Origin of the sequence: Azospirillum sp. TSO5, from assembly GCF_003116065.1 — a bacterium.
Lineage (GTDB): Bacteria > Pseudomonadota > Alphaproteobacteria > Azospirillales > Azospirillaceae > Azospirillum.
In genome coordinates this window covers 57,672-114,245 of record NZ_LGQY01000019.1, presented here as the reverse complement: position 1 = coordinate 114,245, position 56,574 = coordinate 57,672, and the positions used below count along the sequence as shown (strand labels likewise).

The window sequence follows — 56,574 nt, the reverse complement described above, 5'->3', positions numbered from 1 at the left end:
GAATTGCCGCTGGTGGAGATGCCCAGCAGGACGCCGCCCGGCTCGCCATAGGCCTCGGTCTGGCGGGCAAAGACGCTGTCATAGGAGTAATCGTTGCTCCAGGCGGTCAGGACAGCCGCGTTGGAGCTGAGGCAGATCGCCTTCAGCCCGCGCCGCTCCTTCAGGAAGCGGCCGACCAGTTCGCCGGTGATGTGCTGGGCATCGGACGCCGAACCGCCGTTGCCGCAGACCAACAGGGCCTTGTTGCTGCCCAGCGCCGTGGTGACCGCCGCGACCGCCGCCTCGACCCGGGCTGGATCCAGGATGTCCATGGTGCGCTGCAGGACGTCGATGGCGGCGGTGAGGCAGCCGTGCAGCGAGGGGGCGGAGGTGACCTGGGAGTCGTCCATGGGCGAGATACCTTTGCGTGACCGGTGGTGCGCGTCGGCAGTATATGGGGGTGCAGTGACGGAGCGGGTGCGGAGATGGTCCGTGCCCTGCGTGTGCAGCGGCCAGTGCATCCTATGGAATATAGGGGGCTGTCAACTGCCAGCCGCGCAATGACGGCTTTCCTACACCGCTCGCAAAGCTTATTTTCGGTCCCACGCTCCAGCGGTGGGGCGAGAGGATGCCAAGGGTGGTCAATGACGACGCGGACGGTCCGGCTGGGCCCCCTCAGCGTGAAGATGTACTGTGCGATCGGCATGATCGCCGTGTCCTGGGCTCAGCTCGAGGACATGGTGTCGCTGTGCATCTCCCGGCTGCTCGGCACCGACCACACCGACTTCCTGCCCATCGCCTCCAACATGCAGGTCAAGGCCCGCTTCGACGCGCTGAAGGCCATCGCCGGCCTGCGCCTTCCCCCGGATGAGGCGAAGGCCCTGATCGCCCGCTGCGACGAGGCCCTGGAATTGGGGCGGGAGCGCAACAAGATCCTGCATGGTTCCTGGATCCAGGGCGAGACCGACGACGTCGCCATCCGCCTGAACTACCGCGCCCACGGCCGCATCCTCGCCGATGCCCCGGTCATCTCCGCCCGCGAGATCGCCGAGATCAGCGACCGTATCACCATGCTGACCGAAGGCTTCGCCCAGACGCTTCAGCGCCTTGGCCTGTTCGATCCCAAGAACCCGATGCGCAACCCGATGCGAGGGACGGGCAACGAGACCGCCAAGCCGCCGGAAACGGCGGACTGAGAAGCGACGCTTTATCTCCCTACCGCCACACCTCGAACGGCACCAGCCCGCGGTTGCCCTCCGCGGGGTGGAGCAGCAGGCGGGGGGAGGGGTTCAACGCGGCGGCGGTGGCGGCGAAGGCCCCCGTGCTGATCGCCAGGATGTCGGCCCGCGTCATCACGTGGAAATCCTGCAGATACTCCAGCCCCTCCCAGCGGACCGGGAAGTCGGCCGGGGTGGTCGGGTTGAAGCGGGCGAATTCGGGAACCACGCTCGGCTCGTCGGTGGCGACGAACAGCACCGGGTCCTCCAGCGTCGGCCACAGCCCGTCCAGCCAGTCCAGATAGAGCGACAGCGGCGTGTAATCCTGGTTCCACCAGTCGGTCTGGCGGATGTGCACGGCGACCAGCGTGCGGCCGCGGCGGCGCAGAGCCTCCACCGGCGGTTCCAGGAAACGGTTCCAGCAGGGGCGCGGGGTCAGCCAGGACAGGATGTCGGTCCGCCGCTCCTTCAGCATCGGGTTGACCGGAGAGCCGCCCAGGAACAGGTCGCGGTCGCGGAAGTGATCGGCCACCCGCCCATCGAAGCCGCGGGCGAAATCCTTGCGCTGCTGCAGCCAGCCCTGGAATTCCGGCAGCACCGACGGGTCCAGTCGCGGATCGTCGAGCGAGAAGAAGGCATGCCCGACCCAGTCGGGGGTCAAGAACTCCATCCCGTATTTCTCGGCATAGAGGCGGACGGCGACATACTCGTTCACCGTCTGGGCGAAGCGTCCATAGGAGCCGAGCGAGGCCATGGTCAGGCAGGGGCGGTCGCGCCGGGCCTCGCGCCGCCGGTTCCATCCTCCCGCCTCCGCCGGCGGCAGCGAGCGGTCGAAGCGCATCAGCGAATAGGCGATGTAGGAGGGTGAATAGTTGCCCTTCAATGCGACCGAGCGCTGCAGCAGTTCATAGGCGCCGTCGGCGTCGCCCCTGGCCCGGCGCACTTCGGCCAGAGCGGCCATCGCCTCGGCATAGTCGGAGCGCGCCTGGATGGCGCAGTCGAAGGCCACTTCCGCCCGGTCGACATGCCCGCACAGCAACAATGCCTGCCCCAGATGATAGAGCGTGTCGACCGAACCCGGATCGCGGCGCAGCGCCTCCGCCAGGATCGGCACGGCTCTCGCCGGCTCGCGGTTCTTGCAGGCCGCTATGCCCTGGATCAGCAGGGCGTGGGCATTGCCGGGATCGGCGGCCAGGATGCGCTCGCAGATCATGGTGCTGATGTCGAGCCAACCCGAATTGCAATAGGTGAGCGCCTGCTGGACGGCATCGGGTACCGCCATCCGCTGTCCAGGCAGGGCTTCGATCTGGATGGGGGCGGCGATTTCGGCGGAGCCAGCCATAAAAGGGTACCCGGAAAGGAGGGGTGCGGTTGCCCTGACTTGCACCCGCATCAGCCGGAGGGTCAAGCTGCCTTGTTGCAAGCCCCGGCGATTTCACCGATCTTCCTCCGCCTTCCGGCTCCTCCGATCCGGATGCCCGATCCGCCGCCCGTCCGTCCATTCTCCGGTTCCGGAACAGCACCCGCGCCATGATCTCGATCCACGACACCCTGACCCGGGCCGTCGGCCTGCACCAGGCCGGCGAGACCGACCGGGCGGTGACGCTCTACCGCAGCATCCTGGCGGTCGACCCGGCCCAGGCTGATGCTCTCCATCTGCTTGGACTGCTGAGCCGCCGCCCCGCCCCTTCGCGCGGGGTGGCGCTGGTGGCCCGTGCCCTGCGGCTGGTCCCGGCCCATTCCGGCGCGCTGTTCAACCAGGCCGGCACCCTGATGCAGATGGGCCGGCTGGAGGCGGCCATGGCCCATTTCCGCCGCAAGCTGGAGGTGGATCCGGCCTGCGCCATGACGCTGTCGCGTCTGGGGATGGAGGCGCTCTCCTGCGGGCGGATCGACGAGGCCGAACGGCTGCTGCGCCGCTCCGCCGCACTGGAAACCGGCGGCGGCGTGCCCGTTCCCCGGCTGCGCTGCGCCCTGGAACGCTGTGCCACCGCCCGCGCGATCCGCGACGACGCCGCGGACTCCTCCCTGCCGCCGGGGCTGGTGGTGCGCGGGGTGTTCCGCGACAGCAGCGGCTATGCCTATGCCGTCCGCCGCTTCGTCCAGGAACTGGTGGCGGCCGGGGTCCGCGTCCGGCTGGTCGACCTGAACTATGGCGACGCCGACAACCTGCCGGACGACCAGATCGATCCGCTTCTGCTTTCGCTCGACCGGCCGGTGCGGGCCAAGGCGGTGCTGACCGTCACCACCCCGCCGGCGGTGGAGAGCATCCCGGGGCTGAAAACCGTCAATTTCAGCATGTTCGAGGCGGTCGACATCCCGGATCTGTGGGCGGGCCTCAGCCGGCGCCACGACCATGTGGTCGTCGCCACCGACTCCTCCCGCACGGCCTGGCTGCGCGCCGGCCACCCGGAGGAGCGCGTCCACATCTGCCCCGCCGGGGTGGAGACGGTGGACGCCGCGGGCGTCTCCCCCGCCTTCATCGTCGACAGCCTGGGCCGCCGGCTGGCCGATTACCCGGTGCGCGTCCTGAACGTCTCCGACTTCAACGACCGCAAGAACCTGGACGGGCTGCTGCGGGTCTGGCTGCGCACGACGCGGACGGAGGACCGGGCGGCCCTGCTGCTGAAGGTCGGCAAGGCCGGCGGGGTGTCCGGCGGCATGCGTGACCTGCTGGCCCGGGTGTCGGCGCAGACCGGCCGGGCATTGGAGCAGGCGGCGCCGGTCTTCCTGGTCGAAGGCAAGCTGTCGGACGCGGAGATGATGTCGCTCCACGCCGCCTCGACCCATTACTGGAGCATGTCGCACGGCGAGGGCTGGGACCTGCCGATGGCCCAGGCCGGGGCGATGGGGCTGACCCTGCTGGCGCCCGACCACAGCGCCTACCATGCCTATCTGGACGGGCGGGTGGCGCACATGATCCCCAGCGCCGTCACTCCCGGCATCGGCGCCTATGCCGGTCAGGACTGGTGGAGTCCCGACGAGGGCGAGGCTTCCCGGCTGCTGCGCGCGGTCATCGACGACCCCGCCGGCACCCGCCGGTCGGCGCAGGCTCATCTGCTGGAGCATTTCAGCTGGCAGGCCGCGACCCGCCGGCTGATCGCCCTGCTGCGGGAGTTGGACGCGCTGTGACCGCCTCCGCCCCTGCCGCCGCCACCTCCGACCCGAGCCTCCGCCTGCCGGACCCGGTCACGCTCTTCTGCTGCCTGGCCCCGCCCGACTATTACCGCCGGCCGCTGTTCTCGGAACGGGAGGTGTTCTGCGGGCCCGATTGTCCGACGGTGGAGACGGGCGACGGCTTCGCCTCGCTGAACACCCCGCCCGGCGAATATGATCTGACGGCCGTCGTCGCCCGGCTGCCGGCGCACCAGCGTCCGGACCTGATCGTGGTGAAGGCCGACGCCACCCGGCGCAACCTTCCCCGCGGGCTGGACCGGCTGCCGGGCACCAAGGTGCTGCTGGTCGGCGACACCCATCACTTCGCTGGCCCCTTGCGCACCCTGCTGGCCTATGGCGCGATGGAGGACTTCGACGCGGTGATGCTCGACCACACCCGCCAGCACGCCCATCTCTTCCTGGAGGCAGGGTTCGAGCGGGTCTATTGGATCCCGGCGGTGGATTACGCGTTGCGCCGGCGCGACATTCCCCCGGCCCCCGACCGCCCGCTTACCTTCGTCGGGCAGATCGGCGCTTTTCACCCCTGGCGCCGCCATGTGCTGGAGCGGTTGAGCGCGGCCGGGTTGCCGCTGCTGGGCATGCGGGCAGACCCGGAGAGGGCGGCCGACGTCTATGCCGCCTCGCAGGTTACGCTGAACGTCTCGCTGAACGGCGACCTCAACCTGCGCGTCTTCGAGGCGCTGGGCGCCGGCGGCTTCCTCATCACCGACGCGCTGTCGCGGGACGCCGGGCTGGAGCGCTGCTTCACCCCCGGCCGCCATCTCGCGACCTACCGCTCGCCCGACGAGCTGGTGGAGCTGGCGCGCCATTATCTCGACCACCCGGACGAGGCGATGGCGATCCGCCGGGCAGGCCAAGCGCATCTGCTGGAATTCCACAGCCCGCAGGTCAAGCGCGCCCAGTTCTTCGCCGCCGTGTTCGACGACCGTGTCGATCCGGCGCTGGAGGTCCGCGGGGAGCGGCGCGGGCTGGCGCCGCTGCCGGCCCGGAGCATCGGCTTCCGCCGCCGCCTCGCCGCCTATGAGGCGCTGCAGAAGCTCCAGCTGACGGCGTCGCGGCTGACCATCCACGCAGACGGGCAGGACGGAACTGGAGGCGGCTTTGCCGCCGACCTGCGGACCATGGCCCGCGACCTGCCCCGTGTGGTCTTCGCGGATCCGGACGCGGGTTCCGAACCGGTTGCCCTGCCGCTGCCGCCGTCCGCCGACCGGGTGCGGGACGACGCGGTGACGCTGCTGCCCTGGCCCGACCGGGCGGAGACCGACCGCCGGATGGCCCGGCTGCCCGGCGCCTCCGTCCTCTGTCCCACCCTGTCGTCGCGCGACCATGCCGCGGCTGCCGCCCATCTGGCCGGCTGGGGTTTCGTGCCGACCGAACCCGGCGGCATCCTGTTCCAGTGCGCCGACGCTCTGCGCTATGCCGGCCGCTCGCTGTCCGACCCGGTCCTGGCGCCGGATCTGCGGCGCGCCCGCCTCGCGGGGCTGGAGCCGATGCTGCGGACCGCCGAACAGTTCATCGGCGTCGCCCGGCTGGCCGCCCGCTTCGGCGAGAATTCCCTGACGGAGCGGTTCCTGCTGCGCGCCGTCGGGCTGGACCGCCAGCAGCCGGATGCGCTCGCCGGGCTGGCCCGCCTGTGCGCGGCGGGTGGGCGTCCGGTGGAGGCCGCCATCTATCTCGGCGAGGCCCGCCGTGCCGCCCGGCTTGCCGGCCCGGCCGATCCGGCCCCGGACCTCGACGAGGCCGCGCTTGCCGCTTCGGCCGGCGGCCATCCGGGGCTGGAGCGCTACCATGCGCTGTTCCGGCAGGCGGCGGTTCCCTCGACCGGGCGGCCCCGCCGCATCCTGGTGGTCACCAACCTGTTCCCGCCGCAGGAGTTCGGCGGCTACGGCCGCAAGCTGTGGGAATTCTCGGCCGAGCTGATCCGCCGTGGCCATGCGGTGAAGGTGCTGACCGCCGATGTGCCCGACCTGACCCGGCCGGGCATCGCCGGGACCGAGGACATCGAGGCGCATGTCGACCGTTCGCTGACCCTCTACGGCACTTGGAAGGGCGGGCGCGCCTTCACCCACGACGACCCGGCCCATTGTGCCGCCCTGATCCGCGCCAACATCCGCCGCGTGCTGGAGACCGCCCGCGACTTCCGTGCCGACGCCTGTCTGGTCGGCAACCTCGATATGTTGGCGACCGAGTTCCTCGACCCGCTGACCCGGCAGATGGGCGTGCCGGTGCTGCATTGCCTGGGCAACCAGCATCCCGGCTACGCGCCGGAGGCGGCACCCCGCTCTCCGCTCTACCGCGCCGGGCCTGCCAGCGGCTGGGTGGCGGAGCGGCTGGCGGCCGGGGGCTATGGCCTGCCCGCCACGGTGATCCATCCCGGCGCCCGCGTCGATTACTTCCACCGCGCGGTGATGCCCTCGACCGACCGGCTGCGCATCGCCTTCGCCAGCCTGTTCGTCAACTACAAGGGGCCGCAGACGCTGGTCAACGCGCTGGGGATTCTCCATCGCGAGGGCATCGACTTCGACTGCACCTTCGCCGGGGAGGCGCCGGACGCCGACCTTTCGGCCCGCTGCCGCGACTTCGTGGAGCGCAACGGCATGGCCGGCAAGGTGCGCTTCACCGGCTTCCTCGACCGCCGGGGCCTGTCCGACCTGTTCGCCCGCTGCAACGTGCTGGTCTTCCCCAGCGTCTTCCAGGAGCCCTTCGGCATCTCGCAGGTGGAGGCGATGGCCGCCGGCCTGACCGTGATCGGCAGCGGCACCGGCGGCAGCGGCGAGGTGCTGCGCGACGGCATCGACGGCCTGCTGTTCAAGGCTGAGGACCACGAGGCGCTCGCCGATCGCCTGCGCAGCCTGGTCAGGGACCGCGCCGCCTGGCTGCGCATGGCCCTGTCCGGCCGCGACCGCGCCCGCGACTTCACCGTCGGCCGCTCCGTCGACCGCATCGAGGCGGTGTTCGAGGAACTGATCGCGCAGAAGGGGTGAGCGGGAGGAACCGCAGTCCGTTGCCCGCGGTTCATTGGCCGGTGGAGAAAAAAGGTCCGGGTTCCCCTCCCCTTTCGGTTGGGGGATGAAAGGTTGTAGAGTGGCGGAGCCGCAGCCCGCGGCGCGGATTCCCTTGCGGCCATGACCACCATTCTCCCAGACCTGTCAGACGCTTCGGCCGGTGCCGTGCCCGCCTGTTCCTGCCTGCTGTGCAGTGCCGCCGCCTGGAGTGCCGCCCCCATCGCCGCAAGTCCGGACCCGCAAGGCGCGCTGCCGCAGGGCGCCGCTTCGTCCACCGTCCAGGCCCTGCTGGCGACGGGGACGCCGCGCTGGGGCAGCGGCGGGGTCGGCAGCGGGGCGACGGTCACCTACAGCTTCATGGAGCAGGCGCCGTCCTACGCCTCCACCTCGGACACCACCGGATTCGCGCCGCTGTCCGCAACGCAGCGCGACGCGGTGCGGCAGGCCTTCGCCGCCTGGAGTTCGGTCGCCAACATCTACTTCGTCGAGACCTCCGACAGCGCCAACAGCGGGCAGGGCGGGTCGATCCGCATCGGCACCAACCGGCAAAGCTCCAGCGCCGCCTACGCCTATTACCCGACCGGGTCGCTCTATGACGGCGGCGGCGACATCTACCTCGCCAACACCGCCTCGACCAACGTCAGCCCGACGCCGGGAACCTACGGCTACCTGACCATCCTGCACGAGATCGGGCACGCCATCGGGCTGAAGCATCCCGGCAACTACAACGCCACCGGCGGCGGGGGCGAGCCGCCCTACCTGTCCTCGACCGAGGACAATTACCGCTACACGCTCATGTCCTACAACCAGCACCCCAGCCTGGGCCTGAACGGGCTGGCGACGGGGCCGGCGCTGTACGACATCGCGGCGGCCCAGTACCTGTACGGCGCCAACACCGGCACCCGCATCGGCGACGACCGCTATGTCTTCGGCAGCAACACCACGCCCTTTTCCCAGGCGATCTGGGATGCCGGCGGCACCGACAGCATCGACGCCGGCGGGCAGGCGTCCGCCGTCACCATCGACCTCACTCCCGGCGCCTTCAGCTCCATCGGTCCCAACGGATCGGGCGGGCTGGCGGTGGGCAATGTGGCGATCGCCGCCGGCGTCACCATCGAGACCGCCATCGGCGGCGCCGGCAGCGACATCCTGATCGGCAACACCGCCAACAACCTGCTGATCGGCGGCGCCGGTGACGACACGCTGACCGGCGGCGCCGGTGACGACACGCTGCAGGGCAACGGCGGCATCGACACCGCGGTCTTCAACGGCAGCCGCTCCTCCTACACCGTCACCGTCACCGCCGACGGCGCCACCATCTCCGGCGGCGGCGAGGGCACCGACACGCTGACCGACGTCGAATTCGCCCTGTTCGCCGATACCCGGATCAGCCTGACGCCTCCGGCGGTCACCGCCAAGGCCGGTCGGGTTTCCATCGGCTCCTCGATCACCATCGCCAGCCTGGTGACGGCGGCCGATCCGGCCGGCGGCCTCGTCACCCAATATGAGCTGGTCGACAACACCAGCGGCGCCGGCTCCATCATGGTCGGCGGGGTGGTTCAAGCCACCGGCGCCGTGGTCTCGCTGAGTGCCGCCGCCTTCGCCGGCGTCACCTTCTCCGCCTCCTCCCTGACAAGTCTCGACGAGCTGTCGGTGCGCGCCTACAACGGCGTGGCCTGGAGCCGCTGGGTCGGCTTCAACATCTCCTCCCGCCCGGCCAACCGGCCGCCGACCGTCCAGGGTGACAAGACCCTGACCGCGCTGGAAAGCGGACCGGCCATCGCTCTCGGCATCGACCGGCCGAGCGATCCGGACGAAGGCGACAGCATGACGGTGACGCTGACCCGGCTGCCCACCGCCGGCACGCTGCGGCTGGCCAACGGCACCCCCGTCGCCGCCGGGATGACGCTCGGCACCGCCGATCTGGCCGGCCTCACCTATCAGGCGCCATCCGGCACCCCGTCGTCGCCGGGCTCCTTCGCCTACACCGTCACCGACAGCCAGGGCGCGGTCAGCGGCCAGACCGTGACCTTGCGGGTGACCCCTCTGGCCGAGACGATGGCCGGCTTCGATCCGCTGGTCTATCTCGCCTCCAATCCCGATCTTGCCGCCGCCTTCGGCAGCGACGCCACGGCCGCCCGCGAGCATTACCTGCGCATCGGCCGAGCGGAAGGGCGGGCAACCGAGTCCTTCGACCCGCTGGCCTATCTGGCCGCCAACCCGGACGTGGTCGCCGCCTATGGCTACGACCGCAAGGCCGCGACCCAGCATTATCTGACCTTCGGCCGGCGGGAGGGGCGCTCGACCGGCAGCTTCGATCCGCTGGCCTATCTGGCGGCGAACCGCGATCTGGCCGCCGCCTTCGGCACCGACACCGTCGCCGCCACCCGCCATTACCTGACCCTTGGGCAGCGGGAAGGGCGCGGCACCCGCTTCGACGCCTTCGGCTATCTGGTGTCGAACCCGGATCTGTCCGCCGCCTTCGGCCTGGATCCGGCGGCGGCGACCCGCCACTACCTGACCATGGGGCGGTTTGAGGGGCGCAGCATCACCTTCGACAGCCTGGGCTATCTGGCCGCCAATCCCGATCTGGCCGCCGCCTTCGGCACCGACACCGCCCAGGCGGCCCGGCATTACCTGTCCTACGGCCAGCGGGAGGGGCGCGGCAGCAGTTTCGACGCGCTTTCCTATCTGGCGGCGAACCGCGATCTGGCAGCAAGCTTCGGCAACGATCCCACACGGGCGGAGGAGCATTACATCCGCTTCGGCCGTCTGGAAAACCGCGCCACCAGCTTCAACACCCACGACTATCTGCTGGCCAACCCGGACCTGCTCAGCGTCTTCTCGGGCAGCGAGCAGCAGGTGAAGCTCTATGTCGTGCTCTACGGCAACACGCCGCGGCGCGACGCCGGTGGCTTCGATGCGCTGAGCTATCTGGCCGCCAACCCGGATCTGGCTGCGCGCTTCGGCACCGACACCGCGGCGGCCACCGCCTATTACCAGTCCACCGGCCAGACGGAGGGGCGTCCGACCCGGTTCAACGCGCTCGCCTATCTGATGGCCAACCCCGACCTCAGCGCCGCCTTCGGCAGCGACCAGCAGAAGGCGCTGATCCACTTCATCACCTACGGCCGCAACGAGTCCCGTCCCAACCCGATCGGCTATGTCCGCCCGCAGTCGGCCGGGTTCGCCATGGCGGGCGACGGGCTGCTGGCCGCCGCGATGGGGTAGGGGCTGGCGGAACATACGCCGGCCTGCGACAGTAACGTGTATGATCGGCCGGATCGGATCGCCAAACAGGAACTTCGGCCGATCTCCACCACCACCAGCCACCAGCGGCCGGAGACCCCACGGAGACCCCAGGAACATGCGTCTGCTGATCCACGGCATGCAGTCGAGCGGTGCCACCACCTTCACCCGCACCTTGGCGGAGCGGCCGGGTTGCGTGGCGCTGGTCGACATCGCGAACAATTTCGCCGCCCCCCGCGCCACCACCACCGTCGACTTCGTTGCCAAGGTGGTGGTGACGACCGCCTACCCCCTGGCCGTCCATGTCGAGCGGTTCCGCCCGGACAAGGTCGTGCTGCTGCTGCGCGACCCCCGCGACAATTACCAGAGCCTGCGCACCAAGGATTACCGTCATTACTCCGGGCTGATGGAGGAGAAGTTCCTGATCCTGGACCAGCTCTTCGCCGAGCGGGAGCGGTTCGACGCGGTGGTCCATTACGAGGATTTCGTGGCGCGCGATCCGGCGGTGGGCGAGGCGATGGCCCGGCTCGGCTGGCCGATCGAGCCGGAGTATCACCGCTTCTCCCGAAGCTACAACGATCTGCTGGGCACCCTGTGGGACCAGGAACCGGCCATCCGCGACACCATGCTGACGGTGTTCGGCAACAGCCGTGGCCGCGAGGTGGAGGAAAAGCACCGCGACAAGCCCCGCGACCCGGCCGTCGATGCCGAGCTGGAGCGGCTGTGCCCGCGTCTGCTGGCCTATTACCGCGCCCGGCGCGGCGGCTAGAGTGTGATCGCTTCAAGCGGAACCGCTTGAAGCGTGAATCACACGGAAAACAAAGAGATTGGCGTCGATCCCGGTGGCGCGATTCCAATTGCGGCCGCAAGGGGATTTGTATTTGATCCGGCGATCCGACAGCCGGCAACCCAGAGAGGAACTTCCCCCGATGACGCGCGACGAGGCAACGATCGTTCGCAACGAGGGCCTGCTGGCCGCCACCATCGACGCGGAACTGGTGCTGCTCGACCGCGAGCGGGGGGAATATTACGGGTTCGACCCCATCGCCACCGACATCTGGAACCGGCTGGCGACGCCGCAGACGGTCCCCGTCCTGGCCGCCGCCCTGGCCGAAGCCTACGAGGGCGATCCCGCCGTGATCGAACGCGACCTGCGCGCCCTGCTGGAGGAGATGCGGGCGCGCGGCATGGTGACGATGACTGCATGAGGGCGACTGCATGAGGGCGGCTGCATGAGGATGGCCGCATGAGGGTGACGGGCACGCGGATCCGGCATCGCGCGATGGTGCTGGAGGCGGCGCTGGCGCTGACCGCCGCGCGGGCCGCGCTGGCGCTGGTCCCGCCGCGCCGGCTGCTGCGCGACGCCACCGCCGCCGCGACGCCGCCGTCGGCCGTGCCGCCGCCCGATGCGCGGACGCTGGCGGGCGGGCGGGCGGTGGCCGCCGCCATCGAGGGCGCGGCGCGGCGCCTGCCCTGGACCTCCACCTGTCTGGTGCGGGCATTGGCGGGCCGGTTCATGCTGCGCCGCCGGCACATCGCCTGCGCGCTGCATCTCGGCGTCGCCAAGCCGGCGGACCGGCTGGAGGCGCACGCCTGGCTGACGGTGGGCGACCTGATCCTGACCGGCGGCGCCCAGGCGCCGGGCTTCACGCCGCTGGCGCGGACGGACTGAACGCGCGGACTGAACGCGCGGGCTCAACGCGCGGGTCTGGCCCGTCAGTCGTTGCCGCCTTCGGCCCAGCGCAGGAACACGCCCAGCGCGACGCCGCCGCCGAGCGCGTCCATCATCTCGTGATAGCGCGGCTCGGCCGCGTCGGCGTCGGTGGGCCAGTTGTCCAGGCTCGCGCGCAGGCGCGGCACGTCGACCAGTTCCCGTCCCAGGGAGGAGCGGTCCAGCCGGTCCAACTCCCCCGCCATCCAGGGCCGGAGCCGGGTCATCCAGTCATGCCACTCCGGCAACTGCCGGCCCCTCCTCGTCTCGGTCAGCACCTCGGCCGGCAGCCGGTCGGCCAGCACGCGGCGGGCGAGGAAACGATCCTGCCGGCCACGGGTGAACTGGTCGTGGGGCAGGGCCAGGCAGAACTCCGCCATCCGCACATCGCCCAGCGGGTCGCGGTATTCGACCCCGCGACGCAGGCGCAACGGGCTGTAGAGGCTGCTGCCGAGCCACGTCTGTTCGATGCAGGCGAGGCGCCAGCGCAGGCGGAAGGGCACCCCGGCGTCGCCCGCCACCGCGTCATGCCATATGCCGTCGGCGTCGATGCCGTCGGCGGCGTCGGGGCTCAGCCCGGTGATGGCCTGCCACGCCGGGGGCCGGCCGGTCATCCGGCGCAGCCAGGGGCCGGCCCAGGGCGGTGCCAGTCCGCGCAGCGCCCCCTCCGCCGCGCGGCGGCCGGGGGATCGCCGGAACCGCGCCAGCCCGTCGGCCAGTGCGCCGGGCAGGTCGGCGAGCGTGGCGGGGCGCACCCGCGTCGCGATGGCGGTGGCGGTCAGGGTGGCGTTGCCGGCCCGCCCGCCGAGCATGGAATGGGCGCCCATGGCGCGGGCACGGTTCCACAACGCTTCAAACCACGCACCGGCCAGCAGATGGACCGGCGGACGCCCGGTCAGCGGCATGTGAGTGCGCAGGAGATCCTCGACCGAATCGAGCCGGGCGGGCGTCGCCTCCGCCCGGATGTTGGGGTGGAGGGCGGCGGTGGCGCGCGCCAGATCCCATTCGTCCTGGAAGGCGGACTGCCCAGGGACAGGTCGCCTCGCTTGCGGGTCCGGTCGCATCGTCAGCGTCCGCACCGTCTCGGGAGCGGCGAGCCGTGCCGCGGTGGCGGCGACGGCGGACGAATCAAGCCCGCCCGAGAGCATCGCCACCACCGGCCCTGCGCCACGCAGATGGTCGGCGACCACCCGGTCCAGCAGGTCGCGCGCCGCCTCCACATACTCCTCGTCGCGGCGGAAACGGACCCGGCGGTGTGGGTCCAGACGCCAATAGCGTTCCACCGCCATGGAGTCCGGAGTCGCCACCAGCTTGTGGCCGGCGGGAAGCTGGTCGATGCCGACGAAGCAGGTGCGGCCGCCCGCATGGGAGATACCAAGGCCGGCACGGGCGACCGCCAACGGATCGACCACGCGTGGGACGGCGGGATCGCTTTGCAGCATACCGACGGTCCCGGCGAAGCTCAGCCGCCTGCCCGGCGTGCGATGAAAGAACAGCGTCCGCCCGCCCGTCCGGTCGCAGGCCAGCAGCAGGCGACGCTCCGCCATGTCCCACCAAGCGATGGCGAACTGCCCGTGCATGCGATCCAGCGCCGCATCACCCCAGCGCGCCAATGCCGCCGCGATCAGGCCGGACTCCGGCATCGTCTCCGCGTCCGGCCCCAGGTCGGCGCGCAGCCCGTCCGAATCGGCCAGCCAGCCGTCGAGAGCCAGCAGGTAACGGCCATCGCCATGGGCCGAGGGCCGTCGCGCCTGTGCCGTGGAGCGATCTGGGGAACCGGTCAGCCCCAACAGGCAAGGGCCAGACCGGCGGACCTGCGTGGATTGGGAACGGCTGCCAGGGACCGGGCGATCGGTTCCGCGCTCATCGACGGGATAGGAAGCGCCACCCGCCAGGTCCAATACGCCATACAGCAGGGGCATAAAAAGGCACGCGATCCTACTTTTTGACTGAACGAGAAACTGTCAGCTGGACATCTTATTTGTACTTGAGTCGGTTGTGGTGATCCCGCTGTTCCGGGTCTCGGCCAGCGACAGGATCTGTATCCGTGGCGCCTGCCAGACGGGCCGCACGTCTTGGCCGTGTATCAGTCGGCTTTCCATCTGCCGTCCACGCTCCTCATCGCCGACGCTCATGTTCCTCTCCCCATCATGACGATTGCAAACAGTCTCCCGGCGGAAACCTAACGCGTGCATCCGTCCCGGTGCAAGGCGCAAACTCAGAGCAATCGTTTGGAAAGCGGAATCTTAGAGAGCCTTTTTGCCCTTTGAACAAGGGCATCCGCGATTGGCTTGTGGAGAAGGCATCCTCCCGCTCCACACTGCAATATGAGTCTCGGAATGCTGCCGCGCCGGCAACAAAACGCAGCGGCGAGTCACTTCGGAAATTCGTTCGCAAACGGTTGGTTTCTTTCGATTCGTCTTGTTCGCTTATGAAGTGCGCGCGGTCATGCCATCCAGTTCGATCACGGCGGAAGCATTCATGATGGTCATCTCGACGACTCGCCGATGGGACGACCGGCTTCTTTTCCGCCGCCATAATACCTAACACACTGATAGAAAACGATAAGATCCATCAGTCGGATGACGATCGGCGCTCATGATAATTCTGAATCGTCAAGGATCCACTGATAGCAAATGCCAAATCATATCCTGCCGCCGCGAAGGCATGGACATGCATAGAGCTCGAAGAACTCGCTTGCTCTAAACGGGTGCACGGTGCAATAAAATCTCGGCAAAGTCGTCTCCGTGCCCGATAGGCACTCTAATCAGGGAGGATTGGGGATGAGTGAAATCACTCTTGGCGAAATCCGGCTGTTTCCGTATCCCAACAAAGTACCCACGGGCTGGCTGCCCTGCGAAGGGCAGATCCTGCAGATCCAGCAGTACGCGGCGCTGTACGCCTTGCTTTACACCCGCTTCGGCGGCAACGGCACGACGACCTTCGCCCTGCCGGACCTGCGCGGCCGCACCCCGGTTCATTATGGTCACAGCGCCACCGATCTGAACCGGATCGGCGCGCCCAACGGGATCAACATCGGCACCGCGACCGGTTCGGAAACGGTGACCCTGGGCCTGTCGCAGATCATGGGCCACAACCACACCTTCCATGTGGAACCGACGAACGCCACCCTACAGGCTGTCGCCAATTCGCTGGCCTCGACCTCAATCAAGCCGGCGGCGGCGGCGGCCACCGCTCCTGCGGCGCCGAACCTGTACGCCGCGCCGGGCACCGCCACCGTGGCGCTGAACCCGTCCTTCATCACCCCGTCCGGGTCCAGCCAGGGGCACGAGAACCGTCAGCCCTATCTGCCGCTGCGCTTCTGCATCTGCGTGACCAACGGCTATTTCCCGCAGCGGAACTGATCGCCCGTCCCCAATCCTGTCTCCCGCACTCCCCGCCCGGCCAGGCGCGGAGGGAGTTGCCCCCTGTTTGAGGAGAGCGTCCCATGGAGCCCTATGTCGGCGAAATCCGCATGTTCGCGGGTTTGAATGAACCGATGAACTGGAAGTTCTGCAACGGCCAGCTTCTGGCGATCAATGACTATCCGGCGCTGTATTCCCTGATCGGCACGACGTACGGCGGTAACGGCACCACGAATTTCGCGCTGCCCAACCTGCAGGGGCGCCTGCCCGTCGGGTCGTCGACCGGCAACCCGCCCGGCATGGCGAGCGCCTACCCGGTGGGTGCGGCCGGCGGCAGCCTGGGGGTGACGGTGACGGAGGCGCAGATGCCGGCGCACACGCACGCCTTCGCCGCCACCACCGCCGCCGCCACCACCATCGCGCCGGGCAACACCGTCACCTTCGCCACGTCGCCGTCCAACTTCACCAGCTATGCCGCCAACCCGCCGACCCTGGTGGCGTTGAACCCCCAGGCGGTGACCAGCGCCGGCGGATCGCAGATGCACGAGAACCGGATGCCGGCCATCTGCATCAACTACATCATTGCGCTGCAGGGCCTTTACCCGGATTCCCCTTAAGTCACGCGAAGTGGAGGTGACATCATGTCGGATCAATTCATTGGTGAAATCCGGGCGTTCGCTTTCAGCTTCCCGCCCGTGGACTGGGCCTACTGCAACGGACAGCAGGTTGCCCTGAGCCAGTATCAGGCGCTGTATTCCATAATCGGCGGAATGTACGGGCCGACGGACAACAGGACCTACTTCACCCTGCCGGACCTGGTCGGCCGGGCGGTGATGCATCCGGGGACGTTCCCCAACTGGGGCACGTATCAGCTGGCCCATACCTCCGGCACCACGTCTGTCACGCTGACGGCCGCGCAGACGCCGGTTCACACCCACGGGGCGCAGAGCAACAACACCGGGGCGACCTACACGAACACCCCATCGCCGACGGTCTATCCGAGCGTCCCGAGGTCGGGAAACACGGCCTACGACGCCTGGACGACCGAGCCCGGGACGGCGTCGGTGACCTTCGCCAACGTCCTGGCCTACGCGGGTGGCGGCAGCAGCGGCATCGCGATGCCGCACAGCAACATCTCGCCCTGTCTGGCTCTGGGTTTCTGCATCGCCCTCAACGGCAACTATCCGGTCGCGAACTGATGTCCGGCGACGGCATCGGTTCCACGACCCCGCTGCCCCCCGTGCCGCCGGACCTGGCGGCACGGGGAATCGCCCTGCGGATCGAGACGCCGGAGGACCGCGAGTTCCTCCGGCGTCTCTACGCGTCAATCCGCTGGGCGGAGCTGGAACCCACCGGCTGGCCGGAGGCCGCGAGGCTGGCCTTCCTCAGCCAGCAGTTCGAGCTTCAGGACCGCCATTACAAGACCCACTACGCCGGCGCCGCCTTCGCCGTCATCACCGAGGCGGGGGTGCCCATCGGCCGGCTCTACCTGCACCAGGGGCCGACGGACCTGCGCATCATGGACATCGCCTTCCTGCCCAGCCATCGCGGCCTGGGGCTGGGAAGCGCGCTGCTGCGCGCGGTGTTCGACCTGGGCCGGGCCGCCGGCACCAACGTGTCGATCCATGTGGAGATGTTCAACATCGGGGCCCGCCGGCTCTATGAGCGGCTCGGCTTCGTCCAGACGGAGGACAAGGGCGTCTACCTCCGCATGGACTGGTCGCCGGAGGGCGTGCGGGCGGCCTGACCACGGGCCGCCCCCCCACCGTCAATTGAAGATCGCCTCGTAGGTATATTCGTCGGTTTCCCTGTCATGGGCGACCGGCACCAGGAACATCTCCCGGGTCCCCAGGGCGGGGTGGGTCAGCCGGTAGGTCGCCTGCGGTCCCCGGACGCCCTTGGTGCCCTTGAAGTGCAGCTTGTACGGATCGCGGAACTGCGCCGGGCGGTTTCCCCGTTCGAGCGCCTTCACCATGACTAGAACGACGTCCAGCGCCGGCCCATCGCCGACCGCGATGCGGAACGCCTCGCCCTCGAGCCGCTTCGCTTCCTCATATTCGAACATTCACTTCCCCTTGCGATGCCGTTGTTTCGGCCGATCCGATGCCGGGGCTACCGGTCATAGCCCAGCCGGTCCATCATGGCGCCGTGGTCGCGCGCGATCCGGGCGGCCTGCGCCGCCGTCAGCGTGTCGCGCCAGCCGCCGGCGACGCCGCGCCGGAAGAAGATGCGGTCCTCCGCCTGCCCCATCCGGAACCCATGCTCCGCCTCCGCCGCGCGCAGCCGGTCGAATCGCGTGGCCTCCACCGCGCCGTCCAGGGCCGACGGCGTCGTCGCCAGTCCGCAATGGGCCGCCACCCGCTCCAGGGTCGCGCGCGGATCGGTCAGCATGTCCTCGTACCGCAGGGTCAGCGGCGCCGGATCGGCGGCGAGCCAGCTTTCGGCGTGACCGCTCCAGCTCGACAGGGGCTGGGGCACGACCAGAATCGCCTCCCGCCGCGCCCGGCCCAGTGTGGCGGCCGGATCGGCGAGGAAGCTTATCGCCTCGTCCAGGTCGATGGCGGCGTGGTGCGCCCAGGACACCGCCACGTCGCGCGGGTCGCGCACCACATGCACCGCCGCCCGCGTCGCCTCCGGCGGAAAGCGCAGGCGGCCGGAGGCGGTGCGGCCCCAGCAATCGTGCAGCTTGCGGAGCTGCACCTCCGGTACGGCGTCGGCGGCGAGCAGCAGGGCGCCGGGCAGCAGTTCGTCCAGCTCGGCCGCCGTCAGGTCGCTGGCCTCCACGTCCAGTTCGACTTCGATCTCGCCGAGAGTGCCGGCCAGCGGCGCGAACCGGCTGCGCCCCGCGAAATCCACCGGCGCACCATCGGCCAGCAGGCTCTGCAGCGCCAGCCGGAGCCAGGTGTTGCCCGACTTCGGGTAGGAGGCGAGCCAGACGAAACCGCCCGTCCTCATGCGAGACCGTCCAGGAAGGCGACCAGGGCGTCCAGCTCGGCCTCCGACTCCGGCCGGCGCAGCGCGTACGCCCCGCCGGTGGCCGACAGCACCGCCAGATACCGCGCCATCTGATCCGTGCCCAGGCCGAGGCGGATCATCATCTGCTGCCGGTACACCGCCACGCCGATGCGCCCCAGCGCCTCCATCGCCGTCAGCCGCCGCCACGCAACGCCCGTCGCCGGCATGTCCGGGTCGAGGAACAGCAGCCTTTTCAGCGGGCGCGGTTCGGCGCAGAAGGCCGCCGTCATCGGGCGGTTGAACTTCTCCAGATCGCTCCGGACCCGCTCCAGCCCCTCGCTGGAGAGTCCCAGCCGGTCGAGGGCATCGCGCCACAGCTTGATGCGCGGAAAGGTCGGCAGGACGGCGGCTCCCCCCGCCGTGTCCACCACCGTCAGGTCGTCGGCCAGCAGGCGGAAGCCGCGCCCGACCAGCAACGCCGCCAGCGTCGATTTGCCGGCCCCGGTCGACCCGCAGACGGCGACCGCCGCGCCGCCGCGCTCCAGGCAGCAGGCGTGCAGCGGCAGCAGGGACCGGCGCATGCAGACGATGGCGATGACGCTGCCCAGCAGGAACGTCCGCACGTCGGCCCGGTCGGGATCGCCGTCGGGCGCCATGATCACCCGGCGGCCGTCCGGCGCCACCCACCACGCCGCCACCCCCCGGATGGCGAAGCGGCAGGCACCGTCCCCACCCACCTGAAGCAGCGGACGCTCGACCGTCGCGCCGGGAAGACGGTCGGGGACCGGACCCAGCTCGATACACAGGTCGGGGGCCCGCCCGTCGCCGCGCCAGACCGGCAGGTCCGGCAGCGGCACGGCGCTGCGCACCCGCCAGCCGCAGAAGGTCCGGTCGGCGGTGTCGGGCGGCAGGCGGTCGGAAACGGGCATAGGTAAAATCATCGGCAGGATCGGAGCGGCGGGGAGTGTGGCGTGGCGCGGGGCCGGTTGCAAGCCGGACGGCCCTCCCTGTATTCTGGATTGTTCCTATCGCATAAGCGTGCCCGGCCGGGCAAACAGTTCGCTTTCCACCGCCACGCCAGAGAGGTCGCCGCACCGATGCTACCGACATTGCAGGCCGCCCGGACCTTGTTCGCGGCGGGAGAGATGGTTGCCGCCGCCGATATGCTCGCGGCGCTCGACGCGGCGGGCGCGGCCGACGCCATGGCGTTGCACCTGTGGGGCATGACGCTGTCGCAGCTCGATCGGCCGGAGGAAGCGGCCGTGGTGCTGGAGCGCGCCATCGCGGCGGCGCCGTCGCTGAGCAACGCCAAGGCGGACCTTGCGGAGATTTGCGCGAAGAGCGGGGACGACGATCGGGCGATCACGCTGCTGCGCTCCGTGAACGAATGCGTCCCCGGCCACACGTCCGGCCGGAAGCTCGCCGAACTGCTGGTGGCCAAGGCGCTGCCCCTGGTCGAGGACGCACGCTACGCGGAAGCGCTGCCGCTCCTCCAGGAAGCGGTTCAGCTCAACCTCACGGTGCCCGACGCGCTGGCTCTGCTGGGCATGACCCTCAGCCGGGTGGGCAGCCCCTGGCAGGCGGAGCAGGTTCTCCGCGAAGCCTTGTGGCTCTATCCCGGCCATTTCGGGTCCATGACGAATCTGGCCGGCGTCCTCGACATACTGAACCGTCCGCAGGAGGCCGAGGCGCTGTGCCGTCAGGTGATCGGCGAGCATGCGCCGGACCTCGCCGCCGCGTGGTGCAACCTCGGGGCCGCCCTGCGCAGCCAGGGCCGCATCGAGGAGGCGCAGGCGATCTTCGAAAAGGCCCTGGCGATGGAGCCGGACCTGATGCCCGCGATGGCCAATCTCGGCACGCTGCATTCCATCGAGGGCCGCGTCGATGCCAGCGTCACTCTCTACAAGCGCGCGCTGAACCTGCCCCATGGCGGCCCGCTGGTGCGTTTTCTCTACGCCTGCGACCGTCTGAAAGCCGGCGACTGGGAGACGGGATGGCAGCTGTACGAGGGGCGCGCCAGCCAGTTTCCCACCACGAATCCGTGGCCGGGGCTGGCGGGGCTGCCGTCCTGGCCGGGCGGCGATCCGCGTGGGCTGCGCATCCTGGTGGAAACGGAACAGGGGCTCGGCGACAGCCTGCATTTCTTCCGATACGCCCAACTGCTCGCCGACCGCGGCGCCACGGTCGGGCTGTTGACGCCGCCGCCGCTGGTGCGGCTGTTCCGCTTGAGCGCGCCCGGCCTGTCCATCATCCCGGCGGAGACGCCGACCGATCCCGCCGACTGGGATTTCGGCGTGCCGCTTCTGTCGTTGCCGCACCGGTTCGGCACCCGGATCGACACGATGCCGGCGGCGATGCCGTGCTTCCGGCCCGATCCCGCCGACGTCGCGGCCTGGAAGCCGCGTGTCGACGCCCTGCCCGGACTCAAGGTCGGGCTGGTCTGGGCGGGTGGGGCCAGGCCGCAGGACCCGCTGGCCACCGGCATCGACCAGCGCCGCAGCATGACCCTGTCCGCACTGGCGCCGCTGGCGTCGGTCAAGGGCGTCGATTTCGTCAGCCTGCAGAAGGGGCCGCCCGCCGTCCAGGGGGCCGAGGCGCCGTTCCCGCTGCACGACTGGACCGAGGACATCGGCGACATGGCCGACACCGCCGCGCTGGCGAGCTTGCTGGATCTGGTGATCGCGGTCGATACCTCGGTGGCACATCTGGCCGGCGGGCTCGACCGTCCCGTGCTGCTGCTGTCGCGCTATGACGGGTGCTGGCGCTGGCTGCGCGACCGCGACGACACGCCCTGGTATCCGCGCATGCGCCTGTTCCGGCAGCGCCGGTGGGCCGACTGGACGGCGCCGGTGGAGGAGGTGACGGCGGCGCTCGCCGCGCTGGCCGAGAACCGCTGACCCGAGAACCGCTGACGTGGTGATCGCCGTTCCGAATGCCGTATCCCGGTCAATATCCTGGCCGGCCGGCGGTGGACGTCTGCGGGTTGATCTTGTTCTTTACGACACTCCTATTGGGGCTTGTGCCGGATTGGTTTCCACGGGAAGGTAAGAACGCCCACCCTCCAGGATGATGCCATGCAGTCTGTGCTTTCCGGGATCACTCCCAATGATATCCGGCTCGCCCCCTTTCCCCATGTGTTCGTGCGCGACGTGCTGGATGACGAGACGCACCGTGCGCTCAGCGCGAGCTTCCCGCCCTTCTCCATGATCGGCTGGGACAACCCGAAGGCGAAGCCGGGCAGCAACCGCCGCTACCAGCTCTCGGCGTGGCCCATCCAAAACCATCCGGATCTGCCGGACGTGTGGAAGGAGTTCGTCACCCTGCATTCCTCGCCGGCTTTTTTCGCCGAGGTGGTGGCGCTGTTCCGCGACCATTGGCCGGCGGCGCTGAAGGCGACGCTGGGCGGCGATCTGCTCGGCCATTCCATGGGGATGCTGATGCGCGACCAGTTCGACCGGGCGCGGATTCTCCAGGATGCCCGTGTCGAGATCAACACGCCAGTCACCGCCGGCCCGTCGTCGTCGCGCGGCCCGCATCTCGACACGCCGAACCGGCTGTTCACCTGCCTGTACTACATGCGTCACCCCGACGACGACGCGGTGGGCGGCGATCTTGAGCTGTTCCGCTGGAAAGACGGCCCGATCTCCAACATCCATTGCTACGCCTTGCCGGAGGACGCCGTCGAGGTGGTTTCGGTCATTCCCTACCGCGCCAACCAGATGGTGATCTTTCCGCAGGGGATCGATGCGATCCACGGTGTCGGCATCCGCCATCCGACGCCGCACACCCGCCGCTATGTTTTCATCAGCGCCGAGATCGAGGAGAACTGGCTGGTGTCGCCCGCGGCGGCGGCCTGAGCGAAAAAGGAAGAGGGGAGGCGGCGATGAGCGGGGACGCGGAAATCCGCGGCCACGCCGCGGCTCTTGTTGCCGACGTGGCGCACACGGTCGGACGGCGCTTCGCCGCCGTGGCCGTGCTGGCGGTCGTCGCGGCGATGGCCGAGGGCGTCGGACTCATGCTGCTGGTGCCGCTGCTCGACCTTCTGGGCGTCACCGGCTCGGGCATCACCGGCTCGGGCGTCACCAGCTCGGCCGGGGCCGGGGTGGCGGCGTCGGACGGAGCCGGGGGCGTGGCGACGGCGCTGCGGGCGCTCGGACGGCACCTCGACCTGGGGGAGGCGCTGCTCCTCTACGTGCTGCTGGTCGCGGCGGCCGGCGCGGTCGTCTGGGCGCGGTCGGTCGCCGCGACGGCGCTGCAGTCGGACTATGTGGAGGCGCTGCGGCTGCGGCTGCACCGGGCGGTCCTGGCGATGGGCTGGCCGGCGCTGGGCGCGCGGCGGCAGGCCGACCTGACCCACGCGATGATCGCCGAGGTCGGCCAATGTTCCTTCGCCGTCCAGCAGCTTCTCCAGATGCTGGCGTCGCTGATGCAGCTGCCGGCGCTGCTGCTGGGGGCGCTGCTGCTGTCGCCGGGCTTCACGGCCGGGGTGCTGCTGCTGGCCTTCGGGCTGACGCTCGCCTTGCGCCCGCTCAACCGGCGTGCCTTCGCGCTGGGAGGGCTGCTGGCCGACTCCCAGCGCGCGCTGAATGCCGAACTGGCCGACCAGATCGCCGGGCTTCGCCTGATCAAGGGATTCGGCGTCGAGGAGGCGCGTGCGGCCTGCGTCCACGGCCTCGCCACCCGGGCGCGGGGGCGGCAGCTCGACCAGGCGCGGGCCTCGGCGACGGCGCGGATGGTGCAGCGGTCGGCGGCGGCGGCGGCGGCGGCTCTGGCGCTGTGGGTCGGGCTCGCCCGCATGGGGCTGGCGCTGAGCGACCTGCTGGTTCTGCTCGCCCTGTTCGCACGGCTCATGGGGGCCGCGCTGCGGGTTCAGGAGTGCTGGCGCATCATCCTGCTGCAGCTGCCGATCCACGCCCGGCTGATGGAGGAGCTGGCCGACTGGCGCCGCGCCGCCGAACCGCCGCCCGCGGGGGCGCCGCCGGTGCTGGCGCGCGCCATCGCGCTGCGTGGGGTCGGGTATGGGTACGCCGACGCGGAGCGCGGCGGGCAGGGAGCACAGGAACAGGGGGCACAGGGGCAGGGGGCGCGGGCGGCGCTCGCCGGTCTCGACGCCGAGATCCCCGCCTTCGCCACCACCGCGGTGGTCGGGCCGTCGGGAGCGGGGAAGTCGACGCTGGCCGACATCGTCATGGGGCTGGTTCCGCCGGACGTGGGCCGGCTGGAGATCGACGGACGGCCGCTCGACGGGCCGGCGCGCGCGGCTTGGCGGCGCCGTGTCGGCTATGTGCCGCAGGACCCCTTCCTGTTCCACGCGACGGTCCGCGAGAACCTGCTGCTGGCGCAGCCGGAGGCGGAGGAGGCCGAGCTGTGGTGGGCGCTGGAGGGGGCCGCCGTCGATGGGGTGGTGCGCGCCCTGCCGCGGGGATTGGACACGGTGGTCGGCGACCGCGGATCGCGGCTGTCGGGCGGCGAGCGGCAGCGGCTGGCGTTGGCCCGCGCCCTGCTGCGCCGGCCCGACCTGCTGGTGCTGGACGAGGCGACGGCGTCACTCGACGCGGAGACGGAAAGCCTGGTGGCCGGGTCGCTGCGCCGGCTGCAGGGCCGGCTGACCCTGCTGGTCGTCGCCCACCGGCCGAGCACGGTGCGCGGGGCCGACCATGTCCTGGTGCTGGAGGGCGGCCGCCTGCTGGCGGCTGGCGACTGGCCGGCGGTGCGGGCCGCCGTCGGCGACCGCCTGACGGCGCTCGACATGATGGACGGGGCGGCCGGATGAGCCGCCGCCGGCTTTCACGCCGGCTACGGGTTCCCGGTCGTTTCTTTTCTTATCCGCAGGCTCAGACGGCGCCGATCCGGCGCATGACGACGGGAATCGTCTTCGCCAGGATCGCAAGGTCGTGCCAGAGCGACCAGTTCTTCACATACCACACGTCATACAGGACGCGATCGGCATAGGTGGTGTTGCTGCGCCCCCGCACCTGCCACAGCCCCGTCATGCCCGGACGGGTTTCCAGGTAGAGCACGACGTCGCGACCATAGAAATCAAGTTCCTGCGCCGTCACCGGGCGGGGGCCGACGAGGCTCATTTCGCCGCGCAGGACATTGAGCAGCTGGGGCAGCTCGTCCAGGCTGGTCGCGCGCAGGAAACGGCCGATCCGGGTAACGCGCGGATCGTCCTTCAATTTGAAACTGCGCGCCCATTCCGCCGCCGCGTCCGGATGGGCCATCAGATGCGCTTCCAACATGCGCTCCGCGTCCGGGGTCATGGTGCGGAACTTCAGGCAGTCGAAGGGCCGGCCGTTGCGGCCGATCCGCCTGTGCCGGTAGAACACAGGGCCGCCGTCCGACTTGACCGCAATTGCAAAGAGCGCGAACACCGGCAGAAGCAGCAGGCCGAGCAGGCTGGCCACCGTCACATCGAACGTCAGCTTCACGATCCGGCTCAACGGTTGGGCCAGATTGTTGCGCGCCTGCAGCATCATGATGTCCCGGCCGATGAAATAGATTTGCTCGAAACCGAGTATTGGCAGGCCGCGCAGCGGCGGAACCACCGCGAAGGGCAGACGCTCGCGCACAAGCTCCGCCAGCAGCGCCCCTCGTTCCAGAATATCGTTGTCCGACAGCGCCAGCACGACCATTCGGGCGCCCTGCTCTTCGCACAGGGCGGCCCAGGATTGGGCGGAACCGGGCTGCTCGCCCCGTATTCCGATCTTTTCCAGGGGGAGGACGCTGACAACGTCGTACCCCATGCCGCTTTCGGAGGTCAGGGCCTCGCAGGCATCCTGCACGCCGGTGCCGCTTCCGACCACGACCACCGGCAGGCGCCACAATCCCCAGGAATTGAGCAGCGCACGGCCTGCCTGCCGCGCCAAAGGAACCATGGCGATCGCCAGAAGCCAGGATGCGACCAGCCACAGGCGGGAGAAGTCGCGCTTCAAGGCGAACATCAGAAACCCGTCGGCCAACAGCATCAGCAGACAGCCCATCACGATGTCGCGCAGGCTGGTCCAGGCCGGAAGACGGCGCCGGTAATGACCGGCACTGTGCAGGCGGAACAGGAAAACCGCTCCCAGCAGCAAATATTGCGGCAGTCGGCTTCCCAGATTATCGACAATCACCTCAAGATAGGGCAGTTCAAAGAGCCAGACATTGATTGTCATCGCGGAAAGAGCTGCCCCGATGAAGGCAAGCAGAAGTCCGGCAATGTCCGCCGCCATGACAACGGAATGGAGAAAGAAATCGCTTTTCCTCAGCTTTTGGCTGTATGTAGCGTTTCCTTCGGATGGTAAGATGCCGCTTTGGGAAAGCTCTGTCATCATACGATTTGCGGGACTGCCCGGAATGGTAGAAATAAGGTGAATGATATACGGAATTTTGCCAAAATGCTAGAATGGGCGATGCATGGTCCGCACTGAGCAGGTTAAGCTTCCGGCCGGGGTGTGTTTTCTTTTGGGCCGCGTTGCCGAAGGGATCGGCGACCCCGCCGCATCTCTTCCTGGAGAGATGGCCTCCAGGTTCTGCCGTCCATCCGATCTCGTGCCGGCGGATTGGGATGCGCTGCCCGGCCTGATCCGGCATCACCGCCTGGAATTGCAGATCGACGCCTGGCTGAACTCCTGTTCCGCCTCTCTGCCGGACGCGATGTCCCTGTCCCAGCACCGGGGCCTGAAGGCGGTGCGCCGGCGTGCCGTCCTGCGGACGATGCGCCTCGTCGATGAAACCGCCCGCCTTGCCCGCCGCTTTGCCGAGGAAGGGGTCGAGATGCTGGTGCTGAAGGGAGCTGCGCTGTCGGTGCAACTCTACAGCACGCCATTGCGGCGCTCCAGCCGCGACATCGATCTGCTGGTCCGCCCGCAGGACGAGGCGCGGGCACGGGCAATTCTCGCAGGCTGTGGGTACGGCACCAGCGCGGACGCGGTGTTCCCCTGCCTCAATGCCGTCGAGCTGCGCCATGCGGACCATGACGATATGGCGGTGGAGCTGCATGTCCGGCTTGCCGACGACGACCGGCTGCTGCCGACCCGGACCTTGCGTCCCTTCGAAACCGCCGCGGTGGTTGAGATCGCCGGCCAGCCGGTCCGCACGCTGGAGCCCAACGCCGCTTTGGCCTATGCGGCCTATCATGGCGCCCATCATCATTGGTTCCGCCTGCACTGGCTGGCCGACATCGCGGCTGCCGCCCGCTCTCCGCGGTTCGACTGGGATGCGGCAGCCGCCATCGCCGCCCGGACTGGAACCCGCCGCCATCTGTTCCTGGCCGCCCGCCTGTCTGCCGATCTCCTGGGATGTCCCCCGTCCGGACTGCCGGGTCCCGTCGGGCGGGATCTGGCCGCGGTCCGGCGATCCGAGACCGTCGTCCGCAGGATCCTCGCTAATCCGCCGGCCAAGGACGCAGAGACGGTGCGGCAGGTCGGACGCCTGCGGATTCTCAGCGCAGAGCTGGCGCTTTGCCAACGGCCGGGCGCCGTCTGGGCGCAGCTGCTCAGCCGTCTGCGTCCCACCGACACCGATCGCGCGGCCTTTCCCCTGCCGCCGGCGCTGGGGTCGCTTCATTACCCCTTGCGCATCCTGCGCATGGCCTGGGTCATGTGGCGGTTGGCGAGGCATCGTCCCGGTTGAAAGTCCGCGGCAGCTGACCTATCCTGCGCCGGCAGTCGCTCAATGCCGTTCGGATTTCATGCCGCGCCCCTCCTTTTCGGACGCTTCTCTGACGGTGGTCGTGGTTACGCTCAACGAAGCCGTCCGGCTGGAGCGCTGCCTGGACGCCATTCCGGATCGTTATCCTGTTCTGGTCCTGGATTCGGGCAGCACCGACGATACCTTGGCGATCGCCCAGCGAAGGGGATGCGTCGTCGCCCACAATCCCTGGCCGGGCTTCGCCGAGCAGCGCAATGTGGCGCTGACCCGGTGCGGCATCGAAAGCCGCTGGGTGCTGTTCGTGGATTGCGACGAATTCCATCAGCCGGCCTTCTTCGACTGGTTCGAGGCGGAGGGACGGGAGCGCCAGGATTTCGACGTGGCGATGCTGACCTCCTGGCTGGTCTTTCGTGGCGTCACGCTGCGCCATGCTCCGGGCTATCCGATCTACCATCCCCGGCTGGTTCGCCGCGGCGCGGTTCATTTCGTCCCCAACCAGTCCGGCCATGGCGAGACGGTGGCGGCCGGCACCCGTTGCCTGACCCTCGACATTCCCTACGCCCATCATTTCTACGATGGCGACCTGAGCGGCTGGATGACCAAGCACATCGGGCGCGCCGCCCAGGAGGCTTTTCTGCTGCCGGGCCCGGGGCGGGAGGAAAGCCGCAGGGCGCGGCTGTTGCGGCTGGCGGGCCGGCTGCCGTTCCGTCCGATGCTGCGTTTCCTCTATCACTATCTTCTGCGCGGCGGGTGCCGCGATGGGCGCGCCGGCCTGGAATATGCGCTGATGTATATGTGGTACGAAGCCACCAAGTCGCTGTTCCGTCTGGCGGCCGGCGGCCGACCGGCTTCGCGGGCCCCGGCGGCGCACGCCCAGATCGTTCCCTGACCAGTCCGTTCCCAAATGGGGCCGTTCCCTGACTGGGCGTTTCAAGCTGGCCTTGGCCGGCGGCGCAGCATCCCCGACAGCCAATCCCTTTGCCCGGCGTCCAGAAGCAGGAAGAGGGCCGGAATCGTGACGGCCGCCGCCCAAAGACCGGCGAAGACCATGATCTCCAGCAGGCTGTCCGGCTGAAAGAGCCATGCTTCCGCCAGGGCGGTCCCGCCGCCGAGAAGAAGCCCGCAAAACGCCGTCGCCCAGCTGCGGGTGAGATGGCGCCGCAACGGCTCGCCGGTCAGCCGGCTGCCGGTGCTCAGCCCCTGCCAGCCCAGCACCAGCACTTCGGCGGCGACGACGGCAATGGCGCCGCCCGGAGCGCCCAACGGGGCCAGGACGACGCAGAGCAGGAGTGACGCCGCCGCTTGCCCGCACAGCCCGGCCGCGACCAGACGCGGCCGGTCGATGAAGCGCAGCAGGTAGAGGCTGCCCAGGAACGGCGCCATCACCATTCCCCCGCCCAGGAACATCAGAGCCAGGATGGGGTCGAAAGGAACGGCGCCATGCGTCCACAGCCGGAAGAAGGGGGGGCCCAGCGCCAGCAGCAATCCGCTGCCCAGTCCGCTCAGCCCGGCAACGAGCCGGGCGGTGCCGGCATACAGGCGGCGCAACGCCGCCGTGTCCTGCTGGGTGTGCTGGCGCGCCATCTCCAGTCCGGTCGCCGTTGCCAGCTGTGCGGCGCCTTGGCGTACCAGTCCGGTGAAGACCCGCATCGCGCTGAAGGCGACGACCGCCCCTTCGGGAGCCAGCCGCCCGAGCACCAGAAGCGGCCCCTGCATGATGGCGTTCATGGCGCCTTGCGACAGCAGGTAATAGGGCGCGCGACCGGCAAGCAGCCGCAGGTCCGCGCAGTCCGGCATCTGGGGGCGCAGCCTCACATCCGGGAAATGCCGCCTGATGCCGAACAGCAGGGTGCCCCAGCCCAGCAGGACGGAGGCCAGGGCCGAAGCCAGAGCGGCATGCAGAGGCGCCCCGCCGGTCAGGGCGGTCATCGCCTGCGCCAGCCCCTGGCCGGCGCTCAGCAGAAGGCCGGCGCCAACCTCGTGACCCAGGGCGCCGCGCGCCGAATAGACCGACGCCACCAAGCCCCGCGGGATCAGGATCAGGGTCTGCAGGGCCAGCAGCAGGAAGGTCGGGTTGGCGCCCTCCGGCACACGCAGGCCCAGCAGACGGGAGGGGTCGAGCATCGTCACGCCGGCCAGCAGGGCGGCCAGCCATGCCAGCGTCAGCACGATGTAGGTGAACAGTCCCGATCGGAGGACCCGTGAGAACCGGCGCTCGTCGCCGGACGCCCAGGCTTCGCGCAGCGTGTTCGTCAGATGGCCCTGACATCCCAGGTCCAGCACGCTGAGAACGCCGGTCGCCGCCATCAGCACCAGCCAGTCCTCGTAGACCGCCTTGCCCCAGGCGCCGAGAAAGACCGGCACCAGAAGAAGCTGGAGCAGGACCATGACCAGGAAGGACACCGTCTGCATGCCGATGCCATAGGCCAGGCGCTGCTTCAGTCCGCTCGTCACGCGGGCCAGGGGCATCACGCCGCCACCGCCCCGGCCACTGCCCCGGCCACCGCTCTGGTTTCCGGCAAGTCGCGCAGAATTGCCAACGCCCATTCCCGCGGGCCATGCCTGGAAGGGCGGCGGGGCGGCGGGGCCGTTTCCCTGTGGCTGGAACGCTCCAGCCACTGCGCCATCGGCACGTTGAATCCCGTCTTGGGGCGTCTGGCGACGGCGTCCGGCAGCGGCGGACGGGCGGCGGCGAGCAGATCGCCTTTTCCCGGCGGTTGGCCGGCGGCCAGCAAGGGGGCGAGCGCGCGGAACAGGTCGGCATCGACCAGCGGCGTGCGAATCTCCACCCCATGCGCCATGCCGGCCCAGTCGCTGTCGCGCAGCAGCTGGTTGCGCATGTACCAGCCGGTCTCCAGCAGCAGGACGCGCTGATAGGGGTCGGCGATGCCGGTGGTCAGCGCCGCCAGCCGCTCGGGGGCCGCCAGTTCCCGCCACCCGTCGCGCGCGACGTCGGGATCGATCAGGGCCGGCAACTCCCAGGGCATGTACACGGCCCGCCGCAACAGATAGGCATCCTCCACCGTGGTGCCGTATTCGAGCAGGCCGGCATATTTCGGCGAGGCGACATGGCGCAGCAGCGGCGGGCGCAGCAGGGGCGCGGCGCAGTGCCGCAACACCCGTCCCAGCGCCGGAAGCCGGCGCAGCGGGGCCAATGCCGCCGTCAGGCGCGGGATCTGGCGGAAACTCGGGTAGCCGCCCAGCAGCTCGTCGCCGCCGACGCCGGAAAGCGCCACCTTGATCCCCTCCGCCCGCGCCATCCGGCTGATGAGCCAGCTGTTCACTCCGTCGGTGGAGGGCTGGTCCATCGCTGCGAGCAGGCTTGAGCGGGCGGCCTGGAAATCCCCGGTGTGGACGGTATGGACGGCATGGGGACCGCCATAAAGGGCTGCCACCTGTCCGGCCGGCCCGGATTCGTCCGCCCCCGTGCCGAGAAAGGCGTCGAAGGCCAGGGTCAGGCAGCGCGGTGCCGGTGCCCCCATGCCGCCGGCTTCCGCCGCCAGGGCGAGCAGAGCGCCGGAATCGGCGCCGGCCGACAGGAACAGCCCGACCGGCACGTCGGAGACGAGATGGCGGCGGACGCTGGCCAGAAGGGCATCGCGCAGCCTGTCCCGCCGCTCCGATACGGGAAGCGGGGTCTCCCGCGCCGCCAGCAGGATCTCCCGTGGGCAGAAATAGCGCAGGGGAGGCCGGCTGCCGGTCCCGTCGACCCACAGCGAGGATCCCGCCGGCAGGGACCGGATCCCCCGGTGCAGTGTCAGCGGCTCGGGCACGAAGCCGAAGGTCAGAAAGCCGGCCAGTGCCGCGGCATCCAGTCCGCCGGTCAGCCCGCCGCTCTGCCGGCTTTCTCTTTGCCGGCCGGCAAGCGCCTTGACCTGCGAGGCGAAGCGCAGGCAGTTCCCGTCCTGGGCGATGTAGAGGGGCTTGATGCCGAACGGGTCGCGGGCCAGCAGCACACCCCGCCGCCGTTCATCCCAGAGGGCGAAGGCGAACATCCCGGAAAGCCGCTCGACCATCGCCGGCCCATGACGGTCGTAGAGGTGCAGAAGCACTTCGGTGTCCGACCGGGTCCGGAACTCCACGCCTTCGCTTTCCAGCCCGGCCCTCAGCTCACGGTGATTGTATATCTCTCCGTTGAAGACGATGCGCAACCGCCCGTCCGGGGTTGCCATCGGCTGGTCGCTGGCCGGCCCCGGATCGATGACGGCGAGACGCCGGTGCCCGAGGCCGAGCGTCCGGTCGGACGAGAGCCACAGGCCCTGGCCGTCCGGTCCGCGCGCGGCCATGACATCGCACATGCGCTGCAGATCCGCCTCGTCCACGGGGGGAGCACCGGAGGCGAGAGCGAGGATGCCGGCAATGCCGCACATGTAAGGATCACCAGAAGGAACGGTCGGGAGGGAGCGCGCCGTGACGGAACCGGGCGCGGGAAGCGTCAATGGAGCGGCGGCATAATGTCTTTCCCGCGGACCGCGTGCAACCGGATGGCGGGGTTTCGGGGGCGCTGCGCTCATGTCCGGGACGCTGCGCTCATTTCCGGGGGCGCTACGCGCATGGGGAGGGGGGCAGCCCAAGGGCATGGCGGAAGCCGCGGATGTCGGCCTCCAGATCCCAGGCGGAGATGATCTCCAGGCTTCGCAGCCCCATGGCGCGGGTCTGGTCCGGATCCCGGCAAACCATGTCGAGAGCGGCCGTCAGCGCCGGAATGTCCCCGACGGGAAAGACCAGCCCGTTCTCGCCCGGGTGGACCAGATCGGGGCCGCAGCCCACCTGATCGCTGACGATCACCGCCTTGCCGGCGTTCATCGCCTCGTTCACCACCAGCCCCCAGGGCTCCGAGGAGGACGGCAGCACGAAACAGTCGCACGCGGCATAGCAGGCAAGCAGATCATGCTGCCCCTGGAAGCCCAGGAAATGAACGTCCTCCCGGCCGGCGGCGGCCTCCCGCAGCCTCTGCATCAACTCGCCGTCGCCGGCGATCAGAAGATGCGGTGGAACCGGCAGTTTGCTCCGGTCCAGCCGCTTGAAGGCCTCCAGCAGATGGTCGGGATGCTTTCGTGGCTCCAACTTCGCGGCATAAAGGATTGCCGGGGCATCGGCGGGGATGCCCAGGCGCTCACGCAGGGCGCGCCCCGGCCCCGCGGGCGCACGGAAAAAATCATTGTCCACGGCATAGGGCGTCAGAAACAAACGGTCCGGAGGGATGCCGAAGCTGCGGTAATAGGCGGTGTTCAGGCTTCCGATCGTCAGGAAACCGTGGATGGAGCGGTCGAGCATCGCGAAAAACAGGCGCTTCAGCGCCTGCTTGACCGGCCCGCGCTGCTGGCTGATCAGGGTCGCCTCGTCCCGGATCAGCACGCGCGCGCCCGCCATCCGGGCGGCGGCCACCGCCATCCAATGGGACGGGCGGCTGTATCCATGGATCACCAGCCAGTCGAACCGTCCCGCACGCAACCGCCGGTTCAAGCCGCGGGCCCAGGGGCGCCACCACGTCACTCCGCCGCTGGTGCTCTTGTGGAACCAATCCGGCAGGAACTCGCTGCGATAGCCGTCCAGCAAAGGCACGTCCCAATGGATCTGGCGTCCGAAGCCCGGATCCGTGAAGTTCCGGACCGAGAAATCGCTGGCGAAGAACACCGTCAGGTCGATGTCCGGTTCGGAGGCCAGCCTGCGGAACAGCGGCGCCGCATATTGGACCGGATGCGTGGTCAGCACGGCCAACCGGGCTTTGGCCAACCGGACTTTGGCCAACCGGGCTTTGGAGGGCATCGCTCGATCTTCCTTTGGTCTCAACATGCGTGGGGTGCGGGCAGATGATCGAGGCAGGCATCCAGCACCATGTCGGGCATCACCGCGCGGATGGAGCCTGTCCCGCATCGCCGCCCGCGGGCGTGGACGGAGGCCGGATCGCCGGTGGCTGGATGGAAAACGGTGGCCGGGTGGAAAACGACATGGCCCTTTCCTGCCGGGAACCAGACGCCCGGCGGCTGGTCGCCGGAAAACACCGCAACGACCGGAACGCCAAGCCCGGCGGCGATGTGCATCGGTCCACCGTCGGACGTCACCGCCAGACGGGCGTGCCGCAGCAGGGCCATGGTCACGCGCAGATCCTCGCCGCACCGGTCGAGGACGGGGAGGCGCCGGTTCGCGATCAGACGCTTTGCGCGGTCACGGTCGGCCGGGCCGCCCACCAGCATCAAACCGATCCCGGGGCAGCGCTCCTCCAGCCCATCGATCAGCGCCGCCCAGCGGTCCTCGCCCCAGTCCTTGGCGGGAACCCGCGCCCCGACCGCGAGGGCGATGAAGGACGCAGCACCGTTCCACCCATCGAGGATCCGGTCTGCCCGCGCCTTGTCGTCGTCGCCGAGGAACGGCCGCCAGCTTTCCGCATCGTCGAGCCGGGCGTCGCCCAGTGCCGCGATGCAGCGGGCAAGGCGTGCGCCTTCCGATTCCAGCCTCTCCCCGTCGGGCGACGGACGATGCGTTCGCATATCCCGCGACAGCGGCGCGCCGATGATCCGGGTGATGCCGCAGGCGCGGAAGAAGGCGACGTCGCGCCATGTCGCCAAGCCTCCCTTCGGCTCCGTCAGGTAAATCAGCCTGTCGGCGCGCAAGGCCCGGATGGAGCCGGCCAGCCTTGCCAGGACGCCCGGGCGGCGCTCTCCCGGCTTGTAGGTGATGCAGTGATCCACCAGACCGGAGCCGGCCAGCAATGTCGCCATCGACGCGCCATTGGCCGGAGCCTCGTTGGTCAGCAGCACGCGTTCGGCGTCGGGAAAGCGCCGGGCGATCAGCTTCAAGGCCGGCAGCGCCACCATCGTGTCGCCGATGCTGCCGAGGCGGTAAATCAGGAGCCGTTCTTTCCGCACCGGCCTGCCGTCATGTGTCATGTGGCGCTGATGCCGCTCAGCGTGTCGCGACAGCAAGAAGGCAGCGTGTCAGGACCGCTTGGCGCCCCGTGTCGCCGGTTTCGATCGCTGTCCACAGCCGCAGTCCCGTGCGCAGCACCCCCCATCCAATTCGCCGGACCAGACTTTTCACGCCATGCACCAGCGGGGTGTCCTCGAAGCAGGACAGCTCGCGGAATCCCGACGCCAGCAGCAGCCATCGCAGCGACTCCGCGGTGAACGGCGTCTTGTGGGTCAGGTCGCCATGAAAGATCTGGCCGAAGAAGGGCGAGGCGCCGTTTGGCACATGGATCAGCCAGCGGCCACCGGGGCGCAGAGCCTTGCCGACGGCATCGACCAGCCGGACCAGATCGTCGCCGCCGAAATGCTCCAGCACGTCGAAGGCGATGATCAGGTCGTGCGATTGCGGCGGCAGCCCGTCGAGATGTTCGAGCAGATCCTGGCAGACCACCTTCTCGAGGCCGCGGGTCCGCGCGGCATCCACGCGGGCCTGCGCGGAATCGACGCCGGCGATGTTCCGGTATCCCCGACGCTTCGCCTCCTCCAACAGGTGCCCGGTGCCGCAGCCGATGTCGAGAATGACCGCGGCGCGATCGGCGGGGAAATGCCGCTGGATCAGAGCGCCGAGATAGGGGGAGCGCGTTTCGGATTCCGCCCGGAGCATCGCCGCCGCATGTGGCTGACTTCCATACAGGCGTTGGCTGAGAAGCTCGTCCATCGAAGAGGATGACCCGGTTGAAGAGGGGGGTGAAGAGGGGAGAGGTTGGATGCGCAAGGAAAGCGATTGCCGGCACGGACCCTAGCATGACAACAATCCTGCCTCCAGACGATGCGTCCGCCGGTTGGCGAACTCTGTCCATCTTTCCCGTTTACGAGGCATGTGGCATCCTCCGCTCCCTTCAGATGCCGTCCTGCTCTCGGCCGCGAATGCGGCCTCTCCCACCGACCCGGACCAGCCTTTCCGATGACAGCATCGTCCCGTGAGCCCGCCGGACCATCAATCCGCGCTGTGGCATTCCGCACCGTGGTCTCGACCATCGGCCGCTTTCACAGCTTCGATCTGGCGGCACAGTTGCAGCGTCACGGCAGCCTCGTCTCCATCTTCTCCGGCTATCCCCGCTTCAAGCTGCGAAACACCGGCGTCGATGCCGCCAGGATCCGGACGTTCCCCTGGCTGCAGACCCCCTACATGGCGATGATCCGCTCGCCCCTGTTCACCCAGCCTCTGCGCAGGGAGTGGGAGCATCTGTGCCATGTCGCCCATGACCGCCATGTCGCGCGGAGCCTGCCGCCCTGCGATCTGGTGTCGGCCCTGTCCGGGCATGGCCTGCGCACGGGCCGCGCCGCGCAGGCGAAAGGGGCGGTGTATGTGTGCGACCGCGGCTCCACCCATATCGGTTTCCAGGACCGCATCCTGCGTGAGGAACACGCCCTCCTCGGGTTGCCCTGGCAGGGGATCGACCCGCGGGTCATCGATGCCGAGCTGGCCGAATATGAACTGGCCGATGCCGTCACGGTGCCGTCCGGCTTCGTCCGCGACAGCTTCATTGCCGAAGGGTACCCGCCGGAGAAACTGATCCTGGCGCCATACGGCGTCGATCCGGGGATTTTCCGGCGATCGGCCCCCCGCAGCCGGGAATTCCGCATCCTGTTCGTCGGGCAATTGTCGGTCCGCAAGGGACTGCATACCCTGTTGCAGGCGGTGGCGTCCGCGCGCCTGCCGAAAGCGCGGCTGGTGCTGGTGGGGGGCGCGCAGCCGCACACCGAAGCGTTGCTGCGCCGCTTTCCCGTTCCGCACCTTGAACGGCTTGGCCATCTTCCAAGAACGCGGGTGATGGAGGAGATGTCGCGCGCCAGCGTGCTTGTCCTGCCCTCGGTGGAAGAGGGGCTGGCGCTGGTCCAGGCGCAGGCCCTGGCCTGCGGCTGTCCGGTGATCGGCACCGAGAATACGGGCGCCGCCGACCTGTTCCGGGACGGGGTGGAGGGATACATCGTGCCGGTCCGCAGTCATGAGGCCATCGCGGAGCGCCTGCGGCGTCTCCATGACGATCCCGCGCTGCTGGAGGCGATGAGCGCCGCCGCGCTCGCGCGGGTGGAGGCGCTCGGCGGCTGGGACCGGTATGGAGAGACGATTCATCGCGCCTTTTCGGCGCTGGTGGCGCGTCGGACATGAACGGCCGGCCCTTCCCAGCGGACTGCGTCCCGGATGGCCCAGCAGATTGCGTCCCGGCGATGGCGTCTGGTATGCGGGCCGATGGCTGTGTCGCTCTTGGCCCGCTTGGGGCCGTTTGGAGAAATCACCCGGTATGAAGATGCTCTATGCCGGAGATTTGTGGGAGCATGGCACCTGTGTCCGTCGGATGCGGGCCTTCCGCCGCCTTGGTTTCGAGGTGCATCTCTTCGATTTCTCCCCCTACCAGAATGCAGGCGGCCCTTTGTCCCGGCGGCTGCGGCTGCGGCTTCTGACGGGCGGGCAGGTTGCGCGCTGCAATCGGGACATCGTCGATCTGTGCGCGCGCTTGCGGCCGGATTTCGTCTGGCTCGACAAGCCGATCTTCCTGTGGCCTGAGACGATCGCGGCATTGCGCCGGGGTGGGGCGCGGGTCGTCTGCTACATCTGCGACAATCCCTATGGCACCCGGTTCGAGCCCTGGTTCCGCCTGCTGAAGCGCACGGCGCGCCAGTGCGACGTCATTGCGGTGCCGCGCATGTCCAGCGTCGCCGACTTCGCCGACGCCCGGCAGGTCGTGCTGATCCCGTTCGCCTTCGAGCCTTTCAACGAATTTCCGGACCCGGCGGAGCAGCCGGTCGTCCCGCTGTCCTTCATCGGTGCGCCTTATGACGACAGGGCGGCTTTCGTGAGCGACCTCGGCCGCCGCGGCTTGCCGGTCCTGATCCATGGCCAACTCTGGAACCGGAGCTTGCATGGCCGGGAACCGAACCTGACGGTGCGGCCGGCGGTGTGGGGAGCCGATTACCGGCGGGCGATCCGCCGGTCGGCGATCTGCCTCAGCTTCGTCACCCATCACAACCACGATCCCTATGCGCACAAAAGCTTCGAGATCACCGCGTGCGGGAGCTTCCTGCTGGCGGAGCGCAGCGATGGCCATGCCGCCATGTTCGAGGAGGGGCGCGAGGCGGAGTTCTTCGGCGAGGCCGCCGAGGCTGCCAGCAAGGCGCGGTTCTATCTGGACAATCCGGACGCTCTCGCAGCCGTTGCTCTGGCCGGATGCCGGCGGGCTTGGCGCTCCGGATACAGCAACGACGAGCGGCAGGCCGCCCTGTTCGCGGCGATCGATCCGCCGCTTGGACGGATCCTGACCGACCGCGCCCGCGCCATCATTTCATCGCGACGGGCTGAACTGGGGCTTGATCCGTGACCGGTTCGGGAGCGATGCGCGTCTTGTCGGCCGCCGGTACGAGGATGCCGCCGGGCATGAGAGACCGTTTGAAAAGTGTTGGCGCTGAAAGCGTGATGTGATTCAAGCTTCGGATGTGGACCGAAGCGACGCGCAGCCGGATGGCCAGGATCGAGAAGCAGACGAAGCGGTATTCGACGGACCTGACCGATGAGGAATGGTCTCTGATAGAACCGCTGATGCCACAGAAGGCCGAAACCGGCCGTCCGAGGTGTGTGGACCTTCGAGAAATCTTGAACGCCTTGCGCTACTTGGCTCGGACGGGCTGTGGCTGGCGGCTTTTACCGAAGGACTTCCCGCCGAGGCAGACGGTGTACTGGTGGTTTCGGCATCTCTTGCGGCGCTTGCTGTTTCAGACGATCCACGACGTGACGTTGATGATCGACCGTGAGCGGGCCGGGCGCGAAGCCAGTCCGAGCGCCGGGGTTGTGGACAGCCAATCGGTGAAAGCTCCCGCCGCCACGGAGCGCGGCTACGATGCGGGCAAGAAGATCAACGGGCGCAAGCGGCACATCGCGGTCGACACCGATGGCCGCCTGCTGATGGTGAACCTGACCACCGCCGACATTTCCGACTCCGCCGGAGCCCAGACCATCCTGGAGGCGATGCGCAAGCGGTGGCCGTGGATGAAGCACCTCTTCGCCGATGACGCCTATGATCGCAAGAAGCTGATGGACAAGGCTGCCTTCCTCGACTTCACCGTCGAGGTGGTCCGGCGAACCGACACCGAGCCAGGGTTCAAGGTCGTGCCGCGACGCTGGGTGGTCGAGCGGACCTTCGGATGGATGACCCGCTGGAGACGTCTGGTTCGAGATTATGAAGCCCGGATCGACGTCTCCGGCGGTATGATGCAGCTCGCCATGGCAAGCCTGCTACTTCGACGAGTCTGCCATTGAAGCGGTTGTCAAACGGGCTCTGAAAAGCAGACGCGCGGCGAAATAAACCAAAGCGCAGACGAACCCCTGCTCCAGCGTACGTCCGACCATCTCCCCCATATCCGCGTCGGCAAGCACAAACAAATAACTGCTGATGCAGAAAGCAGCGAGATAGTTGTTGCGAAATCCTCCATAGAAAATATGGAATACTGCGAGCAACATGAATATGAACAAAGATCCCGCGAAAAACACCCCGTAGTTTCCTGAATAAGCGTAGAGCTCAGCGAAGATGCCGTAATTTGGGTTAGAATATTCGCTGTTTGGAAATATGGAGGCTTGTATGATCTGTCCTCCAAAAATAGGCCGCTCCATGCCAAGGGATGTGAAAATTACATTCGGGATAATTCTGGTCATCGGGTAAAATATGTAACTTACACCAAGCTTTTCCGTATCAATAAAAAACGAAACGGACTCGTCTAATTGGCTTGGGGTAAATCGGTCAAGAAACCCGAACGGGTCTCCATAATACAATCTGGTCAAAAACGACATATAAGTCTCAAGAAGTCTGTGACCATAATTATTTTGCCATGTTTCGTAGTCAAACACGTCAAGTATGATCTGGACTGTTCTCTCAAGATACTCGACGACCGACAAGTCACGAGAAAGGCCGCGCTGCGCATCGACGATCGGGAACAGATAGCGCTGCATCACGAAACTGCCCGCCACGAGGATGAGCAGATGAGAATAGCGGGCGCGGGCGCCATAGCAGATCTGGGTGATGACAAAGGTGAGCAGGCCGCTCAGCATGAAGCTGCGGGTGTTGTCGATCAATCCGACCAGGAAGCAGCCCAGGATGGTGACGATGACCGGCAGGTCGATGCGACGCCGGCCCGAGGATTGAAGGATGCACCTTGCGGTAAAGGCCGCTGTCGACATCGGCATCAACAGCATCAGGTAGTTCCAGAAGACCAGCCCATGCCCGGCCGGGATATCCTCGATCCCTTGTGTCAGCCATCGGCGCATGAAGAAGCCGAGGCACGAGAGAGCGAACGTGAACCAGCCGAAACGGCCCAGGAAGCCGGGGTCGCCGGACGGTTTGAGCACACGCAGACGCAGCGAGGGGAGCACCCGGCTCAACAGCGCGGCAGCCACCGTAAAGGCCAGCAGGCCGAGCAGCAGGGTCAACGCCGTTTCATTGGGTTCGGCCAGATGGGTGTCCGCCGCTTGGGCCAGGATGATCTTGATCCATTGCGAGACGATGAACAGCTTGCCCAGCGTGACCATCGTCAGGAACACCCCGACATTGTCGCTGGTCCAGAACAACCGAAGGGGAAACGGCAACAGCAGGAAGATCGCCAAGGACAGCGTGACGAATTGCACGGAAGTCCCAAGTGCGAGCTGCAGGAGCGCCGTCACCACTGAAATGCCCACCCAGATCAGCACGTTTGCCCTCGCGGTCTTGAAGAGAACCGACCTTAATGCCGGTGTGTTGTGGATTGGTAAAGCCGGACACTGGCGGCGGCGCGGCGGGGCGCCTCATGTCCGGACGCCGCCGCCGACCAGCCGCCACAGCCGCTCCGCCACCGGCGTCAGCGCATAGCGTTTCTCGGCCAGCCGGCGCGCGGCGGCTCCCATGGCGGCGAGCCGGGCCGGCCCCAGAGCCCGCGCCCGGTCCAGGGTCTCGGTCACGCCGGCGGCATGCGGAGCGAAAAGCAGGCCCGCCTCCTGTTCCTCGAGATCGTCCCAGGCCATCCCCGGGCTCGTCAGCACCGGGCGCCCCGCCGCCAGGGCTTCGATCACGCTGTTGCCGAAATTCTCCCGCACGCCTCCTTCGCCGAGCCCAGACGGCAGGACGATCAGATCGCAGGCGTCCAGAAAGGCGCGCACCCCGGCCGAAGGCAGATAGCCGCGAAGCTCCACCGCCTCCGGGGCGCCGGCCGCCAGCCGGGCGATCTCGGCGGCATACTCGCCGCCCCCGGCGCCGGCGATCAGCAGGCGCTCTCCCGGACGGTGCCCGGCCAGCCAAAGCGTCAGGAAGGGTAGGATGCCTTTTTCCGGCGACAGCCGGCCAAGATAGCCGACCGTCAGCGCTCCATCTCGCGGGCGTGGCGGCAGGCTGGGCCACTCGGCCAGATCGATGGCGTTGGGGATCACCTCCACACGCGCATCCGGCAGCAGAGCCCGCACGCCGTCGGCCTCCACCGCGCTGGTGGCATGCACCGCCTGCGCCGCCGCCAGCGTCGGCAAGGTGATGCAGCGGTAGAACAGCCATTTCGCCGGCTTGTGGCGGCGGATGTGGGCGATGTGGCCCGGCATCAGGCCGCCGCGCACCGCGATGACGGCGGGACGCCGGAACAGCAGGCAGGCGAGCGCCGCCAGACTGGTCGGCCAGGTGGCGATGCCGCTGATATAGACGGCCTCGGCCCGGCGGCAGAGTCGCAACAGAAGCAGCGGGGCTCCCAGTCCGAACCCCCAGCGGCGCCAGCCATGCGCAGGATAGAGATGAACCGGCACCTCCGGCGGCAGGCCGACATCGCCGGCCGTAAGCGGCGGCGTCCCTTCCGAGGCGTTGCTGCTGCACAGTGCGAAGGAGTGTCCGGCGCGGGCCCAGGCAGCGGCAATGCGCGCGGTGGACTCGGCAATCCCGCCATATCCGGTGGCCGGGGCGATGTGGGTGACGACGAGCAGCACCTTGGGATGCACGCTTCCAGATTGGTCCGCCTCGCGCAGCATGTCTCGTCCTCGGGAATTTGCCGTGACTTAAAACAAGTTGAAGGGCGGCCGGCAATGTTCTCGACAACCGTGCAGCCCCGCCGATACGATTCCGGCGCCTTTGACTTGAGGGATGGGCGTCGGAGAATGGATGGGGCGGCGGTCGCGGCCCGGCGCATGGTGCCGGGGGAAACGCGGGAAGGGATTGCCCGCGGGCTTTTGCGGACGGGCGGACGGGTGCGCAAGCTGCTGCGCCTGCTGAGCCGGCGCGAGTTCCGCCGCGGCCTGCGGCTGGGGGTGGCCGCATCGGTGGAAAGCCTGCCGGTGCTGCGCGGGCTGCCGGTCGCAACGGTCGTGGATGTCGGCGCCAATGTGGGGCAGTTCAGCCTGTTGATGACCGCGCTGTGCCCGGATGCGGCCATCCATGCCTTCGAGCCCCATGACGGTTCGGCGAAGCTTTTCGCCCGGCTTTTCGCCGATGCGCCCCGCGTGTCCCTGCACCGTTGCGCGGTCGGGGCCGAGGAGTGTCAGGGGGTCCTGCATGTGTCGCGCCGGGCCGACAATTCCTCGCTCCTGCCGATCGGGGCGGCCCAGCTCCGCTTCGCGCCGGGCACCGATGCGGTGGCGGCGGTGGAGGTGCCGGTGCGCACGCTCGACTCCGTCCTGCCGGCGGCGCTGTCGCGCCCCGTCCTTTTGAAGCTGGACGTCCAAGGCGGGGAGCTGGCGGCGCTGAAGGGGGCGGAACGGCTGCTGGACACGGTGGATCATGTCTATGTCGAGGTGTCCTTCACCGCGCTTTACGACGGGCAGCCGCTGGCCTATGCCGTGGTGGCGCATCTTCATGCCCGTGGTTTCAGGCTGACCGGCATCGGCGGCCTGGCCCGCACCCGCGACGGTCGCATCGTGCAGGCCGATCTGCTGCTGAGCCGGGGGCAGCCCTGACCTGCCGGGCCATGCGGTGCCAGGCTAGGCGGTGCCAAGCTATGCGGTCTGCGCCTTCTCCCCGTCATCCCGGCCATGCTCGTTGCTGCTCCAGGATTGGCTGAAGCCGATCCCGAGCAGGAAGGACAAGGTGACGGCGATGGCGGGGATCTGCGCGCTGAAATCCACCAGCCCGTGCCCGCCCACCAAGACCATCGCCGCCAGGGCCAAAGCCGGATAGAGCCGGTCGCGGCGACGGTGCCGCAGTCCATACAGGCACACCGCAGCGATTCCGGCCAGGGAAAGCCCGAAGAGCGCCGCCCCTGGAATGCCGAGATCCATGGCCAGCTCCAGCGGAACATTGTGGGCGTATTCCCAGGTCACCGGCTCGATCAGGCTGGTGTCGCGGTACATCCGGAAGGCGGGGCGGAAGGCTCCGAGCCCCATCCCGGTATAAGGAGCGTCGCCGATGGCCTCGAGTGTCAGGCGGTAGACATTGACGCGCCCGGTCTCCTGCTGGGTGTTGGTCTGCTCGACCAGACGCGACAGCGTCTCCTCGCCGCTCACCCCCACCGCCACCACCGCCACGACGCCGATCACCGCAGCGAGCAGCAGCGCCATCCGGAAAGGGACCACCTTCGCCATCCACAGCAGGAGCAGCAGAATGCCCAGCGCCGCCCCGGTCGCCAGGAAGGCCCCGCGCGAATGGGACAGCAGCAGCGCCGACGCGATGATCAGCCCGATGGACAGATAAGGGATGGCCTGGAACAGCAGCGTCTCGGCCAGATCATGGGCATGGCGCTCCTGTCCGGCGCGCCGGGGACGCAACGCGTTGACGAACAGGCCGATGCAGCACAGCAGGCCCAGCCCGGCGTAGGCGCCGTAGGCGTTGCGGTTGACGAAGGTTGCGGTCAGGTCGTTGAGATAGGCCCACTTCCTCAGCCAGAGAATGCTGCTCGATCCCGTGAGATGGACCATCAATCCATAGACCGCGTAGAGGCCGCCGGCCATGCTCAGCGCCACCACCGCCTCGCGGGCCCGGTTTCGGTCGCGCCCGAGCTGCACGGCCAGCCAGAAGACGCCGCCATAGGCCGCCAGGCGCAGGATCGCCGTCCGGGTCAGTGCCGGATCCGCGCTGACGACGCCGGAGGGTGGAACGGTGTCGAGCACACCGCCCGCCTCCGCCCACAAGGGATGCCACATCCATGGCGGCGTCACGGGCAGGGTCTGCAGGATGGCCCAGCCGAGCGCCAGGACGAAGAGCAGGCCCATCGGCCACACACGGCGCGCCGGGATCGGCATTCTTATCCACCCGATTGCGGCTCCACCCGCCCAGATGACCAGCAGAACGCCGATCAGAACCACCAGCAGGCTCCATGACCATGGGCGGTTGCTGCCCAGCGGCAGCGGGGCGAGCAGGACAACGGCCAGAAGAAACCGGAACAGGAAAGTGCTGATGGCCATTGGGGTCACACAGGACAGCGGGAAAAGCCGGGGGAGTGTAATCAGCTTCTCCATTCGTGAACAGAATGGCTTGGCTCCCGTCCGCATGGGTCGTGATAACGGATCGCCCCCCCTATCGGTAGTGTACCAAAAAGTGGTATTGCTCGCCACGCGGGACGGAGGTCCCTGCGTGGTGCAAGGCTCTGAGCGGGAGCAATGAGGGGCGGTTGGTCTTGGCGGATTGGCGAGACGTTCTGTTCGGATGGAGACGTGCCTCGCCGCGGCCCGTTTTGCCGCCGCGGGTGCCCGATGGCCTGCGGGTCTATGCCGTGGGCGATGTTCATGGCGAACTGCGCCTGCTGAACGACATGCTGGGGTCGATAACCGCGGACGCGCAGCAGGCGCGGGAGTCCGGGCTGGAACCGGTCGTCGTCTTTCTGGGCGACTACATCGATCGCGGCGCAGACAGCCAGGGCGTTCTGGAACGCCTGTGCGGCGGGGCGCTGCCCCGCGGCATCTCCTGGCGTTTCCTGATGGGCAACCACGAGGCCGTTCTGCTCGATTTCCTGAGGGATCCGGCCGGCGCGGCCGATTGGCTGAACTACGGCGGCGTGGAGACCCTGGCCAGCTACGGGATCCGGGCCTCGGCCGGAATCCGCGAGCGCCGCCGGTGCCTGGAGGTCCGGGATCGGTTCGCCGACGTGTTTCCCGAGCATCACCGCCAGTTCCTGGAGGGGCTGGAGACGAGCGTGACCTTTGGCGATTACCTGTTCGTCCATGCCGGGATCAGGCCCGGCCGGCCGCTCGACCGCCAGCAGGCCTCGGATCTGCTTTGGATCCGTGAACCGTTCCTCTCCGATTCCCGGTTCCATGGGAAAATCATTGTCCACGGCCATACGATGACGGATGAGCCGGATTTGCTTTCGAACCGTATCGGTGTCGACACGGGGGCTTATGTGACGGGTGTGTTGAGCGCGCTCGTGCTTGAGGGGGATCGACAATGCCTGATTCAGGCGAAGGCATGATCGTGGAGCGGCATGGGCAGGCTACGGCATCGTCCGACGGCAGGTCGGCGCGCGGACTGACACCGGTCGCGAGCGCCCGCGTTCCGCGCCATGCAGGACATCAGGACGCCGGAGCGGGCGGGGGTGGTTTCCAGGACGACCTGCGCCAGCATCTGCGCTGGGCGTGGCGGGTGGCCTGGCGCGGCAAGCACCTGGTCCTGGCCTGCCTGGTCCTGGCGCTCGCGCCGACGATCCTGCTGCTCAAGCAGGTTCCGCCGCGCTTCACCGCCACCACCAGCCTCGTGGTCGAGGCACCGGAGGCGCGTGACGCGCTTGCCGATCGCAACGCCTTCCGGGGGTTCATGCTGACCGACAGCGTCATGCAGACGGAAGCGGCCCTGCTTTCCTCCCCCATGCTGGCGCATCGCGTGGTGGAGAAGCTGCATCTGGATACGGACCCGGAGTTCAACGGCAGCCTGCGTCCGCCGCGTCCGTTCGCCAATGCCCTGTCCACTCTGCTCAGCCCGACCAGCTGGATTCCGCGTGAATGGCTGTCCGGCCCTCAGGAGGAGGCCAAGCCAAGCGCGTCGATGGAAAAGGACATGGGCCGGGCACAGATCGTGCGCGCGTTCCTCGGGGGTCTGAATGTGCAGGTTCAGCGCCGGTCTTACATCATCACCGTGTCCTATACGTCGGAAAGCCGGGAAAAGGCGGCACTGATCGCCAACACCCTGGCCGAGATGTATCTGCTCGACCGGCTGGAGGCAGGATTCGAGGATGCCCGCCGTGTGTCCGGCTGGCTGGGCGAGCGGCTGGAGAGCCTGCGTCAGGATGTCGCCGCCGCGGAGAATGCCGTCGAGGACTACCGGGCGGCCAACGGATTGCGCCGCAAGGACGACCGGCAGGTGACGCTGACCGATCAGCAGCTGTCGGAGTTGAATTCCCGTCTGGTGCTCGCCCGCGCGGATCTGGCTCAGAAACAGGCCCGTCTCGATCAGGCCAGATCGGTCCTGCGATCCCGCGGCAACGCCGAAGCGACCAGCGACGTGCTGCAATCCCCGTTGATCCAGCGTCTGCGCGAGCAGGAGGCCAGCCTGACGCGCGAAATGTCCGATGCGCTCAAGATCTATGGCGACCGCCATCCGCGCCTGGTCGGCCTGCGCGCCGAGGTGAACGAGATCCGCGGCAGGATCGGCGCGGAGGTCGACAAGATCTCGGCCTCCCTGTCGAACGATGTCGAGGTCGCGGCCGCCGGCATGCGTTCGCTGGAACGGCAGCTGGAGAGTGTGCGCCAGCAGGCCAATGTCGCCGGCGGAGCCGAGGTGCGGATGCGCGAGCTGGAGCGGCAAGCCGAAGCCAACCGCACGCTGTATGAATCCTTCCTTGCCCGGTTCAAGCGCGAGGCCGAGCAGGAAAAGATGCAGCGTGCGAATGCCCGCATCGTGGCCGTTGCCGATCTGCCGGTCGGCAAATCCTATCCGCGCGAGATGCAGACGATCCAGATCGTGGCGGTGCTGGCCCTGATGTTCGGATTGGGGCTGGTCTTCCTACTGGACCGTCTCGATTCCACCGTCCGCTCCAGCGACGAGGCCGAGGAACTGAGCGGCCTGCCGGTGCTGGGGATGATCCCCCTGCACCGGGGCGCACAGCGCAAGCCGATCGACGAGCTGCTGCGCAAGCCGCGCTCCGCCCTTGCCGATGCCGTGCGAAGCCTGCGCACGGCGATCACCCTTGCCGATGCCGGAACCACCCGGATCGTCATGGTGACCTCCTCGGTGCCCAAGGAAGGCAAATCCTTCGCCTCGCTCTGTCTGGCCCACATGTTCTCGAAGATGGAAGGGCGTGTCCTGCTGATCGACGCCGACATCCATCGTCCGCGCCTGCATTCGGCGATCGGCGTGGATGGCAACCGTGGTCTGGTCCAGTTGCTGCGCAAGGAGGCGGCGCTGGATGAGCTGATCCTGCCCGGTGTGGCCGGCAACCTCGATTTCCTGCCCGCGGGCCGCGAAGGCAACATCGCCGAACTGATCACCGGCCCGGCGATGGAAGCCATCCTGCATGAATTGCTGACCCGCTATGACCGGATCATCATTGATACGCCTCCTGTTCTGGCGGTGTCGGACACGCGGATCATCGCCTCGCTGGTCGACCAGGTCATTTATCTGGTGCGCTGGAACTCCACCTCCCGCGATGCCGTGCGCAACGGACTGAAGCTTCTGCAAGGCAGCGGGGTCACCCCGTCCGGGATCGTTCTGTCCCAGCTCAACCAGAGAAAGCATTCGCGATACGGCTATAACGACTATGGTCAATATTATGGGCGATACAATGAGTATTACTCAGAATAAAGCCGATAGCGTTTCGCAGGGAGGGCGGAAGAGGGCTCCCATTCTCCCTGTAGCCGTGATGGGACTTGCCGGTCTTGCATTGCTGGTCTTCGGCATACCGCAATTCGTTGCGGGGGTGCTGGTGGCTGGCGATCAGAACACCCTGTGGGATTTGGCCCGGCAGCGGCCGGTCGCATGGAACGATCTTGCCGCTGCGGTTGCCGCCCGTGAGGATGCCGACCGCTGGATGCCGACCGCCGACCGCGAGGCCGAAAGAGGGTTGCTGCTGATTCGGCAGGCGGAAGCGGCGCCGGAGGGAAGCGAGCGCGACCGCCTGTTCGCTGCGGCTGCCGAGGCGATTGAGCGCAGCCTGTCGCGCGGTCCGGTCCAGCCCCATGGCTGGGCGGTGCTGGCGGTTCTGCGGGAACGGGCCGGCAACCGGCAGGGAGCCGCCGATGCCCTGCGCCTGTCGCTTCTTTCGGGGGCTTTCGACCCCGATCTCATGATCTGGCGGCTCAGGATCGGAATGAGGCTGCTGCCGGTGCTGTCGGACGAAACCCGGGCTCTGTTGACTGGGCAAATCCGTAAGGTGTGGGTGATGTCGCCCGACGAGATTGCTCGCCTGGGTGGAGGCGAAGAGGGGGCGGCTTTGGTCCAGCAGGCATTGGCCGGATTGAGCGCAAGCGAGATTACCAATTACGTCCGGCGGATCGGCGTCAGGTGATGGCACCGATCCGGCAGGCCGCCGCCGGGTGGAGCATGGGATATTGGATTGCAATCCCCTGGCGGTGTCGTGTTAATAAAGGCTATTCGGACGCAACCTGATTGGCAAAGGGGATTTGCAATGAAGGCTTCAATCAGGACGTTGGCCATGGCTGCCACGATCGCCTGCTTTGCATATCCCGGCTTTGTCATGCCGGCAGCGGCCCAAGCCCAGCGCGAAGCCCAGGGGCAGGGCCAAGGCCAAGGCCAGGCCCAGAACGACAGTCTGAACGCGCTTCCCCCCGCATTGCGGGCCGCCGTGCTGTCGGGCAATCCGGAGCAGATCGGCCGGGCCATCACCACCCTGTCCGCAAACAATCCCCAGCGTGAAGCGGCACTGGCCCAGGCGGTCGTCACGGCTGCGGAAAAGCTGCTGCCCACCAATCCGCAACTGGCGATCCAGGCCGCCGCCGCCGCGGTGGAGAGCGTGCGGGGAACCCAGGTGCAATCTTCCTCGCCGCAGCAGACGGTCAGCGTTCTGACCACGGCCGCCCGGATCTTCGTGGCCCCCGGGGTTCAGCAGGTGGCCCCGCTGGCCGCCGCGGGAGTGGCTGCCGCGGCGGTTTCGGCCGTGGCCACCATCAACAACCCGACCGTCGCCGCCACGATCAGTGCCCAGGCCATCGCCACGGCTGAAAAGGTGCTCCCGCTCGCTCCGGCCGTCGCGGTGCAGATTGCCAGTGCCGCGGTCCAGACCGTCCAGGCGCAGCCGGTGCAGACGTCGTCTCCGACGGAAACCATGAGCGTGGTGACGATCGCCGCCCGGATCGCCATCACTCCCGATGCGCAGCGTGTGGCTCCGCAGTCCGTTGCCGGCATCGCGACCGGTGTGACGCAGATCGTTTCCAACCCGGTGGTTTATCAGTCGTCTCCGCAAGCGGCGATCAGCGTCATGGCCAATGCCTATAGCGCGGCCACGTCGCAAGCCGTCATCGCGGCGTCTCCCAACGTGACCACCACCGTCGTCCAGACCCTGAACCAGGCGAGCACGCTGACGTCGCTCAATCAGGCGAATCCAAGCAACGCCACGGCGATCAGCAACATTCTCAACGGTCAGCCCCCCACGGTTGCCGCGAATCCGCAGCAGAACCAACCCCAGAACAATCAAGCGCAGCAGCAGACGCAACAACAGCAACAGCAGCAGACGCAGCAGCAGCAGACCCAGTCGTCCACTATCGAGACGATCACGCCTCCCACCACCATCTTCACGTCAAGCCCAAGCTGACCGGTGCCGTGCGAGGGAGGACTTCCTGAATCCCTGTTCGCCGGATCGACGATGGCGAGCGGTCGAGAGAGGAACAAAAAAGCCGGCCTTCCATGAGGAAGGCCGGCTTTCTTTCTTCCTGGATTGGGCGCGCAATCAGAAGCGGCGCTCCAGAACCTTCACGATGTCGCCGGGCAGCAGGGGGGTCCGCTCCGTCGCGCGATACTCCTTTTCGCCGTTATCGGCCGGACGAACCAGCACCACCTCTCCCTGGCGGGCGCGGTAATCATAGCCGCCAGCCCGGGCAACCGCGCTCAAAACGGTCATGCCGGTGGTGTAGGGGAACTCGCCAGGCTGCCGGACCTCGCCGAGCACATAGTAGGGCCGGAAGGTCTGCACCTCCACCGCCACACTCGGGACCTGCATGTAGTTGTCGCGCTTCAAGGCATCTTCGATGCGCTTGGACAGGGCCTTGGCGGTGACGCCGCTCGCCGCGATGTTGCCAACCAGCGGCATGGCGATGTTGCCGGCCGGATCCACCGTAAAATCGCCCGACAGGTTGGATTCGTTGAACACGATGACGCGAACGCGGTTGCCGGGTTCCAGGAGGTACCCTTCGGCCGGGTTTGCGATCTTGGCCGGAGCCGGCTCGCTCGGGAAATCGCCGACTGTCGACGACAGTGAGCCGCAGGCGCTGAGCAGCAGCATCGTCAACAGAGAGGCGCCAACACGTCGGGAAAGCTGGTTCATATCAATAGATCCATCGAATCGAGCGGCGATCCCGATCGATTCGGTTCGCCAACAATGCCGTACGAACAGCACAAATCGTCTAAAAGAGTTAATCCATCATTTAAAGCGATGCAACTGCGAATCATAGCAGCGCCATATCCGAACCATATGTCTCTATTGGAAGAGAAATACCCCCGGCTGCAATCAAGGAAGCGGAAACCTGGCAGGGATGAGGTCTGCCGGGCAAAGCCCGTCTGCGGGACGAGTGGATTCACTTCCCCAATTTTCTGTATCGGCCTCATCCCGGAAGCGCGAGAACCATGGGGAGCATGGCCGGGGCAATTTCGCCCAGCCTTGGGCGTTCGGCGGAGCTTTCCGGAAATCCGACCTGACGGCGCCCCGGCGGCGTCGGAGCATCGCGACCTCCATCGGCAAGGCCATTCCCACGTCGCCTCCGCGGCAAGGTGATGAGCAACCGGAAAGCAGCGCGCCCGCGATGCCAATCTTAAATTTTACAGACTTGACGGAAAATTCTAGTTTCCATAGGTGGGCCTATGACGCCTGGGCGGCTCAAGGTTGCTTTGTGAGAGAGAATTTTACCGCCTCTAGATTGACGTCGAGAAAAATGTTACCCCCCTATGGGTATAGGACCTACCAATTCCGATCAGAACCATAACGGACGTCGAGGATCCCGCATATGAACGTCGCTTGGCCACGCACCCGGCATTTTATCAACGACCTGTTTCGTGGCGAGGAAAAGACGATGCGGTCCGGGTCCGTCCGGACATCGATGACCAAGCCCCTGACGGCGGTTTCGCTGGTTGCGCTTGCGGCGGTCTGGACCCTGCCGCTACACGCGCAAAGCATCAAGACACAAGACAAGGCCGATCCTCGCCGCGCCAATTCGGCCAAAATCCTCCAGGAAACGAATCCCGAGGAAAAGACCGGCGGAAAGGACGACGAAAAGCAGATCGATGATTCCTATCAGCCCAAGGGCATCGAACTCGGTTCGTTCCTGCTGCTTCCGCAAATTGAAGTGAGCGAAGGTTATAATAGTAACATTTACGCTCGTTCAACTGATAAGAAATCGGATTTCATTACCCGGATCGCGCCGGAATTCCAGCTGCGCTCCCGCTTTACCAACCATATGCTGAACATCAGCGCGCGGGCGGAGCAGTCGCTGTTCGCGACCTATACGGACGACAATCACCTGGATGCCTCGACCAATGTCGCCGGGCGCTACGATTTCAGCCGCGACTGGGAAGGGACGGGGTCGTTCGACGCCTACCAGACCTATGAGGACCGCGGAAGCCCCGATGCGGTGAACGGCAAGTCGCCCACCCGGACCTACGGCTTCGGCGGGCGGACCGGGACCAAGTACCAGGTCGGCCGCTACACCTTCTCGGGCGAGGTCAACGGCGCACGGCGCCTGTTCGGCGACGTTGACACGTCCACCGGCACCACCATCGACAATTCCGACCGCGATCGGAACGAGTTCGGGGCGATGGGCCGCGGTTCCTACGAGATGTTCCCCGGCTACGCTGCCGTGGCGCAGGTCGAAGTCAATCGGCGCCAGTATGACTCCAGCCGCGACCGCGCCGGCTACAACCGCTCCAGCAGCGGCTGGCGGGCCGAAACCGGTATCGGCGTCGACATCACCCAGCTGGTGCGCGGCGATTTCCTGGTCGGTTACCTGAAGCAGGACTACGAGGATTCACGGTTCAAGGATCCGTCGGGACTGGCCCTGAAGTCGGTCCTCAACTGGACGCCGAACCGCATGACCGTGGTCGCGCTCTCGCTGGAACGCTCGGTGCAGGAAACGATCACCCTCAACGCGTCCGGCATGATCCATACCGGCGCCAGTGTCCTGATCCGCCACGAAATGCAGCGGAACATCATCCTGACCGGGACGGCAAGCGTCTTCCAGGACGACTTCAAGGGCGCCAACCAGACGAACTGGACCTATGACACGCGGGTCCGTGCGGTCTACGCCCTGCAGCCGGAACTGTATGTCGGCGGCGAGGTCGGCTTCCGCCGCCGCACGTCCGACAAGCCCGACGTCGGCTTCAGCCAGGGCGTGGCGCTGCTGCGCATTGGCGCCCGCATGTGATCCGGACGAGCGTAAAGCCTGATGCGCCAGGCTTTACGCTCCACGGTATCAGGCGGCGGCCGGCTGGCAGCACTCTTCGATGAGAGCGGAAAAGCGGCCGCCGATGCGGTCGATGTCGAAGGCCTCCGCGGCATAGGCGGCCTGTCCGTCGGCGTAGGATTGCCGCAGGGCGGCATCCTGGCGCAAGCGCATGGCGGTGGCGATGAAGCCCGTTTCGTCCGTCGGTTCCACGCACAGTCCAGCTTTCCGGTCGCGGATCAGCCGGTGGGCGTGGTTGGTCGCCGGAATCGCTCCCAGGATGGGGCGGTTGGAACAGAAATGGCTGTAGACCTTGGACGGCACCGACAATGTGCCGGCGAACGCCTCCAGCACCACCACCCCGACATCCGCACTGGCCAGAACCTGCGACAGGGTCTCGAAAGGCTGGAAATCGAACAGCAGCAGATTGTCGAGAGCTTCGGCCTGCTTGACGGTCTCCAGCCAGCGACGGCCGATTCCCTGGCTGACCACGACCACCCGGACCTCCGGGTCGTTGCGGAAACTGCGGGCCAGGGCGGCCAGAAGGTCCGGGTTGTGCTTCATTCCCATCGTGCCGGCACACAGAAAAACGAAACGATCCGCCAGGCCATGCGCGCGGGACCAGGGGTTGTCCTTGGGCAGGGGGCGGATTTCTCCCTGGGGCGCCCAGTTCTCCACCACGGCGTTGCGCGGATGACGGACGCCGTACCGGGCGAGCACCGGCAGGAAATCCTCGGAAATGACGACCAGACCGGCGGCGTCCCGCATCGTGGCGAATTCCACCCGCTCCAGGAAACGGCATGCGGCCCAACGCAGCAGGGCCGGCTTGCCTTTCAGGATTTCGGCGGCGCCGACCGAAAAGATGTCCTGGACCCAGCACAGCAGAGGCAGGTTCCGCTTTCGCAGCGCCTTCAGCAGTGCTGCCTGCACGGCCGGCGGCGTGTTGGTCGACAACACCACGTCGGGGCGGAACGCGGTGGTCCGCGCCCCCAGCCTGGCGCCATAGTCCATCTCCTGCCACCAGCGCCGCAGCAGCGCATATTTCGGCAGGGAACGGCCGGTGCTCACCGCTTCGATCCGCAGCCCGGCCGGATCCCCGGCTGATTGCGCCAGACGGCCGCGCGGTGCCTCGACATCGGCGGAATAAAGGTAAAGCACCTCATGACCCTGGCCGGCCAGCCAGCGTGCGAGCTGGATTGGAAAGGAATAGCCACCGTAATCATGCAGGACGATGCGACGCCGCGACCCCGTGTCGACTGGCGGAACCAGGGGGGCCGGCCGGGGCGGTGCAAGGACGAGCCCGTCGTTCATGCGTCTGCCGGAACCGTCGGATGGACTTCGCCTGTGACTGCCGAGCCGCTCATCAGATATTCCGAGGTAATCAACTCCCTCTCAGTCTTTACACGAAAGCTTTGCGACGCGCTGCAACCATGTTAAGACCAAAGCCGCAGAAATGAACGGAATCGGGCAACTGGCGAATGCCTTCCTTCGCCACAGCGGATGATGCGAAGCCGGAAATGCACGGCGCGGAGATGCAGGGGCCACAGCCGGTATTGGTGCAGTTCGGTTGCGGTTGGTCGGTGTCGGAAAGCTGGTGCAACTTCGATGCATCTCCGACGCTTTGGTTCGAGCGCCTGCCCCTTGTCGGCCGTTTCTGCTTCAAGAACGCGGAGCGCTTTCCAACTCTGGCCCGCTACGGCGACATCGTGAAAGGCTTGCCCTTCGCCCCGGGGTCCGTAGACTGCGTCTATGCCAGCCATGTTCTGGAGCATCTGTCCCATCGCGATTGCCTGACGGCTTTGCGCAACACACGGCGGATGCTGAAGCCGGGAGGGGTGTTCCGCCTGATCGTGCCCGATCTGTCCTGGCGGGTTGATGCCTACGTCAAGGCGCGCGGGGCCGGCATGCCCGACGCTTCGATCGCGCTGATGCGCTCCACGATGCTGGGCATCGAGGAGGAGGAGCGTGGACCGTTCGGCATGCTGAAGCGGCTGCTCGGCCGCAGCCGGCATCTGTGGATGTGGGATGAAGGCGCTTTGGCAGACGCGCTGACGAACGCCGGATTTAGGTCGGTACGGCGGTGCCGGTTCGGGGATGCCAGCCATCCCGCCTTCGCCGAACTGGAGAACGAGGGACGCTTCTTCGAGGACGGCAATCCCGAATTGGCCTTGGAGGCCATAGCGTAGCGTCCGCCGGGAGCGGGCCCTGAGGGGCATGGCTTGGAAAAACAGTTCTTGGGGGCATGCAGCCGGGAAGATGGCGGACATGCCGAAAGGAAAGACGGTAAATGCATGAAGGTGAACGCCGGGTTCTGACCGGTCTAGGGCTCACCGTCATCCTGGGCTATCCATTGTTCTTCTACGCCCACAAGTTCCAGGTGCCCTGGCTTGGGGGTGGCAATGACTTCCGCAGCTATCACGTCATGGCTTTGGACCCGCTGGATTTCGGTGCGGTGCGTGCACCATTCGCCATGCGGCAACTGACGGCCGCCATCGCCCATGTCATCCTGAAGTCAGGATTCGTATTCTCAAACGACATTGCCTTCGATCACTTTACCGTTTTCGAAGGAGTGTCCTATCGCGCAGATGTCTTCTTTTCTTTGCTTCTGGCGAATTTCCTTGGGTTGGTTGCCGCCGGGGGATTCGTTTACGCCACCGTGGCGCGGGATTGTGCGGGGCGAACCGACGGATGGGCTCTGGATGGAGTGTCGCTGCCGGGAGCGTCGGCGGTGGGCCTGCTGCTGCTCTCGGGACCACTGATGTTCCATGTGATCGCCCCGTTGACGGAGGGATGGAGCTGGTTCCTCGTCGCCGCCGGTGTTTATTTCTACCGGGCGGACGGGCGGAGTGCCTATGCGGCCCTGCTGGTGCTGCCGGTGGCGGTGTTCCAGCGGGAATTGGTGCTGCCGATCTTCGCCACTCTTGCCGGGGCCGAGCTGCTGTCGCGCCGTCGTGATCTTGCACCGCCCCTTGCATTGCCGCGTCGGCGTTTTCTGACCGCGCTCCTGGCCGCGTCCGTCGCCGCGATGGCAGCCTACTTCGTTCTGCGCGGCTCTGTCCTTCCGGTTCTCCGCACTGACCTGCAACAGATCTCCCCGACCCGATGGCCCGGCATCTTGACGACTCGCATCGCCAACCCGGCGGTGATGGCGAAGTTTGCCCGGGTTCTGGTGAAGATGAACCTGATGCTGCTGTGGGGCGGTGTTGCGCTGCTGTCCCTGCGCCGGGGGCTGGCTGGCTGGGACCGTCATTTCCTTGGCGTCATCGTCGCACTGGCGGTGATGATCGCGCTGGTGAGCATCATGGTGGGGGCGGATGCCGCCGCCGACCGCTATCTGGGCCTGCTGACGCCGCTGTTCATCGTCTCCCTCTTCGATCTGTTGGCCGGGAAAGGGCAGAGCGTGTCAATCCGATCCGAAACCAATCCGATGTGACCGGGGCCCGGGTGCGGCTTTCGCGTCGTTGGCGCCTCCGCAGGCCTTTGGAACCGGTTCGGAGGAATGGCAAGGGCTGCTGCACAAACGGTCCCGCTTGCGCTATAACCGGAGGGAACAACCCTCGGAACAAAGATTGAGTCCTCCAATGCGTGCCCAGTCCCGCTTCCCCCGTATCGCCGCCGTGGCGGTTCTTGCGCTGTCCACCACGCTCGCCGGCTGCCAGACCGGGTCGATGGGTAGCAAGGAAGGGTTCGGCACCGTTGGCGGCGCCGTCGCCGGCGGCCTGATCGGCTCGCGCTTCGGCGGCGGCTCGGGCAAGCTGGTGGCGGTCGGCATCGGCACACTGCTCGGCGCCTTCGCCGGGCGGGAACTCGGCGCCTCGCTCGACCGTGCCGACCAGGCCTATGCCGACCGTGCCGCGACCCAGGCCTACAGCGCCCCCATCGGCCAGCGGATCACCTGGAACAACCCGCAGTCCGGCAACCAGGGCGTCATCGTGCCGGTCAAGGACGGCTATGACGGCTCCGGCGCCTACTGCCGCGAGTTCCAGCAGACCATCGTCGTCGGCGGCCGCACCGAACAGGCCTTCGGCACCGCCTGCCGCCAGCCCGACGGGTCGTGGAAGATCGTGGGGTAAGGGAACTGCGGTATGGCGGCAGTCGCGGTGTGGGCTGGGGTGCTCTTTCTCGTGCGGAGACACTGCTTCATCCGACACGGTGAATAGGAATGATGAACATCCTCGCCAGTCTGATCGACCGGAGCGTGGCGGTGCCGGACCAAATTGCCCTGGCGTTCTATCACGATGGGCTATGGGACGAATGGACCTGCCGCCGCTTGCTGCAGCGTGCTCACGACCACGCTTGCGCTCTCGCTGCTTACGGGGTCCGGCCGGGCGAGCGGGTCTTGATACTCATGGGGACCCATCCCGAAGCGACGTCGGCCTTCCTCGGAGCGATGATGCATGGTGCGGTGCCCGGCTTTCTGTCGCCGATGACGTCCAAGCTGCAGCCGGACCTGTATGTCAGCCATCTGTCGGCCCTGATGGAGGGCAGCGGCGCTACGGCCGTCGTCGTCGATCGGATGTCTGTGGAGGCGGTGGTTGCCGGTATGGACGCGCTTCCGCCCGTCACGTGGATACTGTGCGAAGAGGTTCCCGAAGGCCCGCCTCTTTCCCCCGAACGGATGTCCCGACCCAAAACCTGCGGGGACGATACCGCTTTTATCCAGTACAGTTCGGGGACGACGGGCCTGCGCAAGGCTGTCCCCCTCAGCCATGCCAAGGTTCTGGCGCAAGCGGAGGCGCTGACCTCCGCCCTGGGGCTTTCCCCGGCCGACAGGATATCCAGTTGGCTCCCCCTCTATCACGACATGGGCCTGATCGGCAGCTTCATCGTTCCGCTGATCGTGGGAATACCGG

General features: G+C 67.6%; 47 protein-coding genes (2 of these 47 running past the window's edge). 29 read left to right on the top strand and 18 right to left on the bottom strand.

Translation table 11 applies throughout. From position 1 onward, the window contains the following. Positions 1–389: the 5' portion of an SIS domain-containing protein gene (locus TSO5_RS05595; RefSeq protein ID WP_109150652.1), read on the bottom strand. 202 nt of this gene lie to the left of the window's left edge; 389 of the gene's 591 nt are visible here — the first part of the coding sequence; it begins with the start codon at positions 387–389; its stop codon lies beyond the left edge, outside the window. A 234-nt stretch (positions 390–623) separates the two neighbouring features. On the opposite strand from TSO5_RS05595, the gene TSO5_RS05590 reads away from it, so the two are divergent. Beyond that, positions 624–1,175 carry a hypothetical protein gene (locus TSO5_RS05590; RefSeq protein ID WP_247870603.1) on the top strand — a complete coding sequence of 184 codons (552 nt, stop codon included), beginning with the start codon at positions 624–626 and terminating at the stop codon, positions 1,173–1,175. Positions 1,176–1,194: 19 nt separating this feature from the next. Here the strand turns inward: TSO5_RS05590 and TSO5_RS05585 are convergent, their stop codons facing one another. After that, positions 1,195–2,538, bottom strand: a complete 1,344-nt coding sequence (locus TSO5_RS05585; RefSeq protein ID WP_109150651.1) for a tetratricopeptide repeat protein — start codon at positions 2,536–2,538, stop codon at positions 1,195–1,197. A 188-nt stretch (positions 2,539–2,726) separates the two neighbouring features. Between TSO5_RS05585 and TSO5_RS05580 the strand changes: the two genes are divergently transcribed. From TSO5_RS05580 to TSO5_RS05555, 6 genes are all read left to right on the top strand, one after another. Next, entirely contained in the window at positions 2,727–4,328 is a 1,602-nt protein-coding gene (locus tag TSO5_RS05580; protein ID WP_109150650.1) for a glycosyltransferase, read from the top strand. After that, positions 4,325–7,357: a glycosyltransferase gene (locus tag TSO5_RS05575; protein ID WP_247870602.1), complete on the top strand. Its 3,033-nt coding sequence runs from the start codon at positions 4,325–4,327 to the stop codon at positions 7,355–7,357. Before TSO5_RS05580 ends, TSO5_RS05575 begins: the two co-directional genes overlap by 4 nt. A 141-nt stretch (positions 7,358–7,498) precedes the next feature. Beyond that, on the top strand, positions 7,499–10,609 hold the full coding sequence (locus TSO5_RS05570; RefSeq protein ID WP_109150649.1) for a M10 family metallopeptidase C-terminal domain-containing protein: 3,111 nt from the start codon (positions 7,499–7,501) through the stop codon (positions 10,607–10,609). A 136-nt stretch (positions 10,610–10,745) separates the two neighbouring features. Continuing rightward, positions 10,746–11,396 carry a hypothetical protein gene (locus TSO5_RS05565; protein ID WP_109150648.1) on the top strand — a complete coding sequence of 217 codons (651 nt, stop codon included), beginning with the start codon at positions 10,746–10,748 and terminating at the stop codon, positions 11,394–11,396. A 160-nt stretch (positions 11,397–11,556) separates the two neighbouring features. After that, the gene (locus tag TSO5_RS05560; protein ID WP_109150647.1) at positions 11,557–11,835 is read left to right on the top strand and encodes a PqqD family protein; all 279 of its coding nucleotides are present in this window, start codon (positions 11,557–11,559) and stop codon (positions 11,833–11,835) included. A 38-nt stretch (positions 11,836–11,873) separates the two neighbouring features. Further along, a complete protein-coding gene (locus TSO5_RS05555; RefSeq protein WP_109150646.1) occupies positions 11,874–12,299 on the top strand; it encodes a lasso peptide biosynthesis B2 protein in 426 nt (141 codons plus the stop codon). Positions 12,300–12,343: 44 nt separating this feature from the next. Here TSO5_RS05555 and TSO5_RS05550 read toward each other — a convergent pair whose 3' ends face one another. Next, a complete protein-coding gene (locus TSO5_RS05550) occupies positions 12,344–14,128 on the bottom strand; it encodes an asparagine synthetase B family protein (protein WP_158282371.1) in 1,785 nt (594 codons plus the stop codon). Between the two features lie 174 nt (positions 14,129–14,302). Then, positions 14,303–14,473: a hypothetical protein gene (locus TSO5_RS32620; RefSeq protein WP_158282370.1), complete on the bottom strand. Its 171-nt coding sequence runs from the start codon at positions 14,471–14,473 to the stop codon at positions 14,303–14,305. 648 nt (positions 14,474–15,121) lie between these two features. On the opposite strand from TSO5_RS32620, the gene TSO5_RS05545 reads away from it, so the two are divergent. The 4 genes from TSO5_RS05545 to TSO5_RS05530 all read left to right on the top strand — a co-directional run bounded on the left by TSO5_RS05545 (position 15,122) and on the right by TSO5_RS05530 (position 17,450). Further along, the gene (locus tag TSO5_RS05545) at positions 15,122–15,703 is read left to right on the top strand and encodes a tail fiber protein (protein ID WP_109150644.1); all 582 of its coding nucleotides are present in this window, start codon (positions 15,122–15,124) and stop codon (positions 15,701–15,703) included. Between the two features lie 83 nt (positions 15,704–15,786). Next, the gene (locus tag TSO5_RS05540; RefSeq protein WP_109150643.1) at positions 15,787–16,320 is read left to right on the top strand and encodes a tail fiber protein; all 534 of its coding nucleotides are present in this window, start codon (positions 15,787–15,789) and stop codon (positions 16,318–16,320) included. Between the two features lie 24 nt (positions 16,321–16,344). After that, complete coding sequence (locus tag TSO5_RS05535) at positions 16,345–16,902, top strand: tail fiber protein (RefSeq protein WP_109150642.1); 558 nt, start codon at positions 16,345–16,347, stop codon at positions 16,900–16,902. Beyond that, positions 16,902–17,450, top strand: a complete 549-nt coding sequence (locus tag TSO5_RS05530; protein WP_109150641.1) for a GNAT family N-acetyltransferase — start codon at positions 16,902–16,904, stop codon at positions 17,448–17,450. Before TSO5_RS05535 ends, TSO5_RS05530 begins: the two co-directional genes overlap by 1 nt. Before the next feature lie 21 nt (positions 17,451–17,471). Here the strand turns inward: TSO5_RS05530 and TSO5_RS05525 are convergent, their stop codons facing one another. The 3 genes from TSO5_RS05525 to TSO5_RS05515 are packed head-to-tail and all read right to left on the bottom strand — an operon-like array spanning position 17,472 to position 19,587. Next, positions 17,472–17,768 (bottom strand): hypothetical protein, encoded by a 297-nt coding sequence (locus tag TSO5_RS05525; RefSeq protein ID WP_109150640.1) that lies wholly within the window; start codon positions 17,766–17,768, stop codon positions 17,472–17,474. Positions 17,769–17,815: 47 nt separating this feature from the next. Then, a complete protein-coding gene (locus TSO5_RS05520) occupies positions 17,816–18,658 on the bottom strand; it encodes a sulfotransferase domain-containing protein (RefSeq protein ID WP_109150639.1) in 843 nt (280 codons plus the stop codon). Beyond that, positions 18,655–19,587 carry a hypothetical protein gene (locus tag TSO5_RS05515; protein ID WP_109150638.1) on the bottom strand — a complete coding sequence of 311 codons (933 nt, stop codon included), beginning with the start codon at positions 19,585–19,587 and terminating at the stop codon, positions 18,655–18,657. The genes TSO5_RS05520 and TSO5_RS05515 overlap by 4 nt, the downstream gene beginning before the upstream one ends. A gap of 168 nt (positions 19,588–19,755) precedes the next feature. Between TSO5_RS05515 and TSO5_RS05510 the strand changes: the two genes are divergently transcribed. From TSO5_RS05510 to TSO5_RS05500, 3 genes are all read left to right on the top strand, one after another. Continuing rightward, positions 19,756–21,555, top strand: coding sequence for a tetratricopeptide repeat-containing glycosyltransferase family protein (locus TSO5_RS05510; protein ID WP_109150637.1), 1,800 nt, complete (start codon positions 19,756–19,758; stop codon positions 21,553–21,555). A gap of 177 nt (positions 21,556–21,732) precedes the next feature. Then, positions 21,733–22,515 carry a 2OG-Fe(II) oxygenase gene (locus TSO5_RS05505; RefSeq protein WP_109150636.1) on the top strand — a complete coding sequence of 261 codons (783 nt, stop codon included), beginning with the start codon at positions 21,733–21,735 and terminating at the stop codon, positions 22,513–22,515. Between the two features lie 26 nt (positions 22,516–22,541). Continuing rightward, positions 22,542–24,431 carry an ABC transporter ATP-binding protein gene (locus tag TSO5_RS05500; protein WP_109150635.1) on the top strand — a complete coding sequence of 630 codons (1,890 nt, stop codon included), beginning with the start codon at positions 22,542–22,544 and terminating at the stop codon, positions 24,429–24,431. Between the two features lie 61 nt (positions 24,432–24,492). On the opposite strand, the gene wbaP is transcribed toward TSO5_RS05500, so the two are convergent. Beyond that, positions 24,493–25,974, bottom strand: a complete 1,482-nt coding sequence (gene wbaP, locus TSO5_RS05495) for an undecaprenyl-phosphate galactose phosphotransferase WbaP (protein WP_109150634.1) — start codon at positions 25,972–25,974, stop codon at positions 24,493–24,495. Between the two features lie 184 nt (positions 25,975–26,158). On the opposite strand from wbaP, the gene TSO5_RS05490 reads away from it, so the two are divergent. Together TSO5_RS05490 and TSO5_RS05485 are read left to right on the top strand one after the other, a co-directional pair. After that, entirely contained in the window at positions 26,159–27,274 is a 1,116-nt protein-coding gene (locus tag TSO5_RS05490) for a nucleotidyltransferase family protein (RefSeq protein ID WP_158282369.1), read from the top strand. 58 nt (positions 27,275–27,332) lie between these two features. Continuing rightward, positions 27,333–28,181 (top strand): glycosyltransferase family 2 protein, encoded by an 849-nt coding sequence (locus TSO5_RS05485; protein WP_109150632.1) that lies wholly within the window; start codon positions 27,333–27,335, stop codon positions 28,179–28,181. A 41-nt stretch (positions 28,182–28,222) separates the two neighbouring features. Here TSO5_RS05485 and TSO5_RS05480 read toward each other — a convergent pair whose 3' ends face one another. The 5 genes from TSO5_RS05480 to TSO5_RS05460 all read right to left on the bottom strand — a co-directional run bounded on the left by TSO5_RS05480 (position 28,223) and on the right by TSO5_RS05460 (position 34,918). Continuing rightward, complete coding sequence (locus TSO5_RS05480; protein WP_109150631.1) at positions 28,223–29,761, bottom strand: hypothetical protein; 1,539 nt, start codon at positions 29,759–29,761, stop codon at positions 28,223–28,225. Beyond that, entirely contained in the window at positions 29,761–31,662 is a 1,902-nt protein-coding gene (gene asnB / locus TSO5_RS05475; RefSeq protein WP_109150630.1) for an asparagine synthase (glutamine-hydrolyzing), read from the bottom strand. The genes TSO5_RS05480 and asnB overlap by 1 nt, the downstream gene beginning before the upstream one ends. 175 nt (positions 31,663–31,837) lie before the next feature. Further along, entirely contained in the window at positions 31,838–33,061 is a 1,224-nt protein-coding gene (locus TSO5_RS05470) for a glycosyltransferase family 4 protein (RefSeq protein ID WP_109150629.1), read from the bottom strand. Between the two features lie 20 nt (positions 33,062–33,081). Beyond that, positions 33,082–34,161, bottom strand: a complete 1,080-nt coding sequence (locus TSO5_RS05465; protein ID WP_158282368.1) for a glycosyltransferase family 9 protein — start codon at positions 34,159–34,161, stop codon at positions 33,082–33,084. A gap of 37 nt (positions 34,162–34,198) precedes the next feature. Beyond that, entirely contained in the window at positions 34,199–34,918 is a 720-nt protein-coding gene (locus tag TSO5_RS05460) for a class I SAM-dependent methyltransferase (protein ID WP_109150627.1), read from the bottom strand. A gap of 246 nt (positions 34,919–35,164) precedes the next feature. Here TSO5_RS05460 and TSO5_RS05455 point away from each other — a divergent pair, with 246 nt between their 5' ends. The 3 genes from TSO5_RS05455 to TSO5_RS05445 all read left to right on the top strand — a co-directional run bounded on the left by TSO5_RS05455 (position 35,165) and on the right by TSO5_RS05445 (position 38,515). After that, a complete protein-coding gene (locus TSO5_RS05455; protein WP_158282367.1) occupies positions 35,165–36,373 on the top strand; it encodes a glycosyltransferase family 4 protein in 1,209 nt (402 codons plus the stop codon). 133 nt (positions 36,374–36,506) lie between these two features. After that, positions 36,507–37,580 (top strand): glycosyltransferase, encoded by a 1,074-nt coding sequence (locus tag TSO5_RS05450; protein WP_158282366.1) that lies wholly within the window; start codon positions 36,507–36,509, stop codon positions 37,578–37,580. A gap of 113 nt (positions 37,581–37,693) precedes the next feature. Beyond that, positions 37,694–38,515 carry an IS5 family transposase gene (locus TSO5_RS05445; RefSeq protein WP_109150624.1) on the top strand — a complete coding sequence of 274 codons (822 nt, stop codon included), beginning with the start codon at positions 37,694–37,696 and terminating at the stop codon, positions 38,513–38,515. Here the strand turns inward: TSO5_RS05445 and TSO5_RS05440 are convergent. Together TSO5_RS05440 and TSO5_RS05435 are read right to left on the bottom strand one after the other, a co-directional pair. After that, the gene (locus TSO5_RS05440; protein WP_109150623.1) at positions 38,492–39,937 is read right to left on the bottom strand and encodes a hypothetical protein; all 1,446 of its coding nucleotides are present in this window, start codon (positions 39,935–39,937) and stop codon (positions 38,492–38,494) included. The two genes, TSO5_RS05445 and TSO5_RS05440, sit on opposite strands and share 24 nt — an antisense overlap. Before the next feature lie 93 nt (positions 39,938–40,030). Then, on the bottom strand, positions 40,031–41,227 hold the full coding sequence (locus TSO5_RS05435) for a glycosyltransferase (protein WP_109150622.1): 1,197 nt from the start codon (positions 41,225–41,227) through the stop codon (positions 40,031–40,033). A 126-nt stretch (positions 41,228–41,353) separates the two neighbouring features. Between TSO5_RS05435 and TSO5_RS05430 the strand changes: the two genes are divergently transcribed. Next, positions 41,354–42,148, top strand: coding sequence for an FkbM family methyltransferase (locus TSO5_RS05430; protein WP_158282365.1), 795 nt, complete (start codon positions 41,354–41,356; stop codon positions 42,146–42,148). 39 nt (positions 42,149–42,187) lie between these two features. On the opposite strand, the gene TSO5_RS05425 is transcribed toward TSO5_RS05430, so the two are convergent. Beyond that, positions 42,188–43,591: an O-antigen ligase family protein gene (locus TSO5_RS05425; RefSeq protein WP_158282364.1), complete on the bottom strand. Its 1,404-nt coding sequence runs from the start codon at positions 43,589–43,591 to the stop codon at positions 42,188–42,190. A gap of 212 nt (positions 43,592–43,803) precedes the next feature. Here TSO5_RS05425 and TSO5_RS05420 point away from each other — a divergent pair, with 212 nt between their 5' ends. The 4 genes from TSO5_RS05420 (at position 43,804) to TSO5_RS05405 (ending at position 48,885) form a co-directional block, all read left to right on the top strand. Continuing rightward, complete coding sequence (locus TSO5_RS05420) at positions 43,804–44,595, top strand: metallophosphoesterase family protein (protein ID WP_247870601.1); 792 nt, start codon at positions 43,804–43,806, stop codon at positions 44,593–44,595. Then, positions 44,571–46,919 carry a polysaccharide biosynthesis tyrosine autokinase gene (locus TSO5_RS05415; protein ID WP_109150619.1) on the top strand — a complete coding sequence of 783 codons (2,349 nt, stop codon included), beginning with the start codon at positions 44,571–44,573 and terminating at the stop codon, positions 46,917–46,919. The genes TSO5_RS05420 and TSO5_RS05415 overlap by 25 nt, the downstream gene beginning before the upstream one ends. Then, the gene (locus TSO5_RS05410) at positions 46,876–47,622 is read left to right on the top strand and encodes a hypothetical protein (protein WP_146203686.1); all 747 of its coding nucleotides are present in this window, start codon (positions 46,876–46,878) and stop codon (positions 47,620–47,622) included. The genes TSO5_RS05415 and TSO5_RS05410 overlap by 44 nt, the downstream gene beginning before the upstream one ends. Positions 47,623–47,769: 147 nt before the next feature. Then, entirely contained in the window at positions 47,770–48,885 is a 1,116-nt protein-coding gene (locus TSO5_RS05405; protein WP_109150617.1) for a hypothetical protein, read from the top strand. Between the two features lie 135 nt (positions 48,886–49,020). Here TSO5_RS05405 and TSO5_RS05400 read toward each other — a convergent pair whose 3' ends face one another. Further along, a complete protein-coding gene (locus TSO5_RS05400) occupies positions 49,021–49,614 on the bottom strand; it encodes a polysaccharide biosynthesis/export family protein (protein ID WP_109150616.1) in 594 nt (197 codons plus the stop codon). Positions 49,615–50,383: 769 nt separating this feature from the next. On the opposite strand from TSO5_RS05400, the gene TSO5_RS05395 reads away from it, so the two are divergent. Continuing rightward, a complete protein-coding gene (locus tag TSO5_RS05395; RefSeq protein WP_158282362.1) occupies positions 50,384–51,703 on the top strand; it encodes an outer membrane beta-barrel protein in 1,320 nt (439 codons plus the stop codon). A 48-nt stretch (positions 51,704–51,751) separates the two neighbouring features. Here TSO5_RS05395 and TSO5_RS05390 read toward each other — a convergent pair whose 3' ends face one another. Further along, positions 51,752–53,032, bottom strand: coding sequence for a glycosyltransferase family 4 protein (locus tag TSO5_RS05390; RefSeq protein ID WP_109150614.1), 1,281 nt, complete (start codon positions 53,030–53,032; stop codon positions 51,752–51,754). Between the two features lie 206 nt (positions 53,033–53,238). Between TSO5_RS05390 and TSO5_RS05385 the strand changes: the two genes are divergently transcribed. The 4 genes from TSO5_RS05385 to TSO5_RS05370 form a co-directional block, all read left to right on the top strand. Then, positions 53,239–53,907 carry a methyltransferase domain-containing protein gene (locus TSO5_RS05385; RefSeq protein ID WP_158282361.1) on the top strand — a complete coding sequence of 223 codons (669 nt, stop codon included), beginning with the start codon at positions 53,239–53,241 and terminating at the stop codon, positions 53,905–53,907. 101 nt (positions 53,908–54,008) lie between these two features. Further along, a complete protein-coding gene (locus TSO5_RS05380; protein ID WP_109150612.1) occupies positions 54,009–55,154 on the top strand; it encodes a hypothetical protein in 1,146 nt (381 codons plus the stop codon). A 148-nt stretch (positions 55,155–55,302) separates the two neighbouring features. Further along, the gene (locus tag TSO5_RS05375) at positions 55,303–55,794 is read left to right on the top strand and encodes an RT0821/Lpp0805 family surface protein (RefSeq protein ID WP_109150611.1); all 492 of its coding nucleotides are present in this window, start codon (positions 55,303–55,305) and stop codon (positions 55,792–55,794) included. Positions 55,795–55,883: 89 nt separating this feature from the next. After that, positions 55,884–56,574 carry the 5' end (the start) of an AMP-binding protein gene (locus TSO5_RS05370; protein ID WP_109150610.1) on the top strand. The gene runs 1,010 nt beyond the window's last position, so the window shows 691 of its 1,701 coding nt (coding positions 1–691); the start codon lies at positions 55,884–55,886; the stop codon falls past the right edge of the window.

What these genes read in the sequence shown, in the direction of transcription:
- TSO5_RS05485 (WP_109150632.1), top strand. Translation starts at nt 27,333, where the DNA reads ATGCCGCGCCCCTCCTTTTCGGACGCTTCTCTGACGGTGGTCGTGGTT.
- TSO5_RS05565 (WP_109150648.1), top strand. Translation starts at nt 10,746, where the DNA reads ATGCGTCTGCTGATCCACGGCATGCAGTCGAGCGGTGCCACCACCTTC.
- TSO5_RS05505 (WP_109150636.1), top strand. Translation starts at nt 21,733, where the DNA reads ATGCAGTCTGTGCTTTCCGGGATCACTCCCAATGATATCCGGCTCGCC.
- TSO5_RS05535 (WP_109150642.1), top strand. Translation starts at nt 16,345, where the DNA reads ATGTCGGATCAATTCATTGGTGAAATCCGGGCGTTCGCTTTCAGCTTC.
- TSO5_RS05480 (WP_109150631.1), bottom strand. Translation starts at nt 29,761, where the DNA reads ATGCCCCTGGCCCGCGTGACGAGCGGACTGAAGCAGCGCCTGGCCTAT.
- TSO5_RS05490 (WP_158282369.1), top strand. Translation starts at nt 26,159, where the DNA reads ATGGCCTCCAGGTTCTGCCGTCCATCCGATCTCGTGCCGGCGGATTGG.
- TSO5_RS05410 (WP_146203686.1), top strand. Translation starts at nt 46,876, where the DNA reads ATGGTCAATATTATGGGCGATACAATGAGTATTACTCAGAATAAAGCC.
- TSO5_RS05395 (WP_158282362.1), top strand. Translation starts at nt 50,384, where the DNA reads ATGACCAAGCCCCTGACGGCGGTTTCGCTGGTTGCGCTTGCGGCGGTC.
- TSO5_RS05470 (WP_109150629.1), bottom strand. Translation starts at nt 33,061, where the DNA reads ATGCCCTCCAAAGCCCGGTTGGCCAAAGTCCGGTTGGCCAAAGCCCGG.
- TSO5_RS05515 (WP_109150638.1), bottom strand. Translation starts at nt 19,587, where the DNA reads ATGCCCGTTTCCGACCGCCTGCCGCCCGACACCGCCGACCGGACCTTC.
- TSO5_RS05400 (WP_109150616.1), bottom strand. Translation starts at nt 49,614, where the DNA reads ATGAACCAGCTTTCCCGACGTGTTGGCGCCTCTCTGTTGACGATGCTG.
- TSO5_RS05390 (WP_109150614.1), bottom strand. Translation starts at nt 53,032, where the DNA reads ATGAACGACGGGCTCGTCCTTGCACCGCCCCGGCCGGCCCCCCTGGTT.
- TSO5_RS05445 (WP_109150624.1), top strand. Translation starts at nt 37,694, where the DNA reads ATGTGGACCGAAGCGACGCGCAGCCGGATGGCCAGGATCGAGAAGCAG.
- TSO5_RS05375 (WP_109150611.1), top strand. Translation starts at nt 55,303, where the DNA reads ATGCGTGCCCAGTCCCGCTTCCCCCGTATCGCCGCCGTGGCGGTTCTT.
- TSO5_RS05425 (WP_158282364.1), bottom strand. Translation starts at nt 43,591, where the DNA reads ATGGCCATCAGCACTTTCCTGTTCCGGTTTCTTCTGGCCGTTGTCCTG.
- TSO5_RS05585 (WP_109150651.1), bottom strand. Translation starts at nt 2,538, where the DNA reads ATGGCTGGCTCCGCCGAAATCGCCGCCCCCATCCAGATCGAAGCCCTG.
- TSO5_RS05570 (WP_109150649.1), top strand. Translation starts at nt 7,499, where the DNA reads ATGACCACCATTCTCCCAGACCTGTCAGACGCTTCGGCCGGTGCCGTG.
- TSO5_RS05520 (WP_109150639.1), bottom strand. Translation starts at nt 18,658, where the DNA reads ATGAGGACGGGCGGTTTCGTCTGGCTCGCCTCCTACCCGAAGTCGGGC.
- TSO5_RS05510 (WP_109150637.1), top strand. Translation starts at nt 19,756, where the DNA reads ATGCTACCGACATTGCAGGCCGCCCGGACCTTGTTCGCGGCGGGAGAG.
- TSO5_RS05530 (WP_109150641.1), top strand. Translation starts at nt 16,902, where the DNA reads ATGTCCGGCGACGGCATCGGTTCCACGACCCCGCTGCCCCCCGTGCCG.
- TSO5_RS05590 (WP_247870603.1), top strand. Translation starts at nt 624, where the DNA reads ATGACGACGCGGACGGTCCGGCTGGGCCCCCTCAGCGTGAAGATGTAC.
- TSO5_RS05385 (WP_158282361.1), top strand. Translation starts at nt 53,239, where the DNA reads ATGCACGGCGCGGAGATGCAGGGGCCACAGCCGGTATTGGTGCAGTTC.
- TSO5_RS05405 (WP_109150617.1), top strand. Translation starts at nt 47,770, where the DNA reads ATGGCTGCCACGATCGCCTGCTTTGCATATCCCGGCTTTGTCATGCCG.
- TSO5_RS05380 (WP_109150612.1), top strand. Translation starts at nt 54,009, where the DNA reads ATGCATGAAGGTGAACGCCGGGTTCTGACCGGTCTAGGGCTCACCGTC.
- TSO5_RS05450 (WP_158282366.1), top strand. Translation starts at nt 36,507, where the DNA reads ATGAAGATGCTCTATGCCGGAGATTTGTGGGAGCATGGCACCTGTGTC.
- TSO5_RS05555 (WP_109150646.1), top strand. Translation starts at nt 11,874, where the DNA reads ATGAGGGTGACGGGCACGCGGATCCGGCATCGCGCGATGGTGCTGGAG.
- TSO5_RS05525 (WP_109150640.1), bottom strand. Translation starts at nt 17,768, where the DNA reads ATGTTCGAATATGAGGAAGCGAAGCGGCTCGAGGGCGAGGCGTTCCGC.
- wbaP (WP_109150634.1), bottom strand. Translation starts at nt 25,974, where the DNA reads ATGATGACAGAGCTTTCCCAAAGCGGCATCTTACCATCCGAAGGAAAC.
- TSO5_RS05460 (WP_109150627.1), bottom strand. Translation starts at nt 34,918, where the DNA reads ATGGACGAGCTTCTCAGCCAACGCCTGTATGGAAGTCAGCCACATGCG.
- TSO5_RS05430 (WP_158282365.1), top strand. Translation starts at nt 41,354, where the DNA reads ATGGATGGGGCGGCGGTCGCGGCCCGGCGCATGGTGCCGGGGGAAACG.
- TSO5_RS05455 (WP_158282367.1), top strand. Translation starts at nt 35,165, where the DNA reads ATGACAGCATCGTCCCGTGAGCCCGCCGGACCATCAATCCGCGCTGTG.
- TSO5_RS05435 (WP_109150622.1), bottom strand. Translation starts at nt 41,227, where the DNA reads ATGCTGCGCGAGGCGGACCAATCTGGAAGCGTGCATCCCAAGGTGCTG.
- TSO5_RS05580 (WP_109150650.1), top strand. Translation starts at nt 2,727, where the DNA reads ATGATCTCGATCCACGACACCCTGACCCGGGCCGTCGGCCTGCACCAG.
- asnB (WP_109150630.1), bottom strand. Translation starts at nt 31,662, where the DNA reads ATGTGCGGCATTGCCGGCATCCTCGCTCTCGCCTCCGGTGCTCCCCCC.
- TSO5_RS05560 (WP_109150647.1), top strand. Translation starts at nt 11,557, where the DNA reads ATGACGCGCGACGAGGCAACGATCGTTCGCAACGAGGGCCTGCTGGCC.
- TSO5_RS05415 (WP_109150619.1), top strand. Translation starts at nt 44,571, where the DNA reads ATGCCTGATTCAGGCGAAGGCATGATCGTGGAGCGGCATGGGCAGGCT.
- TSO5_RS05540 (WP_109150643.1), top strand. Translation starts at nt 15,787, where the DNA reads ATGGAGCCCTATGTCGGCGAAATCCGCATGTTCGCGGGTTTGAATGAA.
- TSO5_RS05500 (WP_109150635.1), top strand. Translation starts at nt 22,542, where the DNA reads ATGAGCGGGGACGCGGAAATCCGCGGCCACGCCGCGGCTCTTGTTGCC.
- TSO5_RS05545 (WP_109150644.1), top strand. Translation starts at nt 15,122, where the DNA reads ATGAGTGAAATCACTCTTGGCGAAATCCGGCTGTTTCCGTATCCCAAC.
- TSO5_RS32620 (WP_158282370.1), bottom strand. Translation starts at nt 14,473, where the DNA reads ATGAGCGTCGGCGATGAGGAGCGTGGACGGCAGATGGAAAGCCGACTG.